Raw genomic sequence first — 48,278 nt, 5'->3', positions numbered from 1 at the left:
GCCGAACGGGGCAGAACCGACGCGTATTGCACATACGCGAGGGGTTGGCCCGTCGAAGCAACGCAGCAGATTGCCGTTTTTGGGCAGCCTGAAGCTATACGTCCCAGGTTGCGCCGGTGGGAGTGTCCTTGACCTCCACCCCCATGGCCGCCAGCTCGTCGCGCAGTTCGTCGGAGCGGGCAAAATCCTTTTCCTTGCGCGCGGCAAGGCGTTCGTCGAGCTTGGCCTGCACCACGGCGGGATCGATGCCCTTGCGCGCGGCGCGGACGTTGCGCAGCTCTTCAAGAACCTTTTCGGGATCACTGCCGAACAGACCGAGCGCGTCGCTCCAGGAACGAATGCGGTCGGCGATGCGGGCCCAGAGTTTTTTTGCGCCTTCGGACTTGCGCAGGGACTTGTCTTCAAGCACACGCCCGGCCAGCCGCACGGCGTTGAAGATCTGGCCCAGCGCGGCCGCCGTGTTCAGGTCGTCTTCCATGCTCTCGGTCCACTTGGCCTCAATGGCGTCCATCTCCGTTTCCAGTTCTTCGGGGAACGGCGATTTTTTCCATTTGGTCTTGGTCAGCTCCGCATCGATCTGCGCCAGCGCGGAATACACGCGCTTGAGCCCTTTTTCCGCTTCTTCGAGCGCGTCGAACGAAAAATCCAGCGGGCTGCGGTAGTGGTTGCTGAGCAGGAAATAGCGCAGGGCCTCGGGCATGAACTTGTTCATGAGTTCGCGCGTGGTAAAGAAGTTGCCCAAAGATTTGGACATCTTTTCGAAATTGATCTGCACGAAGCCGTTGTGCACCCAAAAACGGGAGAACGGTTTGCCTGTGGCCGCTTCGGTCTGGGCGATTTCGTTTTCATGATGCGGAAAGGCAAGGTCCTGACCGCCGCCGTGGATGTCCAGCGGCAGAGGCGCATACTTTTCGCTCATGGCCGAGCATTCCAGATGCCAGCCGGGCCGACCAAGTCCCCACGGGCTTTCCCATGAGGGTTCCCCGGGCTTGGCCGATTTCCAGAGCGCAAAATCGAGCGGGTCTTCCTTGGTCTCACCCAGCTCCACGCGCGCGCCCGCTTCCATCTCGTCCACGTTGCGGCCGGAGAGCTTGCCGTAGTCCGCAAAGGAACGCACCCGGAAATAGACGTCCCCGTCGTCCGTTGCGTAGGCGTGTCCCTTTTCAATGAGCCGCTCGGTCAGCTCGACCATCTCGGCAATGTGCTCGGTGCACTTGGGTTCCACGTCGGCCCGCAACACGTTGAGCCGCTGCATGTCGATGTTGAATTCATCGATGAACTTGGCGGCAAGTTCGCCCGGCTCCATGCCTGTTTCGTGGGCGCGCTTGATGATCTTGTCATCCACATCAGTGAAGTTCTTGATGAAATTGACGTCATACCCCCGGTAGCGCAGGTAACGGACCATGGCATCGAACACCACGCTGGAACGGGCGTTGCCGATGTGGCACAGGTCGTAGGCCGTGATGCCGCACACGTACATGTTGACCGTGTTGCCGTTCAGCGGTTCGAATTCCTGCTTTTTCCTTTCAAGGGTATTGTACAGTCTCATTGTTTTGCTCCAGATATAACTATCTTGAATTAAAAACTATTGATCAGATTCACCAGCAAATTCTTCCACAGTGAGATTCAGCAGATTGATGCTTTCCGCACCGTTTCGGCCCATGAAAAAATACATCCATGGCACGGGTTGTTCCGGATCGGTGCGCACCAGAATTCCCTCCGGTTCCACCAGAAACCCGGCCAGCCCGGCATACGCCTGTGCGGCCTGTTCCATGTCCTCGGCCCGCGCCTGTGCCGCAAGGGTTTCCAGCTCGCCGACCATGACCTCGCGCGCCATTTCCCGGCTCATGTTGCGGGAACGCGCATAGGTCTCGAAAATGCGCTCCACCAGCCCGGCATCCACAAAGCGCAGCGATCCCGCGCCGATGTGCAGGCCCACGAGCTTCTCCATACGGTAATCATCAAGATCAACGTTGGAAAGGTCAATGCTCAGTTCAAGGTTGCCCAATTCCTTGTCGTCAAAACGAAAATCGTTCACGTGCAGGACCTTGTCCGTTGGGGAATACGCGTAGTCAAGCGCGCCGTCGCCGCGCAATTCCAGTACGCCCAGAGCCTCCAGCAGCGGTGCCAGCGCGCCCAGATGCGTAAAGTCCGCGGGCATGACAAGCCCTTGCACGGCCATGCGCATGTGATGCGGCATGGAATGCTTTTCGTCGAAATCGAAAAACTCGACCTTGTCTGCGAAAATCCGCTTGGCGCCCTGGCTCAGCTCCACCTCGGTCAGGGTCACGGTCTGGTCGAAAATGCGCACGTCCAGCCGCGAATATTTCACATCCATGCCCGGAATGCGCGCCACGGCCTCATGTATGCCCTTGTCCACCTGGTCGTGCACAAACCATTGCAGGCCGCCGTAGGCCAGCACCATGAACAGCACGAACCCGACGAGTATCTTGGAAAAACGACCGAGAAACTTCACCTTATATCTCCCTGAGCGCGGTTACGCAGGCCACTGCCTTGATGCCTTTTTTCTCACCCGTGAACCCGAGCTTTTCCTCGGTGGTGGCCTTGACGTTGACCTGCCCCGAATCAAGGCCCAGCAGGTTGGCCACGGTGCGCCGGATCTGCGCGGCATGGGGTGCCAGACGCGGCACCTGGGCTATGACGGTCAAATCGGCGTGCACGATACGGGCCTTGGCCTTTTCGGCCATGACCAACACCTCGCGCAGCAGTATGGCGCTGCTGGCTCCGTCCCAGGCCGGGTCCGTGTCCGGAAAATGGGTGCCGATGTCCCCCTGCCCGATGCAACCGAGAATGGCGTCCATGAGCGCATGCAGCAATACGTCGCCGTCCGAATGGGCCACAATCTGCGGCGCTCCGGCAATGGGCACGCCGCCCAGCACCATGGGCCGATCCCCGCCGTAGCGGTGCACGTCGTACCCCCAGCCCGTGCAGGGCACGGTGGTCTTTGGTTCGCGCAGCCGTTCAAGGTCTTCGGGCGTGGTGATCTTGACGTTGGCCGGATCGCCCTCCACGCAGCGCACTTCGCAGGAATCCGCACGTTCCAGCCCGGCCAGATTCTCCAACACGGACGCGTCGTCGGTAACCTGCCAGCCGTGCTCCTCGGCCAGTTCGTGTGCATGTTCCAGAACGGTCCGCTCAAAGGCCTGCGGGGTCTGCGCCGCGCGCAACCGGCTGCGGTCCGGGGTGGCACAAACGATCCGTCCGTCGACGTGCTTGATGGTGTCGGTCACCGCACGAACCGGAATCACGCCCTGCGCGCCGTTGTCCAACTCGTCCAGCAGGGACTGGACCATGCGCGCCGGGGCAAAGGGCCGCGCCGCATCGTGCACGAGCACGGCGTCACATTCCCGCGGCAGGACCGAAAGGCCGTTGCGCACGGAATCCTGACGCCGATCGCCACCGGCCACAACCTCGAATCGAAGCCCGAGGTCATCGGTCTTGAACAGGTCCTTGATCCTGCGGCGCATGGCCGTGAGGTCTTCTTCGGGAAACACGAACACCAGCCCGCGAATGCGTGCGATGCGCGAAAACGTGCGTGCCGAATGCCAGAACAGGGGCACGCCGCGGTATTCAAGATACTGCTTGCGCACACCGGCAGCGGCCTTCATGCGGGACCCGTTCCCCGCGGCTAGCACCACGGCCCATGTATTGTCGAATCGGCGTTTCATTCCCTGTTCCCACGCATGCGGCCCGCACCCAGAACTGGCGGGCACATGAAATTCATGACGGAGCCGGACGGTAAGCCGGGTCCTGTCCCCCTTGCGGGGTGGCTGTCATTCCTCTAGGACGACGGTCTCCCGCCGCCTCAAGCAACCTACCCGAAAGCATCGGCCGGGCCGGCCTCAAGCGCTTTCCTATTTGGTCTTGCTCCGGACGGGGTTTGTCTGGCCGGATGCGTTGCCGCACCCGCCGGTGGGCTCTTACCCCACCCTTTCACCCTTACCGCCCGGACGAGTCCGGGTGGCGGTCTGCTCTCTGTGACACTTTCCGGGGATCACTCCCCCTGGGAGTTACCCAGCGTCCTGCCCTGTGGAGCCCGGACTTTCCTCCCCGGCCAAAGGCCGCGGCGACAGCCTGTCCGACTCCGTCAAAACTATATAGTCCCCGGCCGGTTATACGACCTTGGAAGCCTCGGGGATATGTTCCTTCCAATAGATCAACCGCTGGCAGTTGGGACAGCTCAGGATCTGCTGGCCCTTTTGCAGGTCGTTGTAGCTCTGCGGCGGAATCTTGATGTGGCAGCCGTTGCAGATGCCATCTTCCACGGGCACGATGACCGGATTTTCCAGACGGGAACGGATGAATTCGTAACGGCCCAGAATCGGCGGCGGAACCACCTTGCAGGCCTTGTCGCGCTTCTTGTTCAGGCTGTTGAGGGCCTTCTTGGCCTTGGCAGTGCGAGCCTCGAGGTTGGCCTGCTTGGCGGCAAGCTCTTCCTTGACCTCTTCCACTTCCTTTTCCAGCGCTTCCATGGCCTCGTTCTGGCGGGTCAGTTCCTCGCGCACGGCCGTGAACTCGTCCTCGCGGATGCGGTTGAGCTTTTCAAGGCTGTCCATCTCGCGCATCATGGCGTGATATTCCTTGGTGTTGCTCGACATCATCAGCTTGTTCTTGCTCTTCTTGATCTTGGCGCCGTCTTCCTCGATTTCGCCATCGAGCTTCTGGCGCTGCTGCGCGAGCATGTCCAGCTTTTCCTCGATCTGGGTCTTGCGGTCCATCAGGGCCTGCAACTGGCCTTCCAGCTCGGCCAGCTCACGCGGTGCCGCGTCCAGATCTTCCTGAAGAACAATGATCTGGTCGTCCACCCTCTGGAGCACCACCAGCTGTTCAATCTGTTTCTGATACATGTTTACCTCTCGACTTTTTTTTGCCGCACAATGCGAAAAAACGTTCATGCGCCCCGCGTCCGTGGCCGGACGCCCGGGGCACCGGGATACCGTGGCCCGCAACGGGCCGCCTCACGCGCGGACGTGAAAGCGAAACGGCTCGGTTCCCTTGAAAAAACGCACCTCGACCTGCTCCGGCCCGAGCCGCTCGGCCAGATCAAGAGCCGCAAGGCGCATCATTTCCTCTTCCAATGAAAAATGTCCCACATCCACAATGCACACGGGCGTTTCCACGGCCGCGTGATACTTCATGTCTCCGGTGATCAGCACATCCGCCCCGGCACGGGCTGCGGCATCGGCCATGGACGAACCCGATCCGCCGCAATAGGCCACGCGGGCAACGGTTTGCGGCGCATCGCCGCAGACGGTGAACACGTCGCGGTCCACCAGACCCTGCAGCTCGGCCATGAAGGCCGCCCAGTCCAGCGGCTGCGGCAGGTCGCCCACCTGCCCGAAGCCCACGGAACGGGCCGGAGCCTCCAGAGCGCGCACATAGTACTCCGGCTGCATGCCGAGAGTGAACTCCACGGCACTGCGCGCGCCTGCCCAATGGTCGCGGTCGCATACAAGGCGAACCTCGCCCGCCGCACTCTGGCTCACGCTGTGCATGCCCGGGCGCTCGGTCCACATCTCGGCCTCGTCCCGGGTCACGGTACGCGGCGAATAAAAGGAAACCTCCACGGGCGCGAACTCGCGGGCGGTTTCCAAAAACCCGGCGCTTTCCAGCCCGAGGCGTTCGCCCAGCCAGAAGGCCGGGCCGTCCGGAGCGCAATCCAGCGACGTATGCGCTGCATACAGCCACGCGCCCGAACGCATGACCATGCGCACCACCTCGGTAAAGGCACTTTCGCTGCCCAGCCCCTTGGGCTTCATGTACAGGGGATGGTGCGTGAGAATGACGCCCGCGCCCCAGTCAAGGCAGGCGCGGATCATCTCCGGCGTGGGTTCAAGACAGACCCCCACCTTGGAGCAATCCAGGCTTTCGCCAACGACCTGAACACCGGAATTATCCCACGAGGACTGAAATCCCTCGGGTGCCATTGTGCGGAAAACTGAAAGTATATCCAGTGATTTCATATAGTTACGCGCTCCTCTCGAAAAGAAGATGCTCCCCTAGGGTATCCCCTGGGGGAGCATCGTTGCCTTCTTCTGCCCTCGCGATGCGGATGAGGGTTTCAAGGGGGAAGGGTGTCAGACGATTGATCAAGTCCGGCAAATGTCTTCCTCGCGTCTCCTTTGCAGTGGGAGAAAAAATGGTGGGCCAACCAGGATTCGAACCTGGGACCGACCGGTTATGAGCCGGTGGCTCTGCCAACTGAGCTACTGGCCCACGCTTCGGAGCTGATTTGTGTATGCAGATTCGGCGGCGTTTGTCAAGCTCCTTGACGAATCCGTTCAATGAGCGACGTGGTGGAAAAGCCCTCGATCAGGGGCAGGCTGCGCACCTCGCCGCCGGCGGCCTCCACCACCTCGCGACCCACGATATTGTCCGGGGTCCAGTCGCCCCCCTTGACCAACACCTGCGGCCGCACGGCCTTGATGAGTTCCAGAGGCGTTTCCTCATGAAAGATTATCACGTAATCCACGCAGGCCAGTCCGGCCAGCACAAAGGCCCGGTCCGCCTGCGGATTCACGGGCCTGTCGGCTCCCTTGCCCAGCCTGCGCACGGATTCGTCGCTGTTCAAACCCAGCACAAGCACGTCGCCAAGGGCGCGGGCGCGGGCCAGAAGGTCCACGTGGCCGGGGTGCAGGATGTCAAAGCAGCCGTTGGTGAACACGATGCGCCGCCCCTTGTGCAGGGCGCGCTTCTTTTTCAGAAAGCTCTGGATACTCAGGAGCTTGGGATTGTCGGGCAGCATGGTCGTTACCTCCGGGCAGGGATCAGGCGCGGGGCCTGAGGGTTTCGCTGGTGCGGAAAAGCATCAGTTCCAGCCAGTCCAGCCCGAAATCGAGGGCGGCCTCGTCGCTTTCCATGATGGCGGCCTGCCGCTCCTCGGGAACATCCACGCGCTCGAACATCTTCATTTCGTCAATCATGCGCCGGAAGTCGTCAAGCTGGTACAGGGCCAGCATGGCCATGTGCACCACCTGATCCGGCAGGGACTTGCCGGTTTCCTTCCAGCGGGCCAGCAGATTCATGTACTTGTCGTTGTACTTCACGTAGATTTCAAAGCCCTGGTCCTTGAGCCACGTATCCGTGGTCCATTCCGTGGATTCTTCGAATCCGCGGCAGTGCGGTTCCTGCACAACGAAAAACTGTTCCTGCACGCCGCCCTCGCCGTTCGGCCGCGTGGCCCGGCCCAGCGGATAGGTGCGGCACGCGCCCGGCCTGTTTTCGTATACGGAGCATCCTGCCTCGCGCACGAACGGACAACTGCGTCTGGCGTTGTCGGTCATGCGCAGACGCAGCATGGGAAAACGGGTGTCGGGCATGACTTCCACCTCACAGTGGGAATGCACGAAATCGCGGCTGGGCATGTCCAGCTCACGGCACAGGCGCAACACGTCATAGGGAGTGAGCACCAGTTGCAGGTCGCCGCAACATTCGTTGAAACAGGAAATGCCGGGATAGCATTTGAAACAGAAGGTCTTGCCCTTTTCCAGTTCGGGCAGGCTTTCGAGAAATTCCTTGGTCTGGTCCGTGCTCATGTCCATTCTCCGGCCCACGCATGACGCGGGTCCTGCTTTTTTTGTTGTCTGCTTTCGCGCCTGCGCTGTGGTATACGCTTGCTTCGCCCATGGCAAGCCGGGGCCGCACAGTCCTGCCGGGCGAAAAACCGCCACCTTTGGTCATGCCCGGATACGTTCGTCCAGCGCCCGCATCTTGGCCTGCAGGTCCTCTTCCAACAGGGCCAGCCCGGCCTGTTCCGCCTTGTGCAGATCACTGCGAGCATGCATGGCCTGCATCTTGTAGCGGTTGCCCAGCGCGTTGCCCTCTTCCGGCCCGGAAACGCGCGATGCCGCGCCCGAACGTTTCTTGTGCAGCACGCGCAGATGCCCGGTATAGACCGGGAACATGCCCGCCTCGCACAGGCGCAGATCGTGCTCGAAATCGTCGTACTGGCTTGGGGAAAGGTGGATGGAAAAATCTCCGGTCTTCAACAGCCGCTCCGTGCGGAACAGGTGGCAGCAGCCCGTGACCGAGGCACAGGGCCGCATGTAATCAAACAGCCCGGTATCCGTGCTCTGCACATGCAGGTCGGAAAGTTTTACGGGATTGGGCGCAAGGCTGGCCGTGGTGGCCCCGGTGGCATCCGGCAGGGTCAGCTGGCCGTCCGCGTGCTGCATGAGCAGGGGCTGGGCATGGTCCACCACCTTGCAACCCCAGACCCCGGCGTCCGGGTAGCGTTTGACCGCGGCCCCGAGGGTGGTCAGCCAGTCCCGGGGCAGTTCCACGTCGTCGTCCAGATAGACCACGAAATCGCTTTCTTGCACCTCGGGCAGATGCATGAGCCAGTTGCGGGCCGCGGGCGCGCCGATATTCACGGGCAGGGTCACGATGCCCATGCGTTCGGGCTTGAAGCGCAGCTGCCACGACTCCAGCACCTCGGCCGTGCGGTCCGTGGAACCGTTATCCAGCACCACCAGCCGGGCCGAACCGAGGTCGGACGAATACAAATGCCGCAGGGTGGCGTCCAGCTCCACGTCCTTGTTCCACGAATACAGGAGGATGACGGCATCCCCATCCAGCGGGGCGCGCTCCTGCCCCACACCGAACACGAGATCATACGTGCGCAGGATCAGGCTGGTATTCCACGGCTGGTGTGCAAGGGCCTCCAGAAAAAGCGACGCGGCCTGCTCGCGCTCTCCTGCGTCCAGCAAACACAGACCGGCGGTCATCATGCCCTGGGCCGGGCCGAACGCATCCCCGGTCCGGCGGGCAAGGCTCTGCGCGGAAGCACACCTGCCGTGCATGCGGTCGAACATGGTGCCCAGAGCGGCGCGCACAGGCTCAAGCCCGTCGAGTTCGCCCGTGTCGGCCAACACCGGGGCCAGCATGTCCGCGGTCCAATCCATGCTTGCGCTGACCACGCCGTTGATCAACGCCTGTTCGCGCCAGTACAGGTTGTCCGGCTGCTTTTGGGCCTCGCGCTCCACAAAAGTACGTATCTTGTCAAAATCCCGCCTGCTGCGAAGGCGCTCGTAATAGCCGGTGTTTTTCGGGACACGCCAGTTGTCGGCCACCGCGCGCAGGACGTCCAGTGTGGCCGGAGGCAGCACGGCGCAGGCCCGGTCTCCGGACAAGAGCTGGTGCGCCATGTTCCCGTCCAGCGGGTTGGCGGCCACGGCGTTCTGCAGCAGTCCGCAAGCCATGGCATCCAGAGCGGGATCATGGGCCTGCAGGCACAGGCCCCCGATTTCCAGCAGGTGCATGCGCCCGGCACAGCCCAGCAACAGCTTGCGGCGCACGGGTTCGGGCAACGTGGCCCAGCAGGAACGCAGCACGCCGTCAGTCATGGGATTCTCCATGGTCATGGTGGTCATGCTCCTCATTCTGCGGCAACTCGATATCCCGCGCGGCAATGGCGTCGATGTCCAAAAGCTCCCGCCGAGGGAATCCCTGATACACGCTCATGAGGTTCGCGGCCTTGTGCCGGGGCAAAAGCAGCCCGCGCACGATGCGGTGATTGATGATGCCCATGCGCAGGCGCAGGTTGAAATCGTCGGCCAGTTCCCGCATGCGCGCGGCAATGGCGGCGCTGTCCCCGATCTCGCACAAAAAGCCGTTCACGCCGTCGCGCACCAGCTCGGGCATGCCGCCCGCCCTGGTGCAGATCACGGGCAGGCCGAGGTCAAAGGCCTCGATCAGGGTGTTGGGCAGGCTCTCCATGCGCGAGGAAACCACCAGCATGTCCGCATGGCGCATTTCGTCCAGCACCTCGGCATGGGGCAGCCTGCCGGGCAGGGAAAGACGCTCGCGCACGCTGGCGAACTCGGGCCGGGCCAATAGCTGCTCCAATGCGTCCGAGGCCAATCCGCCCACGCCCGCAAACTCCACGTCCCGCACGGGACCGGCTTCGGCAAACAGGCGGCAGGCCTCGATAAAGGTGTCGAACCCCTTGGTGGGAGCCTTGTTGCCCACGTAGAGGATACGCATGGACCGCTTGTGCCGCGGTCTGGGCTCTCCGAAATCCGGGCCGTTGTAGGCGTTGTAAACCACGTTGAGCCGCTTTTCGAGCACATGGTGCGAACGCAGAACGTCCGCGCACTTGCCGGAATTGCAGATCACTCCGTCGCTCAGGGCGGTCCACAGGAAAAAGACCGTGTTGGGCCTGGAGATCACGCCCCGGTTGATGAACAGCTTGAACTTCGCGCCCATGAGCCGGGCAATGACGCCCATCTTGTAGGCCCGGTTGTGGAAGGAGTGCACCACGTCGATGGATTCGCGCCGCACAAGGTCGCGCAGAAAGCGTCCGGCACGCAGGTAGTGACGGAACCCGTCGAACGGCACCACCGTGATGCCGTCTTCATTGGCAAGAGGTTCATTCAGGGCCGAGTCCGGGGCGATCATGACGAAAACGCGCAGGCCCATGTCGCGCATGGCCAGGGCGTTGTTGATCATCTGGCGGCTGCCGCCCGAGAGTTTGTCCGAATCCGTGGCATAGAGCACCGAGGAGACTTCGGGCCGCTTGTGGTAGCCCTTGAAAAACACGCGGGCCGTGGTTTCGCCCGAATACATGCGCAAACGCTGCTGCACCCATGATCCGCTCTTTTTGGAGCCCACCCCCAGCCTGTGGATGCGGTAGGGGCTGGTTCCCCGGCAGTTGGGGCCGCGTTCCAGGGTGAAAGCCCCGGCGTAGCCCGCCTTTTTCAGTTCCTCCTCGGCCACAGGGTCGAAATGGCCCCACGGCCAACAGAACAGTTGCTCGCCCCCCCCGGTCAGTTCCCGGATGCGGCGCATGCTGCGGGCAAAATCCTTGCGGCAGAAATCGCGACGCTCGTCCGTGGAGCGCATGCGAAACGCGGGCGAACCCGAGCCGTCGAACACAGGCCAGAACCCGTTGTACACATAGGCGCTGCCCACCGGGTACGTGGGCCAGTCGGGATTCATGGCCGGATAGATGCAGGAAGCCGCCCAGTGCGCCTTGTAATGGCCGAGGTTTATCTGCCAGTCCATGTTCATGTAGCAGCCCTGATGGCGGCATCCGTGGGAATGGACCTCCATGCCCTTGTCCAGCATGGCCCGAATCTCGGATTCGTTCACGAACTGGGAATAGTCCTGCTCCATATGCGCCATGCGAAAGGCGTCCTTGAGCGGCAGGTTTGCGGGTGCGTCCGCAAGGGAACGGATCGGGCCGGGCTGCACGAAATCCGTGAGCGCGAAGAACACGCCGGTCATGGAACGCTTTTCCAGTTCCGGAACCGCGTGCAGCCAATTGCTCACATGGCCGTCGTCAAAGGTGACGACCACGCTTTTGCGGGGCACGCGCATTTCTCCGCGCAGGCTGCGGATGAGGTCTCGCGCCGTTATGGTGCGGTAGCCTGCGGCAAGAACGGCGTCCAGATGCTCCCCGAACTGTTCGGGGGAGTGGCCGCCGTCCGCATTGCTGACGCTGTGATAGCAGAGCACGGGTACGCTGCTGCGAAACATGTGATATCTCTCTTCAGCCGCGCCGGGCGCGGCATGGTGGTCGTTTTGCGATGAACCTCACAGTGGTATCAGATGCCCGAAATACGGGCAAGAAGGGCGCAATCCGGTCCCATGCTGTAAAATTATTGAAATATGTCCGGGTTGTGGATAATAGAAGTGGTCATGTCGGCCAAAACCATACTTTTCATAGCCGAACCGCAGGCTGTCACAAGCATTTTCCCCACCCTCAAGGAGGCCGGGGTACAGGCCGGGCTGGCCGACAACCTGAACGGTGCCCTTGGGTTCATCAAGAAATCCAAGCCGCTGCTGATTTTTTCCCGCCCGTCCATTCAGGGCTTTGACGCCAAGAGGCTGCTGGAACAGGCCGAACAGGTCGACGATTTCCCGCCGGTGATCATCTTTTCGCGCAACGGATCCGCAGAAGAGGCGCAGGACTACCTGCAGCACGGCGCGCGCGACTATTGGCTGGAGCCGCTCATCTGGGACAAGATCAAACTGGTGCTGCCCAAGGGCGCCCCCGATCCCGAGCCAGAGCCCGAGCCGAAACCCGGCCCGGAACCCGCGCTGCGGGCACCGGCCGCCGCACCAGCCGCGCCCCGGCAGGATTCGAAATTCCAGATCATCGGCCGCCATCCGGCCGTGTTGCGCGTGCTGGCGCTGGCCCGGCAGGTGGCCCGTTCCAAGGCCACGGTGCTCATCGCCGGAGAATCCGGCACGGGTAAGGAAATGTTTGCCCGCTACCTGCACCACAACAGCGACCGCGCGGACCAGCCCTTTGTGGCCATCAACTGCGCGGCCCTGCCCGAGCACCTGCTGGAATCCGAACTGTTCGGCCATGAAAAAGGCGCGTTCACCGGAGCCATCAACCGCAAGCTCGGCAAATTCGAACTGGCGGACGGCGGCACCATCCTGCTGGACGAAATCACGGAAATGGACCTCGGCCTGCAGGCCAAGCTGCTGCGCGTGTTGCAGGAGTCGGAATTCGACCGCGTGGGCGGGGTGGAAACCGTCAAGGTCAACGTGCGCGTCATCGCCACCACCAACCGGGCCATCGAGGAAACCGTCAAGGAAGGCAAGTTCCGCCAGGATCTCTACTACCGGCTGAACGTGATTCCGCTCAAGCTCCCGGCGCTCAAGCACCGGGGCGAGGACGTCATCGAACTGGCCGAATATTTCGTGAACAAATACTGCGCGGCCTACGGGCTGGGCAGGCTGGCCTTTACCGAAGAGGCCAAGGCGTGGCTCATGGACTACGACTGGCCCGGCAACGTGCGCGAACTGCAGAACCTCATGGAACGCGCCGTGCTGCTGGCCGGGGACGGCCCCATCCGCAAGAGCCACTTCCTCATGACCGAAGGCGAATGGATGCCCGACGATCTCGACGCCGTGGAGCAGGCCCAGCAGGACGTTGCTGCGGCCGCGCCGCCCGAAGGCATGGATCAGGCCCTTTCGGTCATGCCGTTGCAGGAGATGGAGAAAAAACTCATTCTCAAAAGCCTGGACGAGACCGCGGGCAACCGCACCCGGGCTGCGGACCTGCTGGGAATTTCCGTGCGCACCCTGCGCAACAAACTCAACGAATACAAGAAACAGGGCATCGACGTATAGACGCCCGCAGGAAACTGCCGTGTTCTTCGACCTACTCGACGGCTCCGGCCACTGCTGCGCCCACAGGGGCGCGCGCTCCCTTGCTCCGGAAAACACCCTGCTTGCAGTACGGCGCGCATTGGACGCGGGCGCGCAGGCATGGGAAACCGACGTACACATGACCCGTGACGGCCAACTGGTCATCTTTCATGACGAAACCCTTGAGCGCACCACGGATATTGCCGCGCATCCGAAATTCGCGGACCGCAAGCCGTGGAACGTGCATGACTTCACGCTGGACGAATTGCTGGGCCTCGACGCGGGCAGCCACTTCGCCATAAACGATCCCTTCGGGACCATTGCCGCGGGCGAACTCTCGCAACAAGAGGTCGAGAACTGCCGCAACCAGCCCATGCTCACCCTGCGTCAGGCCCTTGAGTTCACGCGCGAGCACACCCTGCCCATGAACCTCGAAATCAAGGATCAGGGCGAGCATCATCCCTGCGAGGCCATTGTGGACGCGGTGCTGGACATGATCCGGCAGACCGAAACCCGCGAACTGATGTTGCTCTCCTCATTCCGGCACGAATACATGGCCCGCGTCCGGCAGCTGGACGCCACACTGCCCACGGCCGCCCTTGCCGAGGAACACCCGGCCGACATCCCGGCCCTGTTGCGGGAACTGGGGGCGCAGGCCTACCACCCGAACCAGAAAAAAACCACGCCCGAACTGGTGCGCGAACTGGTGCGGCAGGGATTCCGCGTCAATCCGTGGACCGTGAACGACATGGACAAGGCCCGCGCATTGGGCCAAGCCGGGGCCACGGCCATCATCACGGACTTTCCCCAGCGCATGAAATAATATTCCCGGCGTTTGCCGCGCCGCGCTCCTGTGCTATGGTCCTGCCATGCCCGAATCGCGAACACGACAGATACGAACCGGCAATGCCCCGAACAACGGCCCGGTGGCCTACTGGATGCACCGCGAGCACCGCTGCCGCGACAACTGGGGCCTGCTCATGGCCCAGCAGCTGGCCACGGCGCGCCGGGTTCCCCTGTGCGTGTTCTACGCGCTTTCACCGCAATTCCTCGAAGCCGGGCAACGGCAATTCCTGTTCCTGACGCAGGGGCTGGCGCAGACCGCACGCGAGCTGGAAGCACGCAACATTCCGTTTTTGCCGCGCATGGGCGACCCGGCACAGGAAATCCCAAAGCTGGCACGCAAGCTGAATATCGGCGCGCTGGTCACGGACTTCGACGTGCTGCGCATCAAACGGCAATGGATAGAAAGCGTGGCCGACCACGTGTGTTCCACAACCGGGGCGCACGTGTTCGAGACCGACGGACGCAACGTGGTGCCCTGCTGGCTGGCATCGGACAAAAAGGAATATGCGGCCCGCACCATCCGGCCCAAGATACACAGACTGCTGCCGGAATTTCTGGTCCAACCGCCCGAGCTTGCCCCGCACCCGCACCCGTTGGCGCAGCGTCCGGCAAGCGCATCCCTTGGGGATCTGCAACACGCAGCAAGCAGTCATTCCGGACCGCCGCCCTGCGATTTCCCGTCCGGGGAACAGGCCGCGCACGAGGCCCTCGAACAGTTCAAACGCACGCGCCTGAACCAGTACGGCAAGGGCCGCAACGTGCCCACCAACCCGGTGACCTCGCGCCTTTCCCCCTATTTGCATTTCGGCCAGATCCACGCGGGCCGGGTGGCCCTGCGGGTACTGGAATCAGGCGCGGACCGCGAATCCTCGGACGCCTATCTGGAGGAATTGATCGTACGCCGGGAACTGGCAGACAACTTCTGCCTGCACGAACCGGACTACGACAACACGGGCTGTTTTGCGCCATGGGCCAGCCAGACCCTTGAGGCGCACCTGAACGACCCGCGCCCGGCCCTGTATACATCCGAAGAATTCGAGCGCGCGCAAACGCATGATCCGCTCTGGAACGCGGCCCAGCGGGAAATGGTGCGCACCGGACATATGCACGGATACATGCGCATGTATTGGGCCAAGAAGATTCTGGAGTGGAGTGAAACGCCCGAGCAGGCCATGGCCGAAGCCATACGCCTGAACGACCGCTACCAGATGGACGGGCGCGACTCCAACGGCTACGCCGGCATTGCGTGGTCCATGGGCGGAGTGCACGACCGGGGCTGGCCCGAGCGGGCCGTGTTCGGCAAGATACGGTCCATGACCTTCAACGGGGCCAAATCCAAATTCAGGGTGCAGGAATACATCGACGCGCAGGAGCGCGGCTCCCTGCTCTAGGGCATCATCCCCGCAACGCGCGCAGGGCCTTTTCCAGTTCCTTTTTGGCACGGCGGTTGCCGGGATTCATTTCAAGGGCCATCTGGTAATAATCCCGTGCCTGTTCCGTATGCCCGGCATCCATGTTGATGTTGCCCATGTTCAGGGCCACCATGTCACCCATGCGCGGCAGGTTCGGATAGATATCCAGGGCACGACGCAGGCTGTCGAGCGCGCTCCCGGAATCGCGACCATCCTGAAAGGCCAGGGCCATGTTGTAGTGCAGGGCCTCATCGTCCGGGGAAATCTCCAGGGCCTGCCGGTAATTTTCCACGGCCTCGCGCCACTTGCCCTGACTGCGCAGGGCCATGCCCAACCGGTTGAAGGTATGCAGGTCGCTGTGGTCGAGGTCGTCGCCCCGGGATTCAATGACCGTGCGCAGATATTTTTCGGCCATGCCCGGCGCCACCTTGCTGGCGGCCTCGGCTATCTGCTCGGCCATGATGGACACCAATGAACCGGCCTCCCGGCCCAGAACCCTGAGGCTCTGGTCGAAATATTCCTCGGCGTTCTCAAGGTCGCGCCGCTGCAGGTACGCCTTGCCGATGTCCGCCTTCCGATCCGGGTTGAGCGGGCTGATGAAATCCAATTTTTTCAAATATTCAAGCGCCTTTTCATCATCCAGCCCCTGAAAGGCGTGGGCCAGCCGCTTGATGGGCTCAATGTACATTTCCGAGGAATGGTGCGCGGCCAGATACGCGTCCAGCGCGTCTTCCCTGCGGTCCTGCGCCAGATGGATGTCGCCCTGCAGCATGAGCCCTGCCGGGCTGCCCGGCTTCAAGGACAGAATCTTTTCCACCAGCCCCATGGCCTGCTCGAAATCCCCGGCCTCGAGCCGCGCCCTGCCCTCGTCCAGAAGCCTGCCCAACTGGCCGGGCGGCTGCAGGGAAAAGGCCATCTTTTCGATGACGTTGTTCATGGACACGGGCTTGCAGATCACGTTGGCCACGCCCAATTCCATGAAATAGGCGATCACGTCCCGCTCGATCTCCTGAGCCAGAACAATAATGCGCATGTTCGGATACCGTTTTCTGAGCACCATGATGAAATCCGTGCTCGGAGTCTCGTTGACCATGCGCTCCACAAAGACAAGCACCGGGACCTTGCCCGCCACCAGACGCTCCACCTGACGGGCTGCGGCCCTGCGCCCGCCCACGGCGAACAGGCAGTGCCGCTTGGAACCGGCCACCCGGTGCACGGCCGAACGCAGTGTGCGCAAAAAGACCTGATCACCCGAAAGAACCACGGCCGCGCCATGGTCCTGTTCGAAGAACTCGTGAAGAATCCTGACGAAATATTCGTTTTTCATGGGGCTCCTGAAGACCGCCCACGCGGCCGGGCTATGCGCCCAAAGCCTTTTTGATCAATCCCAACTTGCGTTGCGTGGCCTTGTTGTCCGGATTGAGTGAGGCGGCCGTACGGTAGAATTCGCCGGCCTCGTCATACCGCTTGGCCTCGGCAAAGGTATCGCCGAAATGCAGGGCAATGTTTTCGCCCGCCTTGTAGACGTCAGGATTGATTTTCAGGGCCGTTTCCATGCATTCGATGGCCTTGCGGCGTTCCTTGCCGTCCCGGTAGGCCAAAGCCATGTTGAAGTGCAGACCCTCGTCTTCAGGGGAAATTTCCAGCGCGCGCCTGTAGTTGTCGATGGCCTCGCGCCACTTGCCCTGATTCCTGAGGGCGATGCCCAGCTTGTTGAAGACGGTTATGTCCTCCTTGCCCAGGCGGCTTCCCTTGTTGGCCAGCACCCGTTGCAGGTATTTCTCGGACATGGCCGGGGACACGTCGATGACGGTGGAGGCGATGCGGTCGGCAACACCGGCCACCATGCTCATGGCTTCCTGCGTGGCGGTCTCGATGGCCTGGTCGAAATACTTTTCGGCCATGGTCATTTCCTTGCGCCGCACATAGGTGGTGCCGATGTCGCACTTGCGTTCGGTGTTCAGCGGGCTGAGCCGGTCCAGCTTCTTGAGGTACTTGAGATATTCCTCCTCGTTGTACCCCTTGTACACATTGGCCAGCTTCTTGAGGGGTTCCAGATACAAACGCGAGGACTCATGGGCCAGCAGATAGGCCTCGATGGCCTTTTCCCTGTCGTTCTTGCCCAGATAGCAATCGCCCCGGAGCATGAGACCGGCCGGGCTGTTGGGCTTGATCTTCAGAATCTTGGCGCTGACGCGCAGTGCGCCGGGATAATCGCCCTCGGTCAGCATGAGCTTGCCCTCGCTCATGAGTTCGGAAAGCTTGCCCTGCGGCTTGATGGTAAAGGCCAATTTCTCGATGATATTGTTGGCGGACGCGGGTTTGGAAATGACGTTGTTCACGCCCAGCTCATAAAAATAGGCGATGTTTTCCCGCCGGGTCTCGCCCACGAGCACGATGATCCTGAGGTCGGGCAGCAGGTTCTTCATGGCGATGATGAAATCCGTGCTGGGCTTGTCCCCGAGAATGCGCTCAATGAAAACCGTGCAGGGCACCTTGCTCTTGGTATACTGCTTGATCGCCTTGACCGCGGCCGAAGGATTGGCCGTGACATACAGGCAGTCACGCTTGGTGCCGATGACCTTGGTCAGGGTCGAACGCAGCGTGCGCTGAAAAAGCTGGTCTTCAGACAACAGCACGATCATGCCGGAGTCTTTTTCTATATATTCGTGAACGATCCTGTCGTATCGACCGGTACTGCTCATTTGCTCCCCTTGCAAAAAAACGGTTGGGCCTCATGGGGCCGTGTGATTCCCGTCCCACCGAACCGGAAAACGCTCCTGCCAGAGAGCGAAGCGCCTTTTACTCAAAAACAACGCGCCCCCTCTTCATGCACGGCATCGCCTCGTTCAGCACAGTAACATCTTTCAAGCATACGCCCGAATCAAAAAAAAATCATCCACCCTACATGCGGATGGAACGACCAACTGGTTACGAAGGGGTATCAATCGACAAGAGGAAAAACAACATCTATCTAATAGGAAAAGACCCATCCCGGCATCTGGAGCAGGCCCTTGATTTCCGAAGAGCCAAGCCCGATCAGCCGCTGCAGCAGGGTCTGCTCTTCCTCGGGGCCTTCCACAAGGCCGACCCGCCCGGAAATGGAACACAATTCCTTGAGCAGGTTGATGGCTTCCTCTCGCCCGCCCATGCGGTCCACAAGCCCATACACGAGAGCCTGCCTGCCGGTAATGCCCCGGCCGTCCGCAATGGCGCGCACCGCGGATTCATCCATGCCGCGCCCCCTGGCCACGTCGGCAACGAACTGGTCCTGCATGTCGGACAACAACTCCTGCAGTTGTGCGCGCTGCTCCGTAGTCAGGTCCTTGAGCGGCGTACCCGACGTTTTGTAACGCCCGGTGGCCAGCACTTCGGGACGTATGCCGAGTTTTTCCAACACTGCGCCAAAGGTCATGAACTCGGCCTTCACGCCGATGGATCCGGTGATGGACCCGGGGTTGGCCACGATCTTGGTGGCCGGGCAGGACACGTAATAGCCGCCGCTGGCCGCCACGGTTCCGTAGGAGGCCACCACAGGCTTGACCTCGGCCAGACGTCTGACGGCAGCATAAATCTCCTGCGAGGGCGCAATGGCGCCGCCCGGCGAATTGACACGCAAAAGCACGCCCTTGACCGAGTCGTCCTCACGCAGGGCGCGGATCCAGTCCACCACGGCATCGGATTCCATGATGGGACCGACCACGTTGACCTGGCCGATCTTGTCGCCCCCAAAACCCACGGTGCCCGACGAAACGTCGAAAAAGGCCATGACCCCCGTTACGAGGGCCATGGCCAGTAGTATCATGCTGATCCCGAAAAGAACGGGATGTCGCTGTGAGAATCGAAGCTTTGCTTCCATATCTCGTTACTCGGACTCGTCCTCCGAGCTTGCGGCTTCCAGCTTCTCGCGAAGCAGGTCGCCGAGGGTGGTGTTGGCAGCTTCGGAAGAGGCACCGCCAAAGCTCTTGGGCTTGCTGCGGCGATCTTCTTCTTCCGTGGTCTGCTTGATGGACAGGCCCAGACGACGCTCATCCGCGGAAACGTGGATGACCTTGGCCTCGATGGTATCGCCTTCCTTGAAGATCTCGGCAGGGCTCTTGATCTTCTTGCGGCTGATTTCGGACACATGCACCAGACCTTCAATGCCTTCCTCGACCTCAACAAAGAGACCGAAGTCGGTGATGTTGGTGACCGTGCCGTTGACCAGCTGGCCGACGGGGTACTTGGCCGGAACCTGAGTCCAGGGATCTTCGGTCAGCTGCTTGACGCCCAGGGTGAACTTCTCGTTCTCCTTGTCCACGGTCAGCACCTTGGCCTGCACGGAATCGCCCACTTTGTAGACTTCCGACGGGTGGCGGATCTTCTTGGTCCAGGAGATGTCGGAAACGTGGATCAGGCCGTCGATGCCTTCCTCGATGCCGATGAACACGCCGAATTCGGTGATGTTCTTGATGGAACCTTCGAGCACGGTACCCTCGGGGTACTTTTCGGCCACCACATCCCACGGGTTGGGGTTGACCTGCTTCATGCCCAGGGAGATACGCTTCTTCTCCTGGTCCACGCCCAGAACGATGACTTCGACTTCCTCGCCCACCTTGACCATCTGGGACGGGTGGCGGAGCTTGCGGGTCCAGGACATCTCGGAGATATGCACCAGGCCTTCAACGCCGGATTCCAGTTCCACGAACGCACCGTAATCGGCCAGGTTGGTGACCGTGCCGTTGAAACGGCTGGATTCGGGGTACTTCTCGGCGATGTTTTCCCACGGATCGGGAACAAGCTGCTTGAGACCGAGGGAGACCTTCTGGCCTTCCTTGTCGAAGTTGAGAATCTTCAGTTCGAGATCGTCGCCCAGCTGGACCATTTCCTTGGGATGCTTGATGCGCTTCCAGGACATGTCCGTGATGTGCAGCAGACCGTCGAGGCCGCCGAGGTCGATGAACACGCCGTATTCGGTGATGTTCTTGACCTTGCCGGGAACAACCTGACCCTCTTCGAGGGTTTCGAGCAGTTTCTCGCGCTGTTCGGCGCGCTGCTCTTCCAGAAGAACGCGACGGGAAACGATGACGTTGGAACGACGACGGTTGATCTTGAGAATCTTGAAATCGAATTCCTGATCCACCAGAGCGTCCATGTCCGGAACCGGGCGCAGGTCGACGTGGGAGCCGGGCAGGAATGCCTCGACGCCACCGAGATCGACGGTGTAGCCGCCCTTGATGCGGCGAATGATGCGACCGGGGACGACGCCATCCTGTTCCTGGACTTCTTCCAGTTTATCGAAAAGCTGCATCCGCTTGGCCCGCTCGCGGGACAGGTAGATGGTGCCTTCGGCTTCGTCCTTGTTGACCACAAAGACATCAACCTTGTCGCCCTCGGCCACTTCCATGTTCCCTTCGGCATCCAGAAATTCGGACGCGGGGATCTGGCCCTCGGACTTGAAGTTGACGTCGACCAGCACGTGGTCTTTTCCGACCTTGACGACTTCACCGGCAATGATGGTGCCTTCGTCAAGATCCCCGAAATCGGAATTGAGATAGTCTTCGAGGGCAGCCTCGAAGTTCATCTCCATATCCATCTCCATTTCAGGGGAGTCTACAGTTTCTGCGGTTTTTTCCATGGTTAACCTCCAACAATGGTCCTCGGACAATGTATTTAACGTATATTGCTGCAACAGCAGTCCTCGTTGCCAGCTCCACCGGTCCGAGGTCCGGGTTCACCAGCAGCGCGGCCAGTTCGCATGCGAACCGATACCGCCGTTGATACGCCCATGGCGTTGCTGTAAAAAGCACCGGATTTTCGGACACCTTTTACAGAGGAATAATTTCCGTATCCGAATTCGTCCCACCTGTAAACCGTTTTCTCCCGAAAAATGGCGGCCGCCAGCGCCTGAAACAACAGGTGCGGGCCTCCGAATCCTGTCCGGAAGCCCGCACCGTATTCCGCAATGCGTGTGTTGCGCCGTGGAGCCTGCGCCCAAAGGTCAGCCGCGGCAGCTGTGCTTCATGCTGTCGCCTTCCACGATGAAGACCACGGCCTCGGCAATATTCGTCGCCAGATCGCCGACACGCTCCAGATGGCGCGCGCCGATGATGCAATGCACACCGCGTTCCACAATGCGCGACTCCCGGACCATATCATTGATCAATTCCTTGAGGATGCTCAGGTTCAGATCGTCGGCCTGATCGTCCATGCGGCACACCTGCGTGGCCAGCACCACGTCGTTGTCAACAAAGGCCTTGAGCGCGTCGGCCAGCATCTGCTTGGCCACGTTAGCCAGTTCTTCCATCTTGGGATTGAACGGCAGCGGCGGCCGGGAGCTCAGAAAAATCGAACGGTGGGCCATGTTCACGGCCTCGTCGCCAAGGCGTTCCAGATTCACGGTCACGCGCTGCGAGCCGATGATGGTGCGCAGGTCGATGGCCATTGGCTGGTCAAGGGCCAGCAGTTCGAGGTTGAAGTTGTCGATGTCGTCTTCAAGGTCGTTGATGGCGCAGTCGCCGCGAATGACATCCTCGGCCAGGTCGCTGTCCCCTTCAAGAAACGCCTTGACCGACTTGTGTACGGCCGTTTCGGAAAGCGCGGCCATGCGCAGAACCTGAAGCTTCAACTCTTCAAGTTTTTTCGTAAAGTGAGCGCGTTGCTCCATGTCTGCATCTCCTGTGGTATGGCATCCGCAGAATGCCCTTTGTGCGTTTTACCCGAAACCGTGGTTGCGGCGGCAGGTCCGCGCCCGCTTCGTTCGCAAAAGCGCCAACCGTGGCCGGCAGGCCTAGCCGAAGCGGCCGGTGATATAGTCTTCGGTCTGCCGGTTTCTGGGTTTGGTGAACATGGCCTTGGTATTGTCCACCTCGATGAGCCTGCCCATGTAGAAAAACGCGGTGCGGTCGGAAACGCGAGCAGCCTGCTGCATGCTGTGGGTCACGATGATGATGGTGTAATTTTTCTTGAGTTCGTGGATCAGGTCCTCGATCTTCTGGGTGGCGATGGGGTCCAGGGCTGAGGCTGGCTCGTCCATGAGCAGCACCTCGGGCTCCACGGCCATGGCCCGGGCAATGCACAGGCGCTGCTGCTGGCCGCCGGAAAGGCCCAGCGCAGAAGTTTGCAGCCGATCCTTGACTTCATCCCAGAGGGCCGCGCCCTTGAGGCTTTCCTCCACGCGTTCCTCGACGAGCCCATTGTCCGATACCCCGTTCACGCGCAGGCCGTAGGCCACGTTCTCGAAAATCGTCTTGGGAAACGGATTGGGCTTCTGGAAAACCATGCCGATGCGGCGGCGCAGGGAAACAACGTCCAACCCCGGCGCATAGATGTTCTGGCCGTCCAGCACCATGGAACCTTCCACGCGCGTGCCTGCGATGAGGTCGTTCATGCGGTTGATGCACCGAAGGTAGGTGGACTTGCCGCAGCCCGAAGGCCCGATGAGCGCGGTCACCTGATTTTCCTCGAAATCTATGGAGATGTCTTCCAGCGCCTTGAAGTCCGAATAATAGAAATTCAGGTTCCTGGAAGCCACCTTGACGGGATTCCCCATTGCGATACTCCGTGCGATTGGCTTTCTTTCGGGCGCGACAAACCGTTGCGCCCGCATTGACGGTCCCCACTGACTATACATCACCGGTTACACGACAATGACCCGACGGTTACAATTAGGTTACAGAGCCCGCAAAGGAAGGAGAACGCCCTTGTCAGGGCTTGGCAGAAGCAGGAACGGTCACCGCGAGATCGCGGCCCTGCACGGAAATTCCGGGCACAGGGACCGTGGCCCCGGCATCGCGGCTATGCAGGACCAGACGCAGACGGTCCTTGTGTTCCCCGGCCACCAGATGCGCATACGGCCCGGCCTGCATGCGCACCACGTTGCCGGCCCGGAGGGTCCAGCGGCCGCGCACGTCTATAACCAGACGCGAAGGGGAACCAAGGCGCAGGTAAGTCACCCGGCCCATGTCCCTGTCCGCCCGCAGACGAACGATCAGGGAGCCGTCTTCGGCCTGTTCGACCTTGAGGCCGGTTATGCTGCCGGTCACGGTCTTGCTCTGGGCCGCGCCTTTTTTGGCGGCGGCACTCGGAGACGGCTTGGACGACGTGGACGGCTTGTCCGAAACGGCCTTGGGGGCGCTTTTTTCGGAGCCGGCAGCAGGCGCAGGCTTGGAGACCCCGGCCTTCGGGGTGGCGGAAACGGACGGCTGCGCCCCGGAAATGGTGGCGTTGTCCTGCGGGTTCGGCGCATTCAGGGTTTCCAGATCAATGATTCTGGTATCCACGGGCATGCGCACCATATGCCGACCCTGCCCCGCACGGGGCGTGGGCGCGGAAGAAAGCACGAACGTCGCGGCGATCAGCAGGGACGCACCGCAAAAAGAAAGGACCTGAACCGGGGACAACTTCATAACCACTCCGGATAATTGGAATCAGGACCCCTCATATCCGATTCATGGGGGAAAGGCAAAGATGTGTCAGCACTTTTCCCAAAACGAAACCAGATTGCGGGCCATGCGCTCATCGGACCAATACGTTTCCATGAACGCCCGCGATTCGCGGCCGCAGCGGTCACACAGGTCGCGGTCCCGGGCCAGATCGCGCAGCAGGCCAAGCAGGGATTCCTCGTTCCGGGCCACGAGCCACGGCAATGCGGGCGCACCCGTGAAAGCCATGATATGGCTTCGGTTCCATTCGTCCAGCCCGGCGATCACGGCCAATCCCTGACTCAGGCCTTCGAGGCTGCTGACCCCGTAATAGCCCTGCATGTGGTCGAACAACACATGGCAGCGGGCCTTGCGCGCAAGGCATTCGGCATTGGGCACGTCGTCCATGAGATCAAGCTCAAGGGCCACGCCCTCCGAACGCAGGGCTTCGACCACCCGGAGAAATTCATCGGTATTCTTGAGGTCCTTGCGGGTGGGGGAATGGGCTACCCGCAACGGCGCTTCCGGACCGGGCCTGTCCGTACGCGGCAACAACGCGGTGTCGTTCAGGGGCACGAGGTTGGGCTGCCAGCGGGCCTCGGGCAGCAGCCTGAGCAGATCCGGCGTACTGACCAAAAGGTTTTCGCGGCCGAGCCGCCTGTATTTCTCGCGAAAGCTGTCCGGGGCGGAACGGAAATCATGATGGCCGTGATGATGATGCACCACGGCCTTGCCGGACAGAAAGTCGGCAGGAAGATACGGGCCAAAGCGAACATGCTCGTCCGCGGTCATGTGAAAATGCAGAATGTCCGAGGTTCGGAGCAGGTCCCCCAGCTCCTCGATGCCCGCCTCGTCCAGATCGGGCACGTGCAGGTCGGCTTGCCATGCGTGGGTGTAGCGGGTTTCCAGCGTGACCAGACGGCAGACGTGGTCCGTGTGGGCGTTCACGGCGCGGCAGAACTGGATGCCGGTTCCGGCCGGGTCGTTGACGGCCAGCATGAGCACGTTCACGGTGCGCCCTCCGGATAGACGAGCTCGATGCGGTCCAGAAACATGCGGATGCGCCGGGCCACGACTTCGGCGGTCTGCAGATCCGCGGTCTGTCCGGCCTGCTCCAGCTGGGTTCCCAGTTCAGTGAGCATGTCCATGCCGTAGGACGCCCCGGTCCCCTTGAGCCGATGCCCGAGCAGGGCCACCTGTTGGGGATCGCCCGAGGCCAGCGCCTGCATCAGGTCCTGATGTTCCTGCTCGCGCAGCTCCATGTACCGGGGCATGATCGGAGCGATGACCGGGTCCACGACGATGACGTACTTGTCTTTCACGACAGCTCCAGCTCGTTTATTGTGCCGGACCCTTTTCCACGGACTCCAGTTCGGAACTGCGGTCCGGGGTCAGGTCGGTTCCGGCGAATGCGCCCGCAGCGGGTAATTTGACCGTGAATTCCAGCAGCTGGTCCACCTTGGCCACCACCGAGTCCACGGCGCAATCCAGCACATGGCCGCCCGCGGTGCGCTCCCTGTTCAGAAAATGCCAGTGGAATCCCGGTACGTTCACGCCCTTGACGAACGCGGGCGACCACAGGCCCACCAGCGTCCCTTCCACATTGGTATACTTGACGATGACCTGCTCTTTCACCAGCTCGGCCAAAGGGCGGTAGGGCTTGGTCTGGCCGGGAATGGCCCGGGTCTTGACCCAGGGAAAACGCCCGTCGATGCGGATGGCGTAAAAGGCGTTGGCAGAGGGCAAGCCCTTGACCAGCTGGGCGTTGAAGGCCTTCATGTTCGGGGCCGGGGCCAGCTTGAGTATGGTGTCCTCGTCAAAATCCGTGACCGAGGCAAACGGGGTTTTGGCGTCCCGAGGCGCGGGCACGGCCTTGCCGCCTGCGGTCACATGGTAGGCAACGCCGTCCACGACCACCATCTCGCCGTCCAGCGTATTGAACGTTCCCAACCCGAACCCGCCGTGCTTCAGCAGCTCGCCCATGGTCAGCTCGCCGTCATACACGCCCGCCAACAATGCGTCGATGGTGGAATACTGAAACAGACGCTCCCCGGCCCGCACCGGCATGGCGGCAAACACCAGAACCAACAGCAACCAAACCGAAAAAGACCATGATACCGCTCTCTGCTTCATGCCAGCTTCCTTGCCTTTGAAATTTCCGAACCGTTGCTGTTGGAGACCAGACCGCGCATGGCCTGCCCGGTCAGCCGCTTCATCCATATTTCCCCGGTATTGGAAAGAAAATGCAGCTTGCGTCCCTGACTGCCGGCCACGTCCTCGGTACTGATGGAAAGGCCCCAGTTGCCCAGTATCCTGCGGGCGGCTTCCACGTTGCGCCTGCCCACGTTGTAGGTGCTGCCCTCAACTCGTTGCGCAGCAATGCCCGAGGCCCCGCCAAAAAGCTTGACCTGCAGATCCGGTATGGAAACGCCCAGCTTGGTCATGCCCTGCAGCATGTTCTCGATGGCCGTGTTCACGAAACGGCACGGCTGGGGGTCGCGCTGATCTTTCTTGCTTTCCTTGCTGTCCGGCAGGAAAGCATGGCAGATGGCGCCCACGCCCCGTTCCCTGCTGGTCATGGTGATGGCCACGCACGACCCCAGAACCGTGGTCACCAGCGTCGGCTGCACGGCCAGGAAACAGTCGCCCGTCTGAAGAAATATTCTCGGATACTCCTTCATCATGTTGCTTGCCGTCACTTGAACTCCCCCATTCTCTCCACGTATACTGGCACCATTGATCAGACCGCTGATTTTCCCATGCCGGGAACATCAAGTCAATCCCGTACGACAGCTTTGGACGGTGCAGTTCGCACCAGCTGGGAAAGCAGCAGCGAGACAATGCTCAGGGCCGCGGCTCCCAGAAAAACCACACGGTAGTTGGCAAGCCAGGCCACGCCGCCAACAAAGGGCACCACCACGGCCGCAATGTGGTTGATGGTGAAGCCCACGGCCATGCCCGAGGCAATGTCCCCGGGATCGGCGATCTTCTGAAAATAGGTGCGAATGCCCATGCCGAAATTGAAGAACACGTTGTCCGCCACGTACAGCAATCCGACCACCAGCGCGCTCTGCGTGTAGGCATAGGTGATGAAGATGAGGGTCAGGCTGGCGTACTCCAGACTGAGCATGCGCCGCTCGCCAAAGCGGTTCAGGGCGCGGGCGATGACCGGATTCACGAAATAATTGATCACGTTGTTGAGCACGAACAGCAGGGTCACGGACTCCACGGAATAGCCGAAGCGCTGCACCAGCAGAAACACGGCAAAGGCCACGAACACCTGCCGCCGCGCACCCGCCAGGAAGGTCAGCGCATAGTAGAGCCAATACTTGCGATAAAGGACCATCTTCTTGTTCTGGGGCGCGATGTCGGTTTTGGAGGGATCGCGAAAAAACGCCCACAGGCCGCCGCACACGGCCACCGCGCCCACGGCCGCGAACATCTGGCTGTAGCCCAGATACCGGGCGGTCAGAAACAGGACCGCGCCCACACCCACGTTGGTGGCGCCCATGACGCTGCGCATGCGCCCCAGCACCAGCGGCGCCTGCGCGTGGTCGAAATACTGCAATGTCAGGGACTGGTTCATGGTTTCGTAATAATGGAAGCCGAAACTCATGATCATGGTGGTGAAGGCCACGCCGTATACCGAGGGGAACAATCCCGTGGCGCAGACCCCGGCCCCGAGCACCATGACCGAAACCGCAGCCAGCCTGTGTTCGCGGATGAACAGGAGCAGATACACGGCCAGCAGGCACAGGAACCCCGGCACTTCGCGCACGGACTGCACGATGCCCATGTCGAACCCGGAAAGCCCGCCCACTTCCACGGCAAAATTGTTCAAAAGCGTGCGCCAGCCCTGAAAGGCCACAGTGCTGGATATGGTCAGCACCAGCAGGAATATGTACATCTCGCGCCTGTTGCTTCCGGCAAACATGCATATCTCCGATATTGCGGTTCGAGAAAAGGATGAATAGGATGCCTCGCGTCAAGCGCGATCAGAAAGCAAAGAACCTAATAGCGAGCAATAACAATGTCTACAGCAAAAAGGACCGTGGTCAGCGCCTGCCTTGCGGGCGTTCCCTGCCGATACGACGGCAACTGCACCGAACATCCTGCGGTCATGGAACTGGTCCGGGCCGGGCTGGCCCTGCCGGTGTGTCCGGAACAGGTGGGCGGCCTGCCCACGCCCAGAACGCCCGCGGAGATCGTGGACGGCCGGGTCATGACCAAGGACGGGCAGGACGTGACCGGCGAATACGAACAAGGCGCCCGCGAATGTCTGCGGCTGGCCAAACTCGCGGGCTGCACCCGTGCGGTGCTGCAGCCCCGCTCCCCGTCCTGCGGCGCAGGCACGGTCTACGACGGCACGTTCAGCGGCACCCTCATCCCCGGTTTCGGCAGGTTCGCTGCCCTGTGCCGCGACAACGGTCTGGAACTCGTGAACCCCGACGATCTGGACTGATCCGCACATGAAACGCCGCCCCGTGCACGACCTGCCCCTGACCATACGCGAGAACCCGCGCGCCCGGCGCGTGCTGATCAAGCTGGTGCCGCGCACGGGTCTGGTGGTGGTCGTTCCCCAAGGCTTCGACACCTCTCAGGTGACGTCCATACTGGCGGAAAAGCAGAACTGGATCGTCCGGACCCGTGAACGCATGGAGGCCGAAGGCGTGCGCTTTTCTCGCAGCGCCGAACTGCCGGACACGCTGGATTTCCCTGTGATGGAAAGACAGTGGCAGGTGCTGTACCTGCCCAAGCCCGGCAATCTGCGCCTGACCACCAACGCAACACGGCTCATCGTCAGCGGCCCGCAGCATGACCCGTACGCGGTGCAGGAAGCGTTGGCCCGATTCGTGGCCCGGCAGGCAAAAGAACACCTGCCGCCCCTGCTGCACGCTGTTTCCGAACGGCTGGGCCTGCCCTTTGAAAGCGTGCGCATCCGCACCCAGAAAAGCCGTTGGGGCAGCTGTTCGGCCCGCAAAACCATCAGCCTCAACTGCAAACTGCTCTTTTTGCCGCCCGAGCTGGTGGAGCACCTGATGATCCACGAGCTCTGCCACACCCGCCACATGAATCATTCGCCGCAATACTGGCAGCTTGTGCGCCAGTTCCAGCCACAATGCCGCCATCTCGAAAAACGCCTGGGCTCGGCCCTGTCGCTGGTTCCGGACTGGATGCCCTGAGCCCCCCCTCCGCTTTCCTGACTGATAATCATACCCTCATCGGTTTTATTTGATATGGTTTGCCCAAATTATTCCCGGAGGTCGTTATGCGTTTTCTTTCGAGCATCAAGGGCAAGATACTGATTCCGTTCATTGTCCTGTTTCTTATTTTCGGATTCGGCGGCTACGCGATATTGAACTCGCAGCTTGCCGAGATGGAGAATGAATTCGTTGACATGCTGGTGGACACGCACATGTCCGAAGTGGAACAGGCCCTGAACATGGCCGAGCAGGGAGCGTTGCAGCAAGCCGTGCTGTTCAGCAGGATGCCGGGAGTCATCGAGGCCTACCGGATAGCCCATGAGGGCAACATGGACGATCCGGCATCACCCGAAGCGCAGGCCGCGCGCGAGGCCATCCGCGTGGACCTGAAAACCGTGCTCGACGGCTACAAGCAAACCATGGGCAGCGCGTTCCGGCTGCATTACCACCTGCCCAACGGCCGCAGCCTCGTGCGGCTCTGGCGCGACAAGCAGGCCAAGAAAAACGGTCAGTGGGTGGACGTTTCCGACGACCTTTCATCCTTCAGGCGCACGGTTCTGGACATCAACGCCTCCGGGTCCCCGCTCATGGGCATCGAACCGGGACGCGGCGGGTTCACCATCCGCGGGCTGGCACCGGTCATGGACGGCGGCAAGCAGCTGGGTTCCGTGGAAGTGCTCACCGGATTCAACGCTGCCCTGCAATCGCTGGAAAAAGACGACAGCATCACCATGAACGTGTTCATGAACGCGTCCATCCTGCCGGTAACCACCAAATTGCAGGACCCGTCCGAATATCCGGTGCTGGACGACAAATTCGTGCTCATCTCCGGCATGGAAGGCACGGACAGGGAAAAACTGCCCTCCACGGACATGCTGGAAAAGGGAGCCTCCGGACGCACCGTGCGCATCAACGACGGCACGGCCCTGACAACATTTCCGGTCGAGGACTACAAGGGTGAACAGGTCGGCGTCATCGCCCTGAGCATGGACATCACCGGCCCGACAGCCCTTATCAACGGGGTCAAGGTAATCCTCGGCAGTTCGCTGGGCATCTTCGTGCTGCTGGTGCTCGGCATCGGCGCATGGGCCATGAACCGCTTCATCCTGATCCCCATGGGCAAGGGCGTACAGTTCGCCACCCGGCTCTCCCGGGGAGATCTCACCGCAACCATCGCCCACACGGCAAAGGACGAAGTGGGCGAACTGGCCGACGCCCTGCGCAGCATGGCCTCGCGGCTGTGTTCTGTGGTCAGCGAGGTCAAGGACGCCTCGCACAAGGTACACTCGGGCAGCAAGGAACTCAGCGGCTCGTCCATGGACATCGCCAGCACGGTCACGGCCCAATCCTCCACCCTGCGGCAGGTGAACGCCTCGGTGGAGCAGATGGCCCAGACCATCGTGGACAACACCAGAAACGCGCAGGCCACCGACGACATCGCCAGCAAAACGGCCAGCCAGGCCAACGAGGGCGGCGAAGCGGTCACCGAAACCGTGGAAGCCATGAAGACCATTGCCGAAAAAATCCGCATCATCGAAGAGATCGCGCGGCAGACCAATCTGCTGGCCCTGAACGCGGCCATCGAGGCGGCGCGGGCCGGGGAACACGGCAAGGGATTCGCCGTGGTGGCGGCCGAGGTGCGCAAGCTCGCGGAGCGCAGCGGCGAAGCGGCCAACGAGATCGGGGAAGTGTCCAATGCCAGCCTGGCCGTTGCCGAACGCGCGGGCACCATCATCCGCGACATCGTGCCCTCCATCCGCAAGACCGCCGAACTGGTGCAGGAAATCACCGCCTCCAGCGAGGAACAACGCAACGGGGCCGAGCAGATCAAGAGCGCCATGAGCAGCCTTGATCAGGTCATGCAGCAAAGCGCGGCCGGGTCGGAATCCATGGCCTCGGCAGCGGACCAGCTCACGGAACTGGCCGAACGGCTCGAGGAAGTGACGCGCTTTTTCACGCTCGACGAAAACGCCGAATTTGCCTGTGCCGCGAATGCTTTGCCGAACGACCAGCCGCAGGCCCTGCAATCCGAAGAAACCGACGACACGGGGTCTCCGCCCATGGACCATGAGGAATTCGACAGGTTCTGACAACACCGCACGGCGGGTCAGGAGGCTTCATTCCTGCCCCGCCGCTTTTTTCCGTGCCCCGGGCAACACATCCAAACGAAACATTATACCCCGCCAGACTGGACGGCCACTCCCTATCCGTTTACTATCGGCCCCGACCATGAACGAACCACACATTGCCGAACCCTCCCGCAAGCGTCTCTTCATAGGCCTGATCAGCGCGTCATGCTTTCTGGTCTGTATCCTTCTGGTGCTCCTCTGGGTCATTCCATATGTTGGATTGGACGCCATTCATCCCAGCGCCAAATGGATTCTGGGCATCCTCGTGCTCGGCCTCGGCGGGCTTGTGTGCTGGGCCTACTGGGGTCTGTTCCTGAACATCGTGCTCAAGCGGCCCATCCCCGGTTCGCGGCGTTTCCGCGGGCTGACCATCAAGCTGTTCCTGCCGCTCATGGTCATGCTGGGACGCGCGCTGGGCATCGACAAAAAAGCCATCATGCTCTCGTTCATCAGCGTGAACAACGAGCTGGTACTGGCCGAGGCCGGAACCTACCCCCCGAACAAAATCCTGCTGCTCATGCCGCACTGCCTGCAAAACAGCAAATGCGACCGCAGGCTGACCTACGACATCAACAACTGCGTGCGTTGCGGCAAATGCCCCATTGCGGGCCTGCTGGACCTGCACGACAAATACGGCGTGCATCTGGCAATAGCTACGGGCGGCACCATTGCCCGGCGCATCGTGGTGCAGCTGCGGCCCAAGCTGATCATTGCCGTGGCCTGCCACCGCGACCTTTCCAGCGGCATTCAGGACACCTATCCCCTGCCGGTCTTCGGGGTGATGAACCAACGCCCGCACGGGCCGTGCCTCGACACCACCGTGGCCCTGCCGAACGTTGAAGCGGCCCTGCTCCGCTTTCTGGACAAGGACCACGCCCCGGACGCACGGGGCAAGGCCATCGGCACCGGGCAGGCCACCAAGCTGTAGCCCGAACGCCGTCGAACCGACACACCCCGTTCTTGCGCATTGCGCAAAACACTCCTATGCTCCAAGCTACCGGGCCCGCCCTGAAGCGAGCAGAACATTACACCGCCGGAAACCGTCCGGCGCAACCATGGTTCCGGACACCACAAATCATTTCCCCTTCCGTCCGCGCCATGGCTACAAGGAGCCCACAATGAAAACCAACGCCGCGCCCCTGCCTCCGGCGCGAACAGCCGCGCTCGAAGCCCTGCACCGCTGCCTCGGAAACGACACGGACATACAGGCCGCACTGGACACGGCCCTGCGCACGCGCGAGCTGGACCCGCGCGACAAGGGGCTGGCCACGGAACTGGCCTACGGCTACCTGCGCATGCGCGGCAGGCTGGAATACGTGCTCTCCCGCTTCATCAAGGACCCCACCCGACTGCCGCCCAAGATGCGGCTGGCGCTGGGGGTGGCCGCCTACGAACTGCTGCATCTGGAGCGCATCCCGGCCTATTCCACGGTGAACTGGGCCGTGGATTTCGCCAAGACCAAGCCCAAGGCGCGCCTTGCCGGGCTGTTCAATGCGGTGCTGCGGCGCATTTCCGAGCTGGGCGACGACGCCGCCGACCCGGACTGGTACCGCAAGGACGCCACGCAAACCGAATTTCTGAGCCGCTATTATTCCTGTCCGGAATGGATCATCGAACTCTGGCAGCGGGCATACGGCGAGCAGGACACCCTGCACCTGCTCAAGGCGCAGGCCAGTGCCCCGGCCATCGGCCTGAACCTCTACCGCCACCCGGACGCGGACGTTTTCTACAATGAACTGGCCGCCAACCCGGACGTGCTGGACATCGACGGCATGAGCTTTGCCCTGCGGCCCGGCACCAGGCTGCCCAAGGCCGACCCGCCGCTGACGCGCCAGAGCTTTGCGGCCCGGCAGGTGGTGGACATGCTCGACCCCCAATCATGGCCCACACCCGTGTGGGACGCCTGCTCCGGCCGAGGCGGCAAAAGCCGGGTGCTCAAGGAACTGGGCATCGACGACATCTTTGCCAGCGATCCGCACATGGGCCGACTGCGCGCCCTGCACCGCGAACTGCCCAAGGTGCCGGTGTTCGCGGCCCGGGCCGACCGTGAACCGCCGGTACAAAATGTGGGCACCATGCTGCTGGACCTGCCCTGCTCCGGCCTCGGCGTGCTCTCGCGCAGGCCGGACACCAAATGGCGGCGCACCAAGCACGACCTCGCGGACCTCGAACAACTGCAGGCCGCCATCCTGAACCGCGCCATGCAGACCCTCAAGCCCGGCTCCCTGCTGGCCATGATCACCTGCACGCTCAACCCGGACGAAAACGAGCACCAGCTGGAACGGCTGCTCAAGGCCAATCCCTCGGCCACGACCGTGACCACGTGGCACACGCCCGCAAGCTCGCCGCTCAACGAGTTCTTCTGGGCCGCGCTGGTGCGGGTGTAGAGGGAAAAACATTTCGAGCCACAACAGACGGCTTGGGAAGCGCCGGATGCAAGGCGCAAAAAAACACCGGAACGATGCGTAGCAACCCTACGTGAGTTTCGGTGTTTTTTGCAGCAACGCCGCAGGTGCCTTTCCAGGCAATCTGGATTTTGCCTCCGGCGGCCCAAGGCCACGGCCTTGGGAATCCATTTCTCGCGCCTTTGGCGCGGCAGGAGGGGACCGTTGGGCCTGTCAAACATCGTAGCCTGTTATACTATCTACCGTAAAAACGCTGCTCAGTGGTCCGAAAAACCGAGGCTACTTATACGCCCCCTAACGGCGTTCAGACCGTCCTTAGGCATAAAAATGCGACGACGACGGAACGGTACCCGCATTCCCTCGGGACGAAGAAGACACGTAAGGCGTTGAACACAGTCATGCATAATCGAAAGTCTGCGAAGGTGATCACCTTCAAAGCACAAAAAAATCAGCTAAAAGGTCACGCAAAAAAAGGGGAAGTTCCAATCTGGAGTTCCCCCTGTATTTTTTAACTGGCTTGGTATGGTAAAAAATCTTTACTAGAAAGTGGCTTAAAGCCTTCGGGCCAAGGTGCTTCCAACCTGCATAATAATTTGAATTGAATTGGTGCGCCTTCGTTTACTTGAACGACGCGAATGCTGATATCATCAGGATTGCTAATTAGTTCGAAAAGAGTAGATAAATCATGAGAGAAGAAACGGGGCAAATATCCAACAAGAGCCTTCGGCGTATCAGTACGCAACATCCACGCCTCAGAATGAAAAAGGTTTTGCTTGTCTGCGCAGAGGAATAGTCTGTCTCCTGCTTTTAAAGCATTTATTCTATCTTGGCAGCCATCACACATGTGCCTGATGCCATGGGAGAAGAAGTCGTAGCAATAACGCCCATCTTGCATGGTGGGCATCGGGAAAATCTCAATGTTGTCAGTACGCCTTTCCCCTCCAGAAATGGCCAGAATACTTAGTTCGTCAGCATTTTCTTTTTCAAGATTTAGCCAAGCTAGGTATTGATCGTAGTCGGATCTAGAAGGGGTAAGGATTCTGTTCTTAAACAGGGCAAAGAGTTCATTGGAAAAATATTCTTTGGAGATATCTCGCATCCTTCCAAAGGGGACAAAATCCGCGATTCTTTGGACTCCCTTAGTATACTGAAATTTGTATGCACCATCAGAGAAAGACAAAGTTCCTACAGGAATCCAAGCATTACTTGGGACATCCTTGACTGCAACAAATAGCTTCTTTCCGGTTCCCATACTCTACTTCCAGAATCCTTTTTTTGTTACACTTTATCATTTCATACATGAAATGAAGGCTTATGTCGCTAGCAAATTCAGATGGCACTCGTCGTAGTATCAAGTCAAGTTCATCGTCTGTAAGCAGTTCCAATTTATTTCGCCAATAATTGGCTCTTTCTGGCCCTAATCGGGCGGCTGCGAGGCAGAAGCAGCAGAGCGAGGGGCAACGTTTGCCTTGTTCATAAAACGCCGACTTGGCCCTTTTAACGAAAGCTTCGACTGATCTTCTGGAGTCTTTTGTGACAAGTCTACCTTCTCTGTCATGGTCTAGTAAGTTGTGCCCAAGGCTTGAGGCATGATCATATGTCGGAGCAAGCCACATGTTTTTGTCGGTATCTACTATAAGTCCCCAATTTTCGTGATGCCTATCCAAGTTGCCTATTAAGGCGTCTAGCATCAGGTAGCTTAAAAACATATCCGATGCGGTTAATTCTTCATCGATTATTGCCCTGTACGACGGGTCATTCGGGTTACACGGATACAGGGGAAAAGAGTCGTTGGGGCGCGAAATCGCGGAGAAAAATGCGGCTGTCCGTCTAAGGGTATATGCTTTTAGCTTGTACCTTTTTGTCGCATCGTAATCGTCGTACGCTTTTTCTAACAGCTCATTACCAAATATTAGGCGACCTTCCTTCCCTCCATTCAGAAGGAAAGATGAAGAAATAACTCCCTGAGTTCCATCAGAGATGGAAAAATCATAATAGGCATGGGGGATGCCAAGAGTCTCACAAATTTTGGAAGCGACCATTTCGGCCGTGTTTTGGCATGTGTGGGGTCGTCCCGCTTTAAAAAGATACCGTTTGCCGTCCTTGTTATCCTCCACCCAAAACTTATCAAGAGTTCCTTGAGGCTCCAAATCCCACTGATTCTTGGTGATTCCGATGATCGGGTATGTGTCTTGGCGTCGGAGAGAGAACATTACTACCTGCATGAAGTGATGCTATAATTTACAAGTCAATAAATTAACCTTCTTGTAGAACAGATGGTTGGCAATTGTCCATCAACGCGCTGGAACGATGCAGGTTTTCTGCGACAAGTGTATCCAAAAGTGTGTCCAACGAAAAAACGGGCTACGGCGAAAACCGTAACCCGTTGAAATCTTATGGCGTCCCCAAGGGGGTTTGAACCCCTGTTGCCGGCGTGAGAGGCCGGTATCCCCCGACCTTCGCCCTCAATCCGCCCCCGCCCAATAACGAGAAGGCCCCAGCGGGACAACCCCGTGGAGCCTGTTGATTCTCGTTACAAAAGAAGAAGGATACTTTCTTTATAGCAACTGGTGTGCCATGTTTTGACCAAGTGCGAAAATAAATTTTATATCATTATATTTCAATGTTTTAAATGTCTTCTTTTTCTTTCTCTGTGCGGTCTACACTCAACCGTTTCGGTTCAAAAATTTTGACAATGCGGGTTGCGGCCAGTGGGCGGGCCAATTTTTTATACCCTCTGGGCGAGAGGGGTATTCCGAATTCGCGGGCGCGGGCAAGGGGGCCTTGTGCGGTCAGTAGGCCAGCCTGCCCAATGATTTCATGATCAGGGTGCAGCCCATGGCGAACATGCCGGTCAGGCCCATGCCGCAGGAGAATCCGGCCAGCAGCACCGGGGCATAGTGCCGCCATTGCGCGCCGTATTTTTTCAGGAAATAGAAACGGCCCAGCAGCGCGCCCAGCACCTCCAGCACCAGCCCGTGCGGGGTGGATTGGCCCAATCCGCGCACCACGCCATAGACCAGCAATACGGGCATGCCCAGCAGGTTGAGCGTGGTATACATGACCAGCCCCAGCCCGATGCCCGCGCAGACAATGGGGCCGGAAAGCGCCTCGAAAAACAGGGAATTTCCTTCCAGCGTGGACGTCTGCATGAGCAGGGTGTTCAGGGCCTGCAAGTGCCAGAGTTCCTGCGCAAACGGATATTGCGGCGAGGGAATCGGGGCCAGCCGCCACAAGAATTGCGAGAACAGCAGCGAAGCGATCATGACCACCGGGAACACGATCATCTCGGCCTTGATGATGCCGCGCAGGCTGGTGCCGGTCAGCTCGATCTGCCGGAACTGCACCGTGGCCTCGCCGTAGTTGTGAATGGGAATGGGCGCGTACCATATCTCGATGCCCTGATAGCCGAAAAATTTTGCCCCGGCGATAAACGAGAATTCGCGCACCATGGGCAGGCTGATGAACTGCCCGGCCACGCCCTCCATGCGCGCGGTGATATACGAGACCACCGGGGTGTAGATGAAGCCGTAGAGCACGAAGAATATCCACGGAAACGACGGCACCAGCCACACGCACATGAGGATGTAGGCCAGCGTGGAGGCCACGTAGATGCCCAGCGAGACCCAGATATTGATGTCGCCCCGGTTCTTGTTGGTCTTGAGCAGCACGGAAAAATCCATGCCGCCCGAGGCCGATCGCAGGGATTTGACCACGTACCACACACCGATGATGGCGATACCCAGCCCCAGCCCGATGCCGAAGCTCATGTAAAAATCGAAATTGTTGGCAAACACGGTTTCCACGGTTTCCATGCCCGGATGCCAGCGGTGCAGCACGCCGTGGGTATACAGAATGGGGTTGGCGATGATGGTGATGATCAGCCCCACGAGCCCGCCGATGACCGCCCAGAACGGCAGCACCATGCCGATGAACACCAACCCGAGGTCGAACTGGAAGCCCGTGGCCACGGCCGGGAGAACATCCTCGGTATGCCGGGTCAGCTCGATCCACGGTATGGGAATGAGCCGTATCGGCTCCTGAAACAGCAGCCCCGATAGCGCGGGCAGCAGCACATAGAAAAATCCGAAGGCCAGCCCGATCATGCCGCCGATGGAGAACACGCGCCATTTCCAGCCGGACTTGCGTTCGTCCGTGGATTCGGCCAGGGCCATGGTGCCCAGCGCGCCCACCGGAGCCATGGGGAACGGCAGCTTTTCCACGTCCGAGGTCAGGCGATACAGGCTGTAGCCCAGCCCGAAATGGTCGATGCGCTGCACCAGCTGCGCGCCCACCAGCAGCAGAATGGGGATCAGCCAATCCCGGTGCATGAACGTGCGTTCCAGATAGGCGGCCGAATCCAGCCCGGGCGCCACCCAATGCGGAATGAACTCGGTCAGCCCGAGCATGCGCGCCGCGTCCGACTGCACAAGGTACTGGTTCCACAAAAGCCCCTGGAACGGCGACGCCAGCGCGGCCCCGGCCATGTAATAGAGCAGGAAAATTTCCTGTTGCTTGAGCTCCGAGTACGAGCGCTTGGCGATCTCCGCGAACAGGATGATGGTCACCCAGCGTGCGGCAGGACCGATGCCCTGACCGATGACCAGCTGCAGATACATGCTGCCCGGCATCATCAGGAAACCGATGAAGATGGCCCCGATGACGGTCTTCCAGTCGAAGCCTTCCTCGAAGTGCTCCGGCGGCTTCATCAGGTCGCGATATTCTTTCAGTTCCTTGTCGTCGTACATGGTTCGGCCTTTGGTTGCCGGGGGAAGGGGGAAACCCCTTTGCAAAGGGGTTTCCCCCTTCCCCCGGACCCCCATCCCCCTTCCCGAAACTCTTTGGCGATCGCTTCGCGATGGGCGTGGTCAGGTTTGTTGTGTCGGTGTTTTACTTACTGTATTTTATATCACTTCATTCTTTTTTTCTTTTTCATCCTTCCGCCCCCCCCAACCCCACGCCGCAACGCGGCGTCGACAAAAAGTTTTGGAGGATTCTCAAGGAACCTTTTTCCCAAAAGGTTCCTTGAGCCGCCGGAGGCATCTTCCCTTTCCGGCTCTTCTACAGTGGGAAGACCGAATACACGGTCTTCGTCCACAATCCGAGCAGGGCATACAACCCGCCCATGAGAAAATCGCCCAGTATCAACCCCACGAACAGGAACCGCACCCGGTTGAAAAGCGCTGTCCCGCCGTAATGCAGGCAAAGGTGATTGCATAGCCAGCCGATGAAAAAGCTGAACCAGAGCACCTTCATGCCCGAGGAATAGGCCACGAGATAGCCCAACGGATGCAGAGGCCACCACGGCAGCCGATAATAGCAGAAAATGAGCAACCCCATAATCAGCGCGCCCGCGCCCGAATAGATGATGGTCCACTTGTTGGGGCCCACGGGCACGTCCACGAGCCGCTGCGCGTTTTCAAAGTTGGCCAGCACGGTCTGGGTGGCCCATTCGAGATTCAGGTCGCGCAGGCCGTACTTGTGGCCGAGGTAGAGCATGGTCACGAAAGCCGCGATCACGGCCAGGAACAGCCCGGCCCCGATGCCCACCACCATGGCACAGCGCGACTGATTCTTTTCGCAGACCTTGGAACCGTGAAACAGCGTGGGCATGACTGCGGAACGGAAATCCAGAAAAAGCACCTTTTGCATGACCGCGGCCATGGCGATTCCCGCCTGCCCCATGAACCCGGTGCCGAACATGCCGATCATGCCGTCCAGCGGCGCGGCCGTGAGCGTGAAATAGGGCAACCCGCCCTGACAGACCGCGCGCGCCGACACCAGCGAAACCATGATGAAGCTCACCGGCAGCATGAGCGCCACCAGAAGCGGCAGGCCGAAATACATGCTCCAGCCCACGAGAAAGGCCATGCCGCCCACAAGGCCCCACAGCGGCCATACCGGGGGTATCCATTCCTGCGGCGGCGCGGTGGCGCGGATGGCTCCGCTGTCCGCAGCCGTGCCCTTGCGCCGGATGGCGTGGGTCAATGTTTCACCCAGATGATGCCTCGCCAGCCAAAGCAGGAAAACGAAAAACACGGCATAGGCCCCGATGGTCTGCGCGCCTTCCGCGCGGAACAGGTCCGGGCCGAAGGTCACGCCCAGCGCGGCCTCGGGCAGTTGCAGGCCCAGCACGTAAAGCAGCCCGTATGACAGGCCCGCCAGAATGAAAAAAACCCACATGCTGAAGGATATCTGGCGCGTGGTCAGAAACGCGAACCCGATGAAGGCCGGGATCACGTAGAGTTTCAATTTGTAGAACCCGGAGAACAGCCCGAACTTGGGGAAATACTTGCCCGCCAGCAGAATGGTGGGCAGCTCCGGCACGGACGGCACATACTGGTGCATGCCGTTGAGCAGGTGCAGGAAACAGGTCATGAGCAACCCGATGAGCAGGAATCGGTCTGTCCAGAACGCGCCGAACTGCCGATTGTCCAAGGCCTCGCCCATGATCTGCGGCACCCGGAACAGGGGGAAAAGCACCCGCTCGTTCATGACCCACTGCTTGCCGAACAGGCGCATGAGGCAGATCATGACGAAAAACGAGCCGAGAATGAACGTGCCCCAGACAATGAGCGGCGGCACCCATACGCCCCACGGAATGGCGCCGAGCACCTCGCCCATGCCCATGGCCTTTGCGTCGGGCAGGCCGTTATACAGCGTCTTCACTGCGGCGGTGCTGTCCGGGAACCATGCGTCCGGCAGCAGCGGCGTCAGCACTTCGGTCCAGCGCATGGCGTCTTTTGCAAAATGCTGCGGGGCCGTGATGTTGATGAAAAAGCTTTCGGCCATGCCGCTCCAGCCCACCGAGGTGAACAGGATCATCATCACCCATGCCGTGAGGATTTCCACGCCCCCGAGCACCGGACGGCGGCCCGATATGCGCGACCATGCCGCGCTGAGCACGAACAGCCACGCGGCCACGAAGAACGGGGCCAGCGGCAGGTTGCCCTGCCCGATGGGCGCGTTGCGCAGCACCGCGTCGTTGTAGGGCGTGAACACGCAAAGCAAAAGACCCAGCACAAGGCCCGTGACGATGGCGCGCGGCCGGATGCGTTCATTCATGTCAGCCGACCTCCCCTGTTTGGCGCGTGCGTTCGCTGAAATGTTCGGCAAGGTCCGAGGCGTAGCCCTGCACGGATTCGTCGTCCAAAGCGCGCCATGCCAACAACTGCTTGCGCAGGTCGTTGAGGAAGTTGCGGTTCAGGTTTTCCCATGCCTTGTGTTCCCCGGCCTCGCGCATGAGCGTGACCTGAATCTGGCGGTAGCCCCGGTAGATGTCCGAGGGGCAGAAATGCAGGTCCACCTTCTGGCGCACGCCGAAGTCAAAGGGCGCGAGCCAGGCACGGAATTCAAGGCGGAAGCATATCTCCGAACTGGAGAGCATGTCCTCGGCACGGGCCATGAGCGCCAGCTGGTCCACGGCGGCGCTGTCTCCCGCATCAATGAACGAACACCCGATGTCCGCAGTGCTGAAGGCCCCGTGGGAGACGTCGAGATGCGTCCGGTAATACTCGTGCAAAAAACCGCCTGCGCTGGCCTGCTCCCTAAGGTTGATCAAAAACGGCAGCACCACGGTCAGGGTGTCGCCCTTGGCCTCGGGCATGGTCCACGAGCGGTTCACGTCCGGTATGGCGATACGCGCGGCCACCCGCGCCGGATACAGGGCGGAGATGACCACCACGAGAATGACCAGCACCATGGCGGCCACGCCTGCCGTGGACGAATAGTTGGCGGTCATGCCTTCCCATAGTGCGGTTCCGGAAAGGGCCACGGCCGAGACCTGTGCCAGCAGGTAACCGATGACCACGGAAATGACCGCAAAGGCCAGAGCCTCGGCAATGAACAGGAAGGCCACGTGCGGCGGGGCCAGCCCCACCGAGGTGTACACCGCGATTTCCGGGCGGCGCTCATGCACCGAACCGATCATGGTGTTGAGCACGATGAGTATGGAAATACATAAGGGAATCAATATGTTGGCTACGCCGGAATAATTCACCGTATTGGAGGTGAAGAACAGGGACGTGCCGTCCGGTCCGCCCCGGAAGATCATCAACCCGAAGCGGTCGCCCAGCGTGGCCTCGGAATCCGGGTCGGTCTCGCGCACGGCCAGCCCCTTGAGATGACCTGTCCTGCCCAGCGAAAGCAACAGTTCGGCAGGAATGATCACGGTGTCGTACCCGGCAATGTGCTGATACCGGCTTTCGTAGTCCACCACGTCCTCGCCCTCGCCCATGGCCTCGGCCTCCACCTCGGACATCTGCACGGCCGCGCGGCTGGGATAGACGATGGGCGTCATGGGCTCGCCGTCCAGGTCCGGGTTGTCGCGCAGGCCCGTGTCCGCGAATATGCCGGTCACGGTGTAGGATACGCCCCATACGGACACGGAACCGCCCGGCCGGACATCCAGCTGCCGGGCAATGCGCTCGGGCAGCATGCACACATGGCGTTCGCCCGGAGTGAACCAACGTCCCTCCACGAGCATGCGGTCCAACCCGCTGACCTGCGGCTCAAGATACGAAAGCCCGATCACGGCGCGTGCGTTGGCGGTTCGATCCTTCATGGTCAGCGGAATGACCGGGGCGTGGCTCTTGTCGCCGGTCATTCCGGTTTCGTACCACACGCGCGGGGCCACCACGCCCTTGCCCCGGTAGGCGTCGGAAACCACGTTCAACGCCTCGGTGGGCAGGTCTGTCCAGTTGAAGTTCTTCATGAACAGGCCGTGATAGGAGGCCGTGTCGCTGAATTCGGACCAGCCCTTCTGGTTCACGGATTTGACCGTGGTGAAATTCATGATGGTGAAGGTCAGGATGACCAGCGTGGCCAGCGTGAGCGCAGTACGCACGGGCCTGCGCCGCAGGTTGCCCACCCCGAGCACGAAGGCGGCCGTAAACGCGGCGGCCGGGCTGATGTCCGTAAGCTTCATATGCTTGGAGCGGCGTTGCAGTTCCACCATTTCGCGCTCAAAACGGAAGAAGATGATCATGCTCACCAGCAGGGAAAGCGTGAGAATGAAGAAAGCCAGTATGACCACCATGGGGCTGTAGGTAAGCTCGAACGCCGGATGCACCAGATAGACCGCACCGATGATGGCAGTCAGCAACCCGAGAAACGCGCCGATGCGTTTCTTGATGTCCGCGAATCCGAACAGCAGCCGCTCCATGCAGTAGGCAAAGGGCATGAACAGGGCCACGTAGAACAGCACACCCACCAGCACATCCTTCTGGATGGAATCCACCTCGTTGTATACGCGCGTGGCCTTGGCCAGCGACGAACGCGAGGCTTCCATAAAGGCATCCCACCGCAGCTCGCCGCGATATTCGCGGGCCTGTTCCAGCTCTTCCCGGCCTTTCCGGGTCAGGTCACGCACCCGCTGATTGACGATGCCCTTTGTCTCGAGGTTGCGCACCCTCGGGGTGACAAGATTCCACATGTCGTTGGCGGCCCGGTATTCGGTCATGGGGATGGTGGGCCAGCTGCGCGCCAGATAGCCCACGCCCTGCGGATGTTCGGGGTCTGCGTTCAGCAGCAGTTCCTTCTTGTCCAGCACCGTGTCCGAAAGGGTCAGCTTGATGGGTACGTCCGGTTCAAGAAACAGGGTGCCCATGGTGGACTGACGCGTATCCAGACGGCTGTACCAATAGCTCACGGGCGGAGCCTCGGTGCGCGCGTCGATGAGCTTGGGCCGGTACAGATATTTGAATGTGCGCGAATCGAACATGTTGAAGACCGTTGTCTGCGTGCAGGTGAACAGGGTCAGGTCGGTCTCCATACGGTTGCGCTTGAGCTTGACGCGATAGGCGTCCTTGCCGGTCTTGGGCTTGTCCACGGCCCATTGGGCCAGTCCGGTGTCCTGATCAAACCGCAGCCCTTCGAGCACAGCCTTGTGATAACTGACCTTCTTGCTGGCCAGGCCCGGAATGCGAAAACGTCCGTCCGTATCCACCATGCCGTAGGTGCGCGTGGCCCACTGGTAGCAGAGCACCACCATGTCCGTTCCGGGCTTGTCCGGAAAAATCTCGCCCTTGCGCATCAGGTTGGCCCTGCCGCCCAGCACCACGAAACGGTCCTTGGCCCGTTTGCCCGCGTCCGCCAGCGGCTTGTCGACCAGCGCGCGCGCCAGCGTGCGCACCACCTGCGCCTGTTGCCGCAGGTAGCCGAAGTCCACGCGGTCCGGCTGGTCATAGGGTGTTTTCCATGCGGGGCGCACGTCGTGCACCGTGGCCAGCGTGAATCCGGGGAACCCGGCCAGGGCCATGGGCTCGCCGCCCATCTCCGGGGTGTCCGGCAGATAGCTTTCCCACGTGCGCAAGCGGCTGGGCCGCAGCGTGCCGTGGTACAGCGGTTTGAGCTTTTTCGGTAATGTGGCTGCCGCATCCTGAAAGAGATCATGAACCGGGCTGAAAAAACGGGTGCGGTTCACCTCGGGCTTGAGGTCGTAGAGCCAGCCCTTGTCAAAACCGCCCACGCCCTTGCCGTGACTGGAAAGATACAGGGACATGTGCGCGGCAATACGCCTTTCTCCCAGAACCTCCTTGAGCCGCAGGGCGGACTGGGCGGATTCCAGCCGCGCGGCCAGATCCCTGTGCACCCGGCCCTGCCAGTGCCGGGCCGGTTCCAGATAACGCAACAGAATTTCGGCCTCTTCCGGGTCCGGCCCCACGTCCGTGCGCGAAGACTGCACCCAATACAGCCGCTTGAGCTTGAGCCTGCGGGCCGCCACCCGCTTGATGCGCCGCTTGATGTCGAACGTCTTGCCGTCCTGCGGTGCCACGTCCTTTTGCAAGCCCTTGCCCCGGGCCAGCATGCGCATGCGCATGAGGTCGTTGGTCAAAAGGTCCTGAGCGTTGCGGGTGGCCACGCGAAAAGCCTCGCGCAGCATGTCCACCTCGTCCGGGGCAAGCCCTTCGATTGCCAGCGGTTCAGGGCGATCCAGCAGTTGGCGCACGCGTGCGGTGCGCTCCAGCCGCTTCTCCAGCCCGGCGACCTGCTCGGCCAGCTCGCTGTTCTCGGTCACCAGTGCGGCCGTGAATTCCCGCATGCCCGCCTGCGCCTGCGAATGGGCTCCCGTGCCCAGCAGCAGTACGCTCCGTGCGGGGGGATTCTTCCTCAGGTCCCGGGCGATCTCCATGAGCGTGGCCATGGACGATGCTTCGTCCGCACCGGGAGCGTGGCCATTCACATAGGCCGTGGAGTCATAGGGCGCTTCCAGAATCAGGACCTGTTCGGAGCGTTTCGGGTCTGTGCCGGGAATCATGCAATACACGTTCTGGACGCGGGCCTGTTCCCAACGGGCCTTGGATGTCAGCAACACCCTGTCCAGCCAGGAAGGCGCGCCGGGCGTGAGACGCCCTCTGAACCGCGCCTCGGCCTCGGTTTCGGACATCCAGAACATGGGCAGGTCCACCGGGGTCAGCTCCACCTTGTTCTCGAACAGTGCCTTGGGCGTGGGGTCGTTGCCCGAACCGATGAAAATCAGTGCACGCGCACCAAGCAGGGCCGCGTTGCCCCAGTTCCTGCCAGAATCCATGTCCAGCATGACCACCGCGCCCTGCGGGTCCATGCCGTTGAAATCAGCAAGCCGCCCCTTGGCCGCGTAGATCAGGTTGCCGCTGATGCCCGGCGGGGTCACGGCCCCGGGCGAAAGCACGTTGTTGCGCAGCTGCCTGAGCTTCACGGTGGCACCGTTGTTCAGGGTCAGGGTGGCGCCAAGCTGGCGGATGGTGGGAACGCGAAATGTCTGGCGGCCCAGTGTGGGGTTCAGGGACTTGAAATCCAAACGCCACTGGCGTTCCACCATGTCCGCGGCCGCAGACGCACCGGGCATGCCCGGGCTGCGGTCCTCCAGCGCGGCCATGGCGCGCACAAACGCTTCCCCGTGCCATGCGGCCTGTGCCGCGTGCGGCATGCACGCGACAACCAGCAACAAAAAGAGGAATGCGTTTGCGGTAGTGCGCATCAGGAGGCTTCTCCTCCGGATTTCTTTTCTTCGGTCGCACCTTGCCCGGGCGCATGGCCATTGTCCGGCCCACCGATGCCGCCGATGCTGATGTTCAGATCCTCGCGGTGCTGTATCTTGTCGATCATGCCGTCGCGTATCCAGACCACGCGGTCCGAAACATTGAGCATCTTGTAGTCGTGGGTGGCGGAGATGATGGTCACGCCGCGTTCCTCGGAAAGCATGCGGCACAAATCAATGATCTCTTCGCCCGTGGAAAGGTCGAGGTTGCCGGTGGGTTCGTCCGCAAGGATGATGGCCGGGTCGTTGGCCAGCGAGCGTGCAATGGCAACGCGCTGCTGCTGGCCGCCCGAAAGCTCCAGCGGCTTGTGCTGGAAGCGTTCGCCCAGCCCCACGAGCTTGAGCAGTTCGATGCCTTTTTCCATGGCGTCGTCGCCGTTCATGCCCGCAAAGGTCATGGGCAGGGTCACGTTCTCCAGCGCGGTCATGACCGGAATGAGGTTGAAGGTCTGAAATATGTAGCCGATCTTGCGGTTGCGCAGCCACGCCAGCTCATAGGCGTCCAGCTGCGATATATCCACCTCGTCGATGAAGACCTTGCCGTCCGTGGGCTTGTCCAGTCCGCCGATCATGTTGAAAAGCGTGGATTTTCCCGACCCGGAGGGTCCCATTATGGATATGTATTCCCCGGCATATACCTCGAGGTCCACGCCCTTGAGCACGTGCACGGTCTGCTTGCCCAGGGCAAAGTCCTTTGTCACGCCGATGACGCGCACGATGGTATGGCGGTCTTCAGTCATTGCATCTCCTCAGTGTTCCGCGCGCAATGCCTTGATGGGTCGCATGCGCGCCGCAAGCAGGGCCGGGTACAAAACCCCCAGCAGGCTCAGGCCGCAGCCCGCCAGTACGGCGATGCCCATGGAGCCCAAAGCCGAAGCCCACGGCAAATGCGCCACGGCCAACGTTCCGAACCGGGCCAATCCGGCCAACAGGGAAAAAAGGAATCCGAACAACGCGCCCGCGCCCGCGCCCAGCAACCCCTGCATGGCCGCTTCCAGCATGAAGATGCGCAGGATCATGGAATCCAGCGCGCCCAGGCACTTCATGACCCCGATCTCGGAAAAACGTTCGGTCACGGACATGAGCTGAGCATTGACAATGCCCACGGTGCACACCAGCAGGGAAAGGATGACGATCCAACGCTCCTTGGCGGTCATGGCCACGCTGTGCGTGGCCGCGTCCACATCGTACCCCGCACGGGTCAGCATGGCTGCAGCGTCTTCGCCTCCGTGGCGCAGGATGCCCGAGGCCACATCCAGATTTATCAGCACAAAGGCAAGAAACGACACGGCAAGCACCAGCGAACTGACCGTGATCATGGAACGGAACAGCCGCACGCGCAGGCTTTTGTAGCTGATCTCCACGGACTTGGCCCATGGCAGGGAAATGGCGCGCTGTATGCCGCCCCTCGACGGCCCTGAACGCAGTCCTGACAATTTTTTACTCATATTCACAATCTATACGCAGGCCGCGTGGCGAATACAAGACGGTGATTTTGTTTTTTCGACAGATTCCGCGCATTGGGGCTTGCTCGAAACAGGCTCAAAGCAAATCGTCAAACGTCACGGCCTCGGTGTTCGGATGGCTCCGAACCGCGCGCAACAGCAGATCCAGAAAGTCAAAGGCTGCCCCATTGGTGCGCTGGTGGTGCAGCATGACCCCGCAATGGCCTGTCGCCAACGCATCCTTGAATTCCGCAAACAGCGCATCCCACCCCTCGGCCGGGGTCGATTCGTTCCTGGTGTGCAGGTCCGTATTGATGAACAGGTCCGGCAAGCCGGGCGGCAGCGGCACCTTTTTGCCCTCGCCCGCGGAACGGGACACGGCACGAAATCCGGTTCGCGCCAGTATCTCCCCGGTTTCCCTGTCGAACCTGTTCCATGGCGGCGTAAAGAACGGCTGGAAATCCCGGCCCATGAGCCCGGCCAGCTTGTCGCGGCCGCGCTCGATGTCCGCCTGCTTGGCCTGTGCGTCGCGCTCGTTCCCGAATTCGCCCTTTTTGCCCATTGTCTGGTGGTTGTGATGCCGCCAGCCGTGCTGGTGCCAGCACCATTGCGAGGACTCCCCGGCCTTGGCGCGCAACTCGTGCCAGCGCGAAGCGTTGAGCCATGCCGGAACAACGGCCATGCACAGCGGAACCCTGTTGGCCGTGAACACCTCAAGCATGCGGGCCATGGCCCTGCCGGGCACGGCCACGTCATCCGCGCGGAAAAACACCCGGCACTGCCCGGGGGCAGCGTCCAGCACAGCGGCCAGACGGTGTTCCACATCGGCCGGAACGGCCTGCCACAGGGAGGAAACAAGATTTTTGACGATCATGGCGGGCATGTAGCACACATGGGCCCGGTCCGCCATGCAACATCGCAGTCCGTGCGCGGCTTGCCTGCGCCCGGTTTGCGGGGTAGGGCTTGGTCCATGAAACGATTTCGCGCCCTGATCTTCGACTTTGACGGAACACTGGCCCGCGTGCCGCTGGATTTCGACCTCATGCGCCGCAAGGTCTCGGCCCTAGCCGAGGGATTCCTGCCCGAGCGACCCGTTGTGAACGGCCAGCCCGTTCTGGAGCTGGTGGAAGAACTCACGCAACAGATTCGGGAATACCGCGACCATGACGAGGCCCTCGAATTTCACTGCCGGGCGCGCCTGACCATCACGGACATGGAAATCCGCGCCGCCAAACAGGGCGAACTGTTCGCGTACACGCGGCCCGTTCTGGGACGGCTGCGGGACCAAGAC

At 60.8% G+C, this 48,278-nt stretch carries 38 protein-coding genes, 1 tRNA gene and 1 other RNA gene (1 of these 40 only partly in view); 9 read left to right on the top strand and 31 right to left on the bottom strand.

What is annotated here, in order from left to right; all coding sequences use genetic code 11:
* Nucleotides 1–94: 94 nt before the first annotated feature.
* The 11 genes from cysS to F8A88_RS15035 all read right to left on the bottom strand — a co-directional run bounded on the left by cysS (nucleotide 95) and on the right by F8A88_RS15035 (nucleotide 11,499).
* Entirely contained in the window at nucleotides 95–1,549 is a 1,455-nt protein-coding gene (gene cysS, locus F8A88_RS15085) for a cysteine--tRNA ligase (protein WP_151152006.1), read from the bottom strand.
* Between the two features lie 36 nt (nucleotides 1,550–1,585).
* Nucleotides 1,586–2,476 carry a hypothetical protein gene (locus tag F8A88_RS15080; protein ID WP_151152005.1) on the bottom strand — a complete coding sequence of 297 codons (891 nt, stop codon included), beginning with the start codon at nucleotides 2,474–2,476 and terminating at the stop codon, nucleotides 1,586–1,588.
* Between the two features lies 1 nt (nucleotide 2,477).
* Nucleotides 2,478–3,689, bottom strand: a complete 1,212-nt coding sequence (gene ispD / locus F8A88_RS15075) for a 2-C-methyl-D-erythritol 4-phosphate cytidylyltransferase (protein WP_151152004.1) — start codon at nucleotides 3,687–3,689, stop codon at nucleotides 2,478–2,480.
* 55 nt (nucleotides 3,690–3,744) lie between these two features.
* An RNA gene (gene rnpB / locus F8A88_RS15070) (RNase P RNA component class A) lies at nucleotides 3,745–4,107 on the bottom strand.
* A 26-nt stretch (nucleotides 4,108–4,133) separates the two neighbouring features.
* Complete coding sequence (locus tag F8A88_RS15065; protein WP_151152003.1) at nucleotides 4,134–4,868, bottom strand: zinc ribbon domain-containing protein; 735 nt, start codon at nucleotides 4,866–4,868, stop codon at nucleotides 4,134–4,136.
* 111 nt (nucleotides 4,869–4,979) lie between these two features.
* Complete coding sequence (locus F8A88_RS15060) at nucleotides 4,980–5,984, bottom strand: Nif3-like dinuclear metal center hexameric protein (protein WP_151152002.1); 1,005 nt, start codon at nucleotides 5,982–5,984, stop codon at nucleotides 4,980–4,982.
* A gap of 177 nt (nucleotides 5,985–6,161) precedes the next feature.
* Nucleotides 6,162–6,237, bottom strand: a tRNA-Ile gene (locus tag F8A88_RS15055).
* A 43-nt stretch (nucleotides 6,238–6,280) separates the two neighbouring features.
* The gene (gene rfaE2, locus F8A88_RS15050) at nucleotides 6,281–6,766 is read right to left on the bottom strand and encodes a D-glycero-beta-D-manno-heptose 1-phosphate adenylyltransferase (protein ID WP_151152001.1); all 486 of its coding nucleotides are present in this window, start codon (nucleotides 6,764–6,766) and stop codon (nucleotides 6,281–6,283) included.
* A gap of 22 nt (nucleotides 6,767–6,788) precedes the next feature.
* Nucleotides 6,789–7,556 carry a YkgJ family cysteine cluster protein gene (locus F8A88_RS15045; protein WP_151152000.1) on the bottom strand — a complete coding sequence of 256 codons (768 nt, stop codon included), beginning with the start codon at nucleotides 7,554–7,556 and terminating at the stop codon, nucleotides 6,789–6,791.
* A 141-nt stretch (nucleotides 7,557–7,697) separates the two neighbouring features.
* Complete coding sequence (locus F8A88_RS15040) at nucleotides 7,698–9,392, bottom strand: glycosyltransferase (protein WP_241667493.1); 1,695 nt, start codon at nucleotides 9,390–9,392, stop codon at nucleotides 7,698–7,700.
* Nucleotides 9,358–11,499, bottom strand: a complete 2,142-nt coding sequence (locus tag F8A88_RS15035; RefSeq protein ID WP_151151999.1) for a glycosyltransferase — start codon at nucleotides 11,497–11,499, stop codon at nucleotides 9,358–9,360. The genes F8A88_RS15040 and F8A88_RS15035 overlap by 35 nt, the downstream gene beginning before the upstream one ends.
* Before the next feature lie 162 nt (nucleotides 11,500–11,661).
* On the opposite strand from F8A88_RS15035, the gene F8A88_RS15030 reads away from it, so the two are divergent.
* Genes F8A88_RS15030 through F8A88_RS15020 form a run of 3 tightly spaced genes read left to right on the top strand, consistent with a single transcriptional unit; the run spans nucleotide 11,662 to nucleotide 15,362 of the window.
* Complete coding sequence (locus F8A88_RS15030; protein ID WP_151151998.1) at nucleotides 11,662–13,107, top strand: sigma-54 dependent transcriptional regulator; 1,446 nt, start codon at nucleotides 11,662–11,664, stop codon at nucleotides 13,105–13,107.
* A 19-nt stretch (nucleotides 13,108–13,126) separates the two neighbouring features.
* Nucleotides 13,127–13,948 (top strand): glycerophosphodiester phosphodiesterase, encoded by an 822-nt coding sequence (locus F8A88_RS15025; protein WP_151151997.1) that lies wholly within the window; start codon nucleotides 13,127–13,129, stop codon nucleotides 13,946–13,948.
* A gap of 46 nt (nucleotides 13,949–13,994) precedes the next feature.
* On the top strand, nucleotides 13,995–15,362 hold the full coding sequence (locus F8A88_RS15020; RefSeq protein WP_151151996.1) for a deoxyribodipyrimidine photo-lyase: 1,368 nt from the start codon (nucleotides 13,995–13,997) through the stop codon (nucleotides 15,360–15,362).
* A gap of 4 nt (nucleotides 15,363–15,366) precedes the next feature.
* Here the strand turns inward: F8A88_RS15020 and F8A88_RS15015 are convergent, their stop codons facing one another.
* From F8A88_RS15015 to F8A88_RS14960, 12 genes are all read right to left on the bottom strand, one after another.
* Nucleotides 15,367–16,710 (bottom strand): tetratricopeptide repeat protein, encoded by a 1,344-nt coding sequence (locus F8A88_RS15015; RefSeq protein ID WP_151151995.1) that lies wholly within the window; start codon nucleotides 16,708–16,710, stop codon nucleotides 15,367–15,369.
* Between the two features lie 31 nt (nucleotides 16,711–16,741).
* Complete coding sequence (locus F8A88_RS15010; protein ID WP_151151994.1) at nucleotides 16,742–18,088, bottom strand: response regulator; 1,347 nt, start codon at nucleotides 18,086–18,088, stop codon at nucleotides 16,742–16,744.
* Nucleotides 18,089–18,357: 269 nt separating this feature from the next.
* Nucleotides 18,358–19,173: a signal peptide peptidase SppA gene (gene sppA / locus F8A88_RS15005; RefSeq protein WP_241667490.1), complete on the bottom strand. Its 816-nt coding sequence runs from the start codon at nucleotides 19,171–19,173 to the stop codon at nucleotides 18,358–18,360.
* Between the two features lie 75 nt (nucleotides 19,174–19,248).
* On the bottom strand, nucleotides 19,249–21,000 hold the full coding sequence (locus F8A88_RS15000; RefSeq protein ID WP_151151992.1) for a 30S ribosomal protein S1: 1,752 nt from the start codon (nucleotides 20,998–21,000) through the stop codon (nucleotides 19,249–19,251).
* 363 nt (nucleotides 21,001–21,363) lie between these two features.
* Nucleotides 21,364–22,029, bottom strand: coding sequence for a phosphate signaling complex protein PhoU (phoU, locus tag F8A88_RS14995; RefSeq protein ID WP_151151991.1), 666 nt, complete (start codon nucleotides 22,027–22,029; stop codon nucleotides 21,364–21,366).
* A gap of 123 nt (nucleotides 22,030–22,152) precedes the next feature.
* Nucleotides 22,153–22,914, bottom strand: a complete 762-nt coding sequence (pstB, locus tag F8A88_RS14990) for a phosphate ABC transporter ATP-binding protein PstB (protein ID WP_151151990.1) — start codon at nucleotides 22,912–22,914, stop codon at nucleotides 22,153–22,155.
* A gap of 154 nt (nucleotides 22,915–23,068) precedes the next feature.
* On the bottom strand, nucleotides 23,069–23,770 hold the full coding sequence (locus tag F8A88_RS14985) for a hypothetical protein (RefSeq protein ID WP_151151989.1): 702 nt from the start codon (nucleotides 23,768–23,770) through the stop codon (nucleotides 23,069–23,071).
* 66 nt (nucleotides 23,771–23,836) lie between these two features.
* Entirely contained in the window at nucleotides 23,837–24,796 is a 960-nt protein-coding gene (locus tag F8A88_RS14980; protein WP_151151988.1) for a glycosyltransferase, read from the bottom strand.
* Nucleotides 24,793–25,107, bottom strand: a complete 315-nt coding sequence (locus F8A88_RS14975; RefSeq protein WP_151151987.1) for an Hpt domain-containing protein — start codon at nucleotides 25,105–25,107, stop codon at nucleotides 24,793–24,795. Before F8A88_RS14975 ends, F8A88_RS14980 begins: the two co-directional genes overlap by 4 nt.
* Before the next feature lie 16 nt (nucleotides 25,108–25,123).
* Nucleotides 25,124–25,918 carry an acetolactate decarboxylase gene (gene budA, locus F8A88_RS14970; protein ID WP_151151986.1) on the bottom strand — a complete coding sequence of 265 codons (795 nt, stop codon included), beginning with the start codon at nucleotides 25,916–25,918 and terminating at the stop codon, nucleotides 25,124–25,126.
* Nucleotides 25,915–26,484 carry a chemotaxis protein CheD gene (locus tag F8A88_RS14965; protein WP_241667488.1) on the bottom strand — a complete coding sequence of 190 codons (570 nt, stop codon included), beginning with the start codon at nucleotides 26,482–26,484 and terminating at the stop codon, nucleotides 25,915–25,917. Before F8A88_RS14965 ends, budA begins: the two co-directional genes overlap by 4 nt.
* 77 nt (nucleotides 26,485–26,561) lie before the next feature.
* On the bottom strand, nucleotides 26,562–27,719 hold the full coding sequence (locus tag F8A88_RS14960; RefSeq protein WP_151151985.1) for an MFS transporter: 1,158 nt from the start codon (nucleotides 27,717–27,719) through the stop codon (nucleotides 26,562–26,564).
* 96 nt (nucleotides 27,720–27,815) lie between these two features.
* On the opposite strand from F8A88_RS14960, the gene F8A88_RS14955 reads away from it, so the two are divergent.
* The 5 genes from F8A88_RS14955 to F8A88_RS14935 all read left to right on the top strand — a co-directional run bounded on the left by F8A88_RS14955 (nucleotide 27,816) and on the right by F8A88_RS14935 (nucleotide 33,505).
* A complete protein-coding gene (locus F8A88_RS14955) occupies nucleotides 27,816–28,247 on the top strand; it encodes a 2-thiouracil desulfurase family protein (RefSeq protein WP_151151984.1) in 432 nt (143 codons plus the stop codon).
* 7 nt (nucleotides 28,248–28,254) lie between these two features.
* On the top strand, nucleotides 28,255–28,968 hold the full coding sequence (locus tag F8A88_RS14950; RefSeq protein WP_151151983.1) for a M48 family metallopeptidase: 714 nt from the start codon (nucleotides 28,255–28,257) through the stop codon (nucleotides 28,966–28,968).
* Between the two features lie 86 nt (nucleotides 28,969–29,054).
* Nucleotides 29,055–31,079 carry a methyl-accepting chemotaxis protein gene (locus F8A88_RS14945; RefSeq protein WP_151151982.1) on the top strand — a complete coding sequence of 675 codons (2,025 nt, stop codon included), beginning with the start codon at nucleotides 29,055–29,057 and terminating at the stop codon, nucleotides 31,077–31,079.
* A gap of 139 nt (nucleotides 31,080–31,218) precedes the next feature.
* Entirely contained in the window at nucleotides 31,219–32,046 is an 828-nt protein-coding gene (locus F8A88_RS14940; RefSeq protein ID WP_151151981.1) for a DUF116 domain-containing protein, read from the top strand.
* A gap of 190 nt (nucleotides 32,047–32,236) precedes the next feature.
* Entirely contained in the window at nucleotides 32,237–33,505 is a 1,269-nt protein-coding gene (locus F8A88_RS14935) for a transcription antitermination factor NusB (RefSeq protein WP_151151980.1), read from the top strand.
* 526 nt (nucleotides 33,506–34,031) lie between these two features.
* Here F8A88_RS14935 and F8A88_RS14930 read toward each other — a convergent pair.
* From F8A88_RS14930 to F8A88_RS14895, 8 genes are all read right to left on the bottom strand, one after another.
* Nucleotides 34,032–34,775: an HIRAN domain-containing protein gene (locus F8A88_RS14930; protein ID WP_151151979.1), complete on the bottom strand. Its 744-nt coding sequence runs from the start codon at nucleotides 34,773–34,775 to the stop codon at nucleotides 34,032–34,034.
* Nucleotides 34,726–35,748, bottom strand: coding sequence for a HipA domain-containing protein (locus F8A88_RS14925; protein WP_151151978.1), 1,023 nt, complete (start codon nucleotides 35,746–35,748; stop codon nucleotides 34,726–34,728). The genes F8A88_RS14930 and F8A88_RS14925 overlap by 50 nt, the downstream gene beginning before the upstream one ends.
* A 567-nt stretch (nucleotides 35,749–36,315) precedes the next feature.
* A complete protein-coding gene (locus tag F8A88_RS14920) occupies nucleotides 36,316–38,271 on the bottom strand; it encodes an OPT family oligopeptide transporter (protein WP_151151977.1) in 1,956 nt (651 codons plus the stop codon).
* 313 nt (nucleotides 38,272–38,584) lie between these two features.
* Entirely contained in the window at nucleotides 38,585–40,588 is a 2,004-nt protein-coding gene (locus tag F8A88_RS14915) for a DUF6785 family protein (protein WP_151151976.1), read from the bottom strand.
* Nucleotide 40,589: 1 nt separating this feature from the next.
* Nucleotides 40,590–45,482 carry an FtsX-like permease family protein gene (locus tag F8A88_RS14910; protein WP_151151975.1) on the bottom strand — a complete coding sequence of 1,631 codons (4,893 nt, stop codon included), beginning with the start codon at nucleotides 45,480–45,482 and terminating at the stop codon, nucleotides 40,590–40,592.
* On the bottom strand, nucleotides 45,482–46,282 hold the full coding sequence (locus F8A88_RS14905; protein WP_151151974.1) for an ABC transporter ATP-binding protein: 801 nt from the start codon (nucleotides 46,280–46,282) through the stop codon (nucleotides 45,482–45,484). Before F8A88_RS14905 ends, F8A88_RS14910 begins: the two co-directional genes overlap by 1 nt.
* Nucleotides 46,283–46,291: 9 nt before the next feature.
* Nucleotides 46,292–46,990, bottom strand: a complete 699-nt coding sequence (locus tag F8A88_RS14900; RefSeq protein ID WP_151151973.1) for an ABC transporter permease — start codon at nucleotides 46,988–46,990, stop codon at nucleotides 46,292–46,294.
* A gap of 94 nt (nucleotides 46,991–47,084) precedes the next feature.
* Nucleotides 47,085–47,897: a polysaccharide deacetylase family protein gene (locus F8A88_RS14895; RefSeq protein ID WP_241667485.1), complete on the bottom strand. Its 813-nt coding sequence runs from the start codon at nucleotides 47,895–47,897 to the stop codon at nucleotides 47,085–47,087.
* A gap of 60 nt (nucleotides 47,898–47,957) precedes the next feature.
* Between F8A88_RS14895 and F8A88_RS14890 the strand changes: the two genes are divergently transcribed.
* Nucleotides 47,958–48,278, top strand: partial view of an HAD family hydrolase gene (locus F8A88_RS14890; protein WP_151151972.1) — the start only. The gene runs 351 nt beyond the window's last position; only the first 321 of its 672 coding nucleotides appear in the window; the start codon lies at nucleotides 47,958–47,960; its stop codon lies off the right edge, out of view.

This window comes from Pseudodesulfovibrio senegalensis, assembly GCF_008830225.1.
Lineage (GTDB): Bacteria > Desulfobacterota > Desulfovibrionia > Desulfovibrionales > Desulfovibrionaceae > Pseudodesulfovibrio > Pseudodesulfovibrio senegalensis.
Note: the sequence above shows the minus strand (reverse complement) of the source record. Positions and strands in the feature narration are given on the sequence as shown.

Excerpts from the sequence above, each read along its gene's own strand:
- sppA (WP_241667490.1), bottom strand. The coding sequence starts at position 19,173 with ATGGCCCTCGTAACGGGGGTCATGGCCTTTTTCGACGTTTCGTCGGGC.
- rfaE2 (WP_151152001.1), bottom strand. The coding sequence starts at position 6,766 with ATGCTGCCCGACAATCCCAAGCTCCTGAGTATCCAGAGCTTTCTGAAA.
- phoU (WP_151151991.1), bottom strand. The coding sequence starts at position 22,029 with ATGGAGCAACGCGCTCACTTTACGAAAAAACTTGAAGAGTTGAAGCTT.
- F8A88_RS15020 (WP_151151996.1), top strand. The coding sequence starts at position 13,995 with ATGCCCGAATCGCGAACACGACAGATACGAACCGGCAATGCCCCGAAC.
- F8A88_RS14900 (WP_151151973.1), bottom strand. The coding sequence starts at position 46,990 with ATGAGTAAAAAATTGTCAGGACTGCGTTCAGGGCCGTCGAGGGGCGGC.
- F8A88_RS14915 (WP_151151976.1), bottom strand. The coding sequence starts at position 40,588 with ATGAATGAACGCATCCGGCCGCGCGCCATCGTCACGGGCCTTGTGCTG.
- cysS (WP_151152006.1), bottom strand. The coding sequence starts at position 1,549 with ATGAGACTGTACAATACCCTTGAAAGGAAAAAGCAGGAATTCGAACCG.
- pstB (WP_151151990.1), bottom strand. The coding sequence starts at position 22,914 with ATGGGGAATCCCGTCAAGGTGGCTTCCAGGAACCTGAATTTCTATTAT.
- F8A88_RS15000 (WP_151151992.1), bottom strand. The coding sequence starts at position 21,000 with ATGGAAAAAACCGCAGAAACTGTAGACTCCCCTGAAATGGAGATGGAT.
- F8A88_RS14955 (WP_151151984.1), top strand. The coding sequence starts at position 27,816 with ATGTCTACAGCAAAAAGGACCGTGGTCAGCGCCTGCCTTGCGGGCGTT.
- F8A88_RS14945 (WP_151151982.1), top strand. The coding sequence starts at position 29,055 with ATGCGTTTTCTTTCGAGCATCAAGGGCAAGATACTGATTCCGTTCATT.
- F8A88_RS14940 (WP_151151981.1), top strand. The coding sequence starts at position 31,219 with ATGAACGAACCACACATTGCCGAACCCTCCCGCAAGCGTCTCTTCATA.
- F8A88_RS14930 (WP_151151979.1), bottom strand. The coding sequence starts at position 34,775 with ATGGGAACCGGAAAGAAGCTATTTGTTGCAGTCAAGGATGTCCCAAGT.
- F8A88_RS15060 (WP_151152002.1), bottom strand. The coding sequence starts at position 5,984 with ATGAAATCACTGGATATACTTTCAGTTTTCCGCACAATGGCACCCGAG.
- F8A88_RS14910 (WP_151151975.1), bottom strand. The coding sequence starts at position 45,482 with ATGCGCACTACCGCAAACGCATTCCTCTTTTTGTTGCTGGTTGTCGCG.
- F8A88_RS14920 (WP_151151977.1), bottom strand. The coding sequence starts at position 38,271 with ATGTACGACGACAAGGAACTGAAAGAATATCGCGACCTGATGAAGCCG.
- F8A88_RS15030 (WP_151151998.1), top strand. The coding sequence starts at position 11,662 with ATGTCGGCCAAAACCATACTTTTCATAGCCGAACCGCAGGCTGTCACA.
- F8A88_RS15045 (WP_151152000.1), bottom strand. The coding sequence starts at position 7,556 with ATGAGCACGGACCAGACCAAGGAATTTCTCGAAAGCCTGCCCGAACTG.
- F8A88_RS14950 (WP_151151983.1), top strand. The coding sequence starts at position 28,255 with ATGAAACGCCGCCCCGTGCACGACCTGCCCCTGACCATACGCGAGAAC.
- F8A88_RS15015 (WP_151151995.1), bottom strand. The coding sequence starts at position 16,710 with ATGAAAAACGAATATTTCGTCAGGATTCTTCACGAGTTCTTCGAACAG.
- F8A88_RS14925 (WP_151151978.1), bottom strand. The coding sequence starts at position 35,748 with ATGCAGGTAGTAATGTTCTCTCTCCGACGCCAAGACACATACCCGATC.
- budA (WP_151151986.1), bottom strand. The coding sequence starts at position 25,918 with ATGAAGCAGAGAGCGGTATCATGGTCTTTTTCGGTTTGGTTGCTGTTG.
- F8A88_RS15065 (WP_151152003.1), bottom strand. The coding sequence starts at position 4,868 with ATGTATCAGAAACAGATTGAACAGCTGGTGGTGCTCCAGAGGGTGGAC.
- ispD (WP_151152004.1), bottom strand. The coding sequence starts at position 3,689 with ATGAAACGCCGATTCGACAATACATGGGCCGTGGTGCTAGCCGCGGGG.
- F8A88_RS14935 (WP_151151980.1), top strand. The coding sequence starts at position 32,237 with ATGAAAACCAACGCCGCGCCCCTGCCTCCGGCGCGAACAGCCGCGCTC.
- F8A88_RS15035 (WP_151151999.1), bottom strand. The coding sequence starts at position 11,499 with ATGTTTCGCAGCAGCGTACCCGTGCTCTGCTATCACAGCGTCAGCAAT.
- F8A88_RS15040 (WP_241667493.1), bottom strand. The coding sequence starts at position 9,392 with ATGACCACCATGACCATGGAGAATCCCATGACTGACGGCGTGCTGCGT.
- F8A88_RS14960 (WP_151151985.1), bottom strand. The coding sequence starts at position 27,719 with ATGTTTGCCGGAAGCAACAGGCGCGAGATGTACATATTCCTGCTGGTG.
- F8A88_RS14895 (WP_241667485.1), bottom strand. The coding sequence starts at position 47,897 with ATGGCGGACCGGGCCCATGTGTGCTACATGCCCGCCATGATCGTCAAA.
- F8A88_RS15010 (WP_151151994.1), bottom strand. The coding sequence starts at position 18,088 with ATGAGCAGTACCGGTCGATACGACAGGATCGTTCACGAATATATAGAA.
- F8A88_RS14985 (WP_151151989.1), bottom strand. The coding sequence starts at position 23,770 with ATGAAGTTGTCCCCGGTTCAGGTCCTTTCTTTTTGCGGTGCGTCCCTG.
- F8A88_RS14905 (WP_151151974.1), bottom strand. The coding sequence starts at position 46,282 with ATGACTGAAGACCGCCATACCATCGTGCGCGTCATCGGCGTGACAAAG.